The sequence below is a fragment of the Bradyrhizobium sp. WSM471 genome (assembly GCF_000244915.1).
Lineage (GTDB): Bacteria > Pseudomonadota > Alphaproteobacteria > Rhizobiales > Xanthobacteraceae > Bradyrhizobium.
In genome coordinates this window covers 4,242,378-4,292,058 of the sequence record NZ_CM001442.1, presented here as the reverse complement: position 1 = coordinate 4,292,058, position 49,681 = coordinate 4,242,378, and the positions used below count along the sequence as shown (strand labels likewise).

Genomic DNA, 49,681 nt, shown 5'->3' with positions numbered 1-49,681 from the left:
GAGGGTTTCCGATGCCTTTTCAAGTCGCAACCGCGATCCCGCGCCGTGCCGTGACCCCTGCCGCCTTCGTCCGCGGCGTCGTTGCCGCTTACGAACGCTACGGCCGCGATCCGACCGAGGCGCTGAGCCGGGGTCAGGTAACGCCAGACCTTGTCAATTCTCCGGATGGGCGGGTCACGGCCGGCCAGTTCGAGGCGCTGGCGGGCCACGCCATGCGCGAACTGGATGACGAGGCGCTCGGCTGGTTCTCGCGGCGGCTGCCCTTCGGCACCTACGGCATGCTGTGCCGCGCCTCAATCACCGCCCCGACGCTGGAGGTCGCGCTCAAGCGCTGGTGTCGGCACCATCGTCTGCTTACAGAAGACGTGCTGCTCGATCTCGAGGTCGGCAAGGAGACCGCGGTCGTGTCCATCCGCGAACTGGCCGACCTCGGACCTTTACGCGAATTCTGCCTGGTCACCCTGCTCCGCTATGTTCTCGGCTTTTCCTGCTGGGCTGTGGATTCCAGGATCGCGCTCCGCACCGCGGAATTTCCACACCCCGAGCCCGGCCACGTCTCGGTCTATCCGACCATCTTTTGCCGAAACATCCGCTTCGATGCGGACCGTGCTTCCATCACCTTCGACAAGCATTATCTGTCGCTGCCGCTCACCCGGAGCGCGGCGGACCTCGACAACATGCTCAAGGGCGCGCTGCGGCTGACAGTGCTACCCTATCGGCGCGACCGGCTGCTGGTCGAGCGCGTTCGCCGCGTGCTCCGCAATGCGCGCGGACGCAGTCTCGGAGCCGAGGATGTCGCGCGCGAGCTGGCACTCTCCACCCGCACCATGCATCGGCGCCTGCGCGATGAAGCGACCTCGCTTCGCGATCTCAAGGAAGAGGCAAAATTCGAGCTTGCCAAGCAGGAGCTGATGCGCGGTCGTAGCCCGATCAAGCGGATCGCGGAGGTCGCCGGCTTCCGCAACGAGAAGAGCTTTTCCCGCGCCTTCCGCACCTGGGCCGGCACCTCACCGCGCGAGTTTCGCGGCAGGTATCGCTGACGCGGGGGCTCTCACGCTGATTCATTTCGAAACCGGTCTCGGTCAGTTCGAGTTTGCCTGCCCACCCGGGCGAAGCTTGGTGCGCGACTGCGTCTGCTTCGGCTGGAAGGCCAGCGCTCACAGTTAGGTGAGTTACTTATCTTTTTATCCGCCTCATCCGAACTTGTATCCGGGTAAGGGAATCACTCCGGCGCCTTCGGATTTTTGGATGTCGTTGCGCGAGCCACGTTTGGGAGCCTTCGCCGCCGAACTATCCTGCCGCCGCGATCTCCTGCAACGGCAGCGGAACGTCCTTTGCCACGCCCAGCACCGGGAAGCTGCGGACGTTCTTCACGTTTGGCATCGCGGCGAAATGCAGGAGCTGCTGGCGCATGCTCTCGACGCTCGGCGCAACGCATTTGAGAAGATAGTCGGTGTCGCCCGAAATCCGCCAGCACTGCTGGATACGGGGGATCGCCGCGACCGAGCTCTCGAACGCCGCCAGCACCGGCTGGGCCTGGCTGCCGAGCTGGATCGAGACGAACGACACCACCTCGTAGCCGAGCAGCCGCTCGTCGATGACGGCGCGCACCGCCCGGATCACGCCGCGGCTGAACAGCGATTTCAGCCGCCTCACGCAGTTGGGCCCGGACACCCCGACGCGCAGCGCCAGCTCGTTGTTGCGAACCCGCCCGTCCTGCTGCAATTCGGAGAGTATTTTCAGATCGACGCCGTCGAGCTGGTCACGCCCCGCCATAGCCCACCTCGTCATGCTCGACTTATGCGAGGCAGCGAAGCACGGAGCGGAATGGCTGCCAAGGGCAGGACTATGGGAAGAATGCGCATGGTTGGCCGAGGTCGTCTCGGCCATTCGCGGGCTTTTGGGCGCAAGCTAAAACGTGGATGCCCGGGACCCGGCTCCGCCAAGGTTTCGCCGGTCATTCAGTGTTGGGACGGCGAAGCTTCAGCGGAGACGGCAAGCCCGGGCATGACGGGAGTCTTGACGCGTGGCCCGCCTTTAATGCGTCCAGGGCTCGCCGCGGCGGAACGAGAAATTGTCGGCATAGGCGACCGGACGGCGCACCGATTCCTTTGGCTCGATCACCTGGTAGGCGATGCCCTTGCGCTCGCAATAGGCGACCGCCTCTTCCTTGCTGTGGAAGTGCAGCGTGATCTGCTGCTTCATGTCGCCGGACGAGGTCCAGCCCATCAGCGGCTCGACCGCGCGCGGCTGCTCGGGCTCGTAGTCCAGCTGCCATTCCTTGGTCTTCGACCGGCCGGATTGCATCGCGTTCTTGGCGGGCTTGAAAATGCGTGCGGTCATGGATCGTCCGGGCCTCTTCTCGTCTTTTCGTTCGATTTCGATGCGTCACGGTAGCAGTTGGTGGAAACCGCGGGCATAGTATAGAGACACCTTTTGGGAACTAATCGGTGATTCCGGCCCCCGGGATGCCTCGCCGACCGGTATAATCACTATGCTGCATCGTGACAATTGCGTACCCGCCTTCCGCGCCGGGATCTCGCCCGGCGGCCCTGCTTCGTTGACGCCCACCTGTCCGTCCCCTCCGAAAGCTCCCGTCGCATGTCCTTCCTGAACATCAACGCCACGCTTCCCGAGAAGGGCCGTGACCTCAGGCTCGACCTGTTTCGCGGCATCGCGAACTGGGCGATCTTCCTCGACCATATCCCCGACAACGTGGTGAACTGGATCACCACCCGCAACTACGGCTTTTCCGACGCCGCCGATCTGTTCGTTTTCATCTCCGGCTACACCGCATCCTTCGTCTATGCCCGGATGATGCTCGAGCGCGGCTTCCTGGTCGGCGCCACGAGGCTGACCAAGCGGGTCTGGCAGCTCTACGTCGCCCACATCATCCTGTTCGTGATCTACATCGCCTCGATCAGCTATCTGGCGCTGCGCTTCGGCGATTCCGAGATGATCAACGAGTTCAACGTCGCGGGCCTGGTCGACAACGCCACCGAGACGCTGCGCCAGGGCCTGTTCCTGCGCTTCAAGCCGCTCAATCTCGACGTGCTGCCACTCTACATCGTGCTGATGGGGCTGTTTCCGCCGGTGCTCTGGTTCATGCTGCGCAAGCCGGACCTGACGATGGCATTGTCCATCGTGCTGTGGCTGACCGCGCGCCATTTCGGCTTGAACCTGAACGCCTATCCGGCCGGACAGTGGTACTTCAACCCGTATTGCTGGCAGGTGCTGTTCGTGTTCGGCGCCTGGTGCGCCATGGGCGGCGCGCGGCGCTCGATGACGTTGATCAACGCGCCGGTCACGCTGTGGCTCTGTCTCGGCTACATGCTGTTCGCGCTGGTCATGACCATGGCCGGCCGCTTCCCGACCCTCGGCGGTATGTTCCCGGAATGGCTGTTCTCGGCGTTCAATCCGAATGACAAGACCAATCTTGCGCCCTACCGCTTCATCCACTTCGTCGTGATCGTGATCCTGGTGATCCGCTTCGTGCCGAAGGACTGGCCGGGCCTGGAATGGAAAGGGTTCGACCCCATCATCGTGTGCGGCCAGCAGTCGCTCGCCGTGTTCTGCGTCGGCGTGTTCCTGTCCTTCGTCGGTCATTTCGAGCTGTCGATGAGCTCGGGCTCGCTGTTCGCGCAGATCTTCGTCAGCGTCGCCGGCATCGCGATCATGACGACGGTGGCCTATTACATCTCCTGGTCGAAGAAGCAGGACAAGCCGCTGAAGCCGCCGCCGCCCAAGCCTGCGGCCGCAAAAGCAGGCTGAGCCGGTTGCCTGGTCCTCCAGGCTCCGTTCAGTCCGCTGGACTGTTTCGGCTTGTCCGGGATCGGATTGACCTGCCTCAACCAGGGCGGCGCCCCGCCGGCCTAATGTCGCCGCGACGCACCCGCCGCAGCGATGTCGGCGCCCTCCCCTCGGACAAGGCCCAAGCACATGCCCACTCATTTTCACGCCGTGGTATGGATCGACCATTCCCAGGCCCGGATCTTCCATCTCGGTCTGAGCGGCTCGGACGAAATCACACTGCATCCGCAGTTGGCGACGCGTCATCTTCATCACAAGGCCAACGCGATTGGCAGCGGCCATGCCGCGCCGGACAAGGCGTTCCTTGCCGACGTGACCAAAGCCCTCGCCGATGCCGGCGAAATCCTGATCATCGGTCCGGCGAGTGGAAAGACGGAGCTTGCCAGCCACATTCGCGCACACGCGCCCGACATCGCCACGCGGATTGCCGCGGTGGAAGCGGCCGATCATCCCTCCGATAACGAAATCGTCGCCTACGCGAAGCGTCACTTCAAATTGCCGCTGCCGCGTGTGCAGACGCCGGGATCGGCCGCGGGCGAGAGGCATTCGGGTTAACGGGCGCGGCCTGCTAGGCCGCCACTTCGCCGTCGTACTCGGTAAACTTCTTGTAGATCCAGTCGCGACCGTCGTGGCGGCGCCAGACCTTGCCGTAAACGAGCTGTCCGTTGATCGAGCGGCGCGGCACGAACACCGTCCAGAGGTGCCAGATCTCGGTCCAGCTCGCCTGCGGACCGATGGTTCGGACGTTGCGATCGAAAGACATGATGCAGAACTCACAAGATACGAGCGCTGCGACGAACTGTGATGTCGTGTGAGCACGATTTCAGGCAGCCCATCGCAAGCCGGACCGATCTGATAACAGGCACGAAGGCCGCCGCAACAACCGCTCGCCCTTAACCTAACCGGTCAACCTTACTTCCTGTGAGCGCGTGGCAAGACCGGTTGAAAGCGGTCGCCGATTTTCCTAGACTGTGTGCGATTTGAGAATGAGCGCGTCGTTTTGAGGACGCGCGGTTATTTCCAGACTGACGCGAATTTTTGAAAACGATTGATGGGCGGGGGCCACTACGATGAATTTGCAATGTGCATGTCTGCGCTTGGCGCTACGATCGACGCCGCCTGCTCTGCCTGCGAAGGCGCCGGAGCAAGAGCCGCGGAAGGTCGCCAACGACAATCAGCTGGCCTGGCCGTTCCTGCCGTTTCCGTTCGGCTGGTACGCGACGAACTGATGGTTGGAAAAGCGTAACGCCGCGCAAGCGGAATATCATCGCTTGGCGGCGTCCGTTAGGCATTGGGCGCTGAAATCCCCCAACACCTATGTGTCTGGGGCGACGCCTAAAGGTTCGACAAAGTTTCAGGAATTCCGCGCCGCCCGATCCGCCCCAATGCCTTGAAAAATCGCGCGGAAGTCGCGTTGCGCAGGGAATGAGCGCCGAGGGTTGGGAAGCTTTGGCAGCTCCAGGCATCGGCACTGAACGCGCCTTGTCGGCTTGGCCGGGATCGCCTGGCGCCTCGTCGAACGGTTGCTGTTCTGAGGCGCGGGTCTGGCCCACCTCGGGACTGGTCGGGGCAGCTGGATTCGAACCAACGACCTGCAGTACCCAAAACTGCCGCGCTACCAGGCTGCGCTATACCCCGAATGTCCGGCGAGCCCCGTCGATACACGCTTCCCAAAGCGCCAGCAAGCCTTCCAAAGGCACCAGCAAGCTTTCCCAAAAGAGCGCCAGGACGGGGGCAATAGCTCCCCTTCCCGCCTACTTGCTGCCGAACAGCGGGTGGCCGACGCGATCGCCGGCGCGGATGCCATATTTTTGTGCCGTGCCTGCCACCACCTCCAGAACAGCCCGTGCGGGCCCCCTGGATGAGATGATCTTTGTCGACATCGGCTCGGTATTTTCGGCGATGCGCAGGATTCGGCCGTCGGCGCGAATGAAGATCATGTCGAGCGAGACGTAGGTGTTCTTCATCCACATCGACACCTCCTGCTCGGGATTGAAGTCGAACAGCATGCCTTTGCCGTCCGCCAGTTCCTTGCGGTACATCAGGCCGGTCTGCTTCTCCTCCTCGGTGGTCGCGATCTCGACCGAGAACACCTGCACGCCGTTTTTGGTGACGATCTCGAGCGGCTGGAAGCTGGCGGCGCGGACCGGCGCGCTCGCGACGGCACAGCCGGCGACGACGAGGATGGCGGCAAGCCAGCCCTTCGCAACGGCGAAGACGGCCTTTCGATCGAAATTCATGGATGGCTCTCGAGGCGTGGGACTGGACCAGTCCTTACGTGGCGGTCGCCGGAAAAGCCAGAGGCGCGCCGGCCAGCCAGCGCGCCTCTGCTCACGATTGCGGGAATTGGATCAGTGGGACGAGACCGGTGATCCCGTCTCGGGATGGATCTCGGCCGCCATCATACCCTTGGAGCCGGGCCCGAAGCGGACCAGGACATACTGACCGGGCCGCAACTCGGTCATGCCGAAGCGGCGCAGCGTCTCCATGTGCACGAAGATGTCGGGGGTGCCCTCGCCGCATGTCAGAAAGCCGAAACCGCGCAGCCGGTTGAACCACTTGACCTGAGCCCGCTCCAGCCCGCTGGTCGCTGTCACCGTGACATGGGTGCGCGGCGGCAGCATCTGCGCCGGATGGATCGCAGTCGACTCGTCCATCGAGACCACGCGGAACGCCTGGTACCCCTTGGCGCGCTGGATGCACTCGACGACGATGCGGGCGCCCTCGTAGGCGGTCTGGAAGCCGTCGCGCCTAAGCACGGTAACGTGCAGGAGCACGTCGGGCCAACCATTGTCGGGAACGATGAAGCCGTAGCCCTTTGAGGCATCGAACCATTTGATGACGCCGTGAACCTCGACGAGGTTGGCGCTGCTCTCACCGAGTCCGGTGAAGGGACTGAGTGCGCTGTCGCGGCCGCCCCCGCCGTGTTCGCCCACCGCGGGAACTCCGACCTTCTTGGACTCAAATCCGTCCGACGACCCCATAACCCCGGACCCCACACATGCCATGCAACCCGCCTGAATGGCGGCGCCGAATCACGCGTCTTTAGAGAATCTTCTCAACTCGACGCGACGCGAATCTTTCGACTCAAAAGATAACACTCCCGGTTGCGAGGCATAGACAAAAAAGAGATTCGCCGGAACCTATGAACAGCTTGCACAGCCGCGAATCAAATTGCTGCCTCAATTACCGACAAAGGGCCCGAGCGTTTCGCCGATGTCGTGGCGGATCACGAGGTCGGCGATGTCGTCCTGGTCGGTAGGCTCGCGATTGACGATCACCAGGCGCGCACCCGATTCCTTCGCCATCATCGGAAAGCCGGCGGCCGGCCATACCACCAGCGAGGAACCGATCGCGATGAAGAGGTCGCAGGCTTGCGACAGCGCGGTCGCGCGCTGCATTTCGTCCTCGGGCATCATCTGGCCGAAGGAGATCGTGGCGGTCTTCACCGGCTCGTCGCACACGGTACAGTTGGGCGCGGCGCCCTCCTCGTCGATGCGGCGCTTCACCCAGTCGAGCGGATAGGCCTGACCGCATCCGATGCAGCGCGCATACGTGGTGTTGCCGTGAAGTTCGATCACGTGATCGCTCGCGACGCCTGAGGCCTGGTGCAGATTGTCGATGTTCTGGGTGATGATCGCGGGAACCTTGCCGGCGCGGTAGAGCGAGGCGAGCGCGCGATGGCCGCGACCGGGCCTCGCCGCCGCAAAGACCTCCTCCATCGCGAAGCGCCGGCGCCAGGATTCGTCGCGCGCCTCCCGGCTGGCGACGAACTCGTCGAATGGGATCGGGCGGTTGCGCGTCCAAATTCCGCCCGGCGAGCGGAAGTCGGGGATGCCGCACTCTGTCGAGATGCCGGCGCCGGTGAACGGCACGATCCGTTTGGCTTCGGCGATCATGTCGCCGAGACGCTCGACGCCGCTGCGAAGATCCGATGCAATCAACGCGGCCTCCCGTTTTGCTTTGCCGATTGGCTTGGCTGATCGGTTTTGCTGATTTGTTTTTGCGCTAGCTGCAACATGTGCAAGCGACAAGATTATTGACGCTGTTATCCACTGCCGCGCAAGACGCGGTCGGCAATTTTTTCCGACCCTCGCTTATCACAATCCTGCAATGCCTCCTCCCCATTGACGCCCCAATCAGAAGCGCCAATGCATGTGTTGATGCGACTCAATGTGATTGCGGCGGCAGTGCTTGGGTTCAGTAGGACACATACTCACGTGCAGAGGGGATTTGAAATGACCGAGGACGAACAGCGTAAAATCCGCGAACGCGAAGAGATCGCCGCCCGTGTCGCCGCCTTCCGTGCCACCCAGGAAAAATTCAAACGCGAGCGTGACGAGTATTTCGTGTCGACGCTCGACAACGCGCGCAAGGTGGAACGGCCCTCGCTCTGGCCGTAACGACACCAGATCACCAGGCATGAAAAGAGCCCGGAGCGTTGCTCCGGGCTCTTTCGTTTGTTCAGCCGTTACCAGTGACGGTAATAATGGTGGCGGCGGTAGTACGGTCCATCGCCGTAATAGGCGTACGGACCAGGGCCGTAAGCGTAGGCCGGGCGGCCATAGTAGCCATACCCCGGGCCGTAGCCGTAGCCATAAGGATGGGATGCGGCGACAGCGCCCGCGGTGATGGCGCCGGCCGCAAGGCCGAATGCGAGGCCCGGACCGATGCCGCGGCCGCGCGCCTCAGCGGGCGCAGGCGCCGCGACCGCAGTCACGCCGACGGCCGCAACGGTAGCCAGAACTGCCAGTGTCTTCCTGATCATAAATGTCCTCCTTCGTATCTCGCACAGACAACGCCGGCGCGTTGCGATGGTTGCGCGCAAGCCTGTGGAACCGAGCTCGGAATAAATCCGGCCACGCATGGAACAGGCGCGCGTTCCGCGAATTGTTTGTTCAAGTGCGGAAGCCTCCGCCGTCGGGTTGAGGCAACAGCACGAAGACCCCGTCAGCATCGCCAATGCTGGCGGGGTTTTCAGTTTTACGACAGCAAATTGGCAACGCACCACCATTGCTGCCAGCGGGGAGCGTCTAGGAGGATGAAGTGCCGATATCCAAATTGCTGGCCCGTATCCGCAGGCTCGTTCCCAGATCCGGCGATCAGCATTACGACGAGATCGTCCGCAGTTTCGGTGTCGGCACGCTGCGCCCGCCGCCGACGCCGATGAGCGACGGCGAACTGGCGCGGGCCATTGCGGAGTTCCTCAAGGAACAGCCGTCGAGCGAGTCCGTAGGCGCCCTCGGCCGGCGGCTCGACCCCACCACCCCGCTTTGAGGTGCCGTTGTTCTTGTCCGGGAACATGCGCTTCGCGCGCACGTTGGCGTAGCCTTCAAGGAGAAAAGAGGCCGACATGCCCGTTTGGCTCGAAGTCCTGCTCAACCTGTCCGGCTATGCCGGCTTCGTGGCGCTCGCCTCACACGGCACCGCGTGCCCGGGGAATTCCGCCGACCATCAGATCTCCGGCGACGACCGCTAATTCGCGTGCGGCGCCTGGCCGGCCGTGCGCATCAGCCGGTCGGCCTTGACCGCGACACGCGTGTCCTCGAGCTGCGGCCGCAGCGAGATACTGATCATTACGAATGCCAGACAAAAGAGCGTGCCGACGATGGCGACGCGCCGGTAGGTCTGGCGGTCGCCCTGATAAAAACTCGGTTCTGAAAAAGGTGTCATGAATTCGTTCTTGGCAAAATTGCTTGTTGGTCAAAGTCGCTTGTTGGCAAAGTCGGATCGCGTCTTCGCCAGACACCTATCCCAAGCAGCGGCAAGCGCAACGCGATTGCGCTTTTAACCTAACCGAATAGGGTTATCGGCTTCGCGGCAAGCTTCCGTTAGGAGTTGGCGAAGCGTCTCCAGAACTCGGCGAGCCGCTTCAAGCTCGAAGCCGAAGCTTCTGGCGATCCGCCGTCCGGCTTTGTTCCAGCTTCACCTGCCTTTCGTTCTCGAAGAACGAATCGGAATCGCAGAAATCGGCGCGAAGCAAGTCTTAACACTTCGTTTGTGCGCAAACGATCGCATCATCGCCAACGATCGCGCGCTCACATCGCGTCTTCGGATTTCCATCGCGGTGGCACCTGCGGCACCGACGGCCTGCCTTTGCGCAAGCGCGGGTGCCGGTCGTACCAAAACACTTTTGCGATCTCGGCAAACATCTCGAGCAACCAGCACGCATCCATGTCGCGTCTCCCTCGCCTCATCTCGTAGCGAGGACACGCGGACGGGACTGTGCGAAGCATCACGCCGGCTTGGTCAGGAAGGGCGCGTCCCGCATCGACACAGAAGCCACGGCTTGTTCTGCATCCGACTCCATTTCGTTCGCAAGGAACGAATCGGAGTCGAGAAATCAGCACAAAACGATTCCTAACGATCGGTGAAGGCCGGCGCGATTGCCTGTTATCATCCACGTAGTGCGACGCTCATCACGCCGCTTGCTTCACCGTCTCCTTCCCCGACAGGTCCTTCTCCGAAAAGCATTCGAGGATCTGGATGCGGAGTTCTTCCGCGGCCGGACCTTCGAGCTTCCTGAGTTGATTCCAGAGCCTGATCACTTCGCGTTGTTTCTCGACAGTCATGGGCACCTCCAACCAAATGGTCGCCGCCAAAGAGATGCTTCACTAGAACAAATGAAGAACACAAAGTCCAGCCCCTCCTCGCGAAATTCGCCGGGCAGATCGCCTTGAGCCTTCCGCGCGCCGGCGCGGTTGCTTTTTGGGTTTTCAACCTTAAGTTCGAGAACGCGGCGGGCGGCGCGGCGCTGAAATCCCATCGCAGCCAGCTAAGAAGGCCCCGTGCGAAAGCGCGGGGTTTTTCTTTTGGGGAACGCGCCACCGCCCTCCCCGTTAGTCATTCCGGAGCGAGGGACCGTGACCAGAAAATACTACGCCGTCGAAGTGGTGCGTCAGATCGAGGAGACTGTGGAGATCATGGTCGAAGCGCCGGATCAGACCGCCGCACATGATGCAGCGCTCGCGCATCTGAAGGCGCGCGGCTCCGAATATCAGTGGCTCAATCCCAAATGCGATCTCGTCGTCTGGCGCGAGCGCCAGGTCGATACGCCGGCGATCATCGACGTGTCCGTGTCGCCGGACTAGCGGCCGGAACGAATTTTCCCGGCCTGCGTTGTCAGGTCGAATTCAGTGGTGCTGGCGGCATGTCGCGACGCGGCCGACCAGCTTGAAGAGCCCCGGTCCCCAAGCCCGGGGTTTTTCTTTGAGAGCGGTGGCCCGAACATCAAAGCAGCCACCCGGGGTGTTACGCCGGGTGGCTGCTTTGAGAACTGTCGACGCTCGCCTCTGTCCGCCTGTTAGACCAGCAAAGTCAGACCGGCAGATTGTCGGTCATCCCGGGTGGGACTTCGCCTTGCTTGGTCCGCTCGGCGAGAAGCTCCTTTTCGGCCTCGTACCAGAAGGTGTCCATCGTGCCCGCGGGCTCGCCGGCCTCCTTCCAGAGGTGATAAGCCCGATTTCGAATCTCTTCTTCGCTGAGACCAGTCATGTGATTTCTCCCTTTCGGAAGCAAAGCCTGACGACGCCCTAGAGTTCCCTAAGAGAGTTCCTTATTGGTTCAGCACAAGCAAGCAGTCATTGCAGCACTCCGCGGCAGCACTCCGCAAAAAGGAGAGTCCACAACGAAAACGCGAGTCCTTGGCGAGCCCTTAGACGGAGTCCTTGGCCACCTTCAGAGGAGAGGCCTTCACCGACTTGCTCGCCGGCTTCGCGGCGAACTGCATCGGCTCCTTGGTGAAGGGATTGACGCCCATGCGGGCTTCGGTCGCCGGCTTGTCCACCACCGACATCTTCACGAAGCCGGGAATGACGAATTCGCCGGACTCGTTGAGCTCTTTGTAGCCAACCGTCGCCATATACTCGATGACCGACTTCACGTCGTTCTTCGACAGCTGCGTGCCCTCGGCAATTGCATCGATCAACTGAGTCTTGGTCATCTTCGCCATGTCTGAATTTCCTTCTGTGCGCGCGAGCAGGCTTTGCTCAGGACGCGGTCCGACCGCGCAACGCGCTTCTGATTCATGCCAACTTTCATGAAGTGACGGGGCTTAGAACCCATCGACGGCCAAAACGCAAGCAGGGGGTTCTGCGGAGGGCCGCACGCCCCGGCAAAGATGCCGCAGCTTGCGCCGTTTTCGCGTTGAACCATTTTCTCCCGGAGGCGTCTAACTCTTTGAAGTCCCCAAACTTCACCCCATCAGAGAGCCCCGCTTCCCCCAGGCGGGGCTTTCGCGTTTGCCGGGAGCCCTGCCGCGCATTGCCGATCCGGCTGGGCCCCGAGGTCTGCGCCGGGGCCACGCGGGTGACCGTCACAAGGCAGGTTCTCTTTTCCGGCCATCTCCTGCATAATGCAGCATGGCAAAAACAAAAGTGACCTTCAAAACCGTCCGCATTGCAGACAACGACTGGAAAATCCTGGCGGATTACCCGGACAGCGAACAGCGCGAGATCAAGGGCTTCACCAGCAAGGCAGACGCCGACGACTGGATCAACGGCGACCGCAAGATCGCGTGGCTCCGCTCCCAGGGATATGCCAAGTAAAACGCGCATAAGTCACGCGCGCATTGTGTGACCGCCCAAATGGGTACGAGGCGCGCTTAGTCCTTCCCCGCTCCAGATGCTCTTCCCGTGCCGGCGTTTGTCGAGCAGGCGGCAACGCCCGCTCGTCTTATCGGCCTCGCGAGGGACGCCTGGTCGAGAAACCTGTGATCGGGCATGCGCCGTTGAGACTTCGGTAACCTAACGCCTCCAAGCTCCTGTCAGTATCGTTGCGTTGGAGTACCCCACAGTGCTGGATTTTAACGAGCTGCGTGAACTCGCAGCCGATGTTCGCGTGTTTGTCGAAATTGCCGAAGACAAGGCCGAGGCGCTTCGGGCCGTCATCACGGCCTATGACGTGGTGCTCGCGATCTTCCCGTCCGGAGAGGGCATGGGCCTCCACGTCATCAAGGGCGGCGAGATCCTGGACCAGATTGCAAAATCACGAACCCATGCGAGCTACAGCCACACGGCGATCGCGGTTCCTGACCTGGAGCATGCGGAAGTGCTCAAGCACCTAACGGGCCCGGCCGACCAGCGCATTGCGGCTTAGAGCGTTTTCAGCGAAGTCGATACCGGTTCGCGCGAAGAAAACGCGTCATAACAATCTGGAGCGGTTCTGATTCCATCAGAACCGAAAGTACCCTCGTTGCAGACGAGATTTTTTGCACTCCGGAACGCCCTGTTTTAGGAACACGGCTTCCGCGCTCCCGTTGGCCCACACAACCAACCAGGAGTTTGAGATGAAGAAGCTCGTCGTTGCGACCGCCGCCCTCGGCCTCATGTGCGGCGCTGCCTTTGCGCAGAACCAGACCGGCCCTGCCCCACAGTCCGACAACATGCAGAAGCCCGGCATGACCAACACGGACAAGGGCACGATGACCAAGGGCACGACCGGCATGAGCCATGACGGCATGAGCAAGGGCGGAATGGTGAAGCCCGACGCCTCCGGCCAGGGCGGCTCCGGCCCCGGCAGCGACCAGGGCGGCACTAGGACCCGCAGCAACATGAAGTAAGCCGGTTTCCTGTACGGCTCGCTTCCCGGCCGCGCCGCTTCCACAAGCGGCGCGGCCATTTCATGATGCGGGTCTTTTTGGAACCTGTCGCATTGCACTCCTCACAATCCCGCGCGTGCCGGAACGGTCAGGTCTCGCCGCGAGTTGCCCCATCTCCAGCAAGGAGATCGTCATGAGCGTTGAAGGTAAAGTGAAGGAAGGCGCCGGGTTCATCAAAGAAGAGATGAACGAACACGGCAAATCCCCCGAGAGCCAGAAGAAGGCTCAGGAAGGTCGCGACTTGCGCAACGAAGGCCGGATCGAAGACGGCAAGCCGCCGAAGACGACGAAGCCCGGCACCGGTCACTAATCGCGTTTCGAAAACGCCGCTTGGCGAAAGCCGCCTCTGGTCATGTCAGGGGCGGTTTTTCACGTTCATGATCGGAGGATACGTGCGCGCCTGCGTCGAGCCCTCAGGATGAGGCCAGTTTTGCGGGCGAGATATCAGACCCTCATGGTGAGGAGCCCGCTAAAGCGGGCGTCTCGAACCATGCAGCGCCGTGGCTGGTAGAACGCTGCGGCTGTTGTATGGTCGCACGTTTCTTGTGAGGGGCTGATGAAGATTGCCATTGTTATCGCCGGGTTGATCGTTGTTGCTGCTGCCGTTCTCGTGGCGGTACAGCCCGGCTTTCTGAAGCCTGCGTCTCTGGCACTCGTGCAGAAGTCCGATATCCTCGGCTTTTCGCCCGGCATGACATTCGACGAGACCAACAAGCTCATCACGCAACGGCGCTACCGCTGCCGTCAGCTTCGCGATTCTTACGTCCTTGAATGCGTAGTCGACGGCGCCAAGGTCACGATCTTTGCCGACGACGTTGACCCCAAGAATCCGGACCCCAAACATTCCATCTGGCGCGTCAATGCGGAGGTGAGCAATCCGGGTCCCCAGGACGCAGTTTCCAAAGACGCTGCAGTCAAATCGATATCCGACCAGTTCAACGCCCAGCCAACCCGGGACGCCCGGGAGGGATGGACATGGACCGTCGGCCGTGGGCTGAAGCTGAGCTACGACGGCGCCGCCTTGAAGCTCGTGGACGAAGCCGAGGAAATCAGGCGTGGCAAGCAGGAAGCAAAGCGCTAGCGAGCCCTCCTGTGGCCGTGCCTTTGATGTAGGGCACAGCAATCAATCCGCCTCAGATGCATGTCTCATCGCCGGCGCATCCAACAGTTATTCTATCGCATCCGCGCAACCGTTCCTTGATAGGTTTCCCGCCCAGACTGTACTCACTTGGAATGAACGTGGCGGGGTTTGGTGCGGATCTTAAGGCATCGATGCTGGCGAAGAGCACCGCGATCACGCAGCCAACGGCGCGTCACCGTTATTCCCGTCGGATGGGCGAACATCCGGCATCACGGTCATTGCCGGATCACTCCGGTAGGCCGCGGATTGCCAGCTTGGCGATCGTAAGAACGACGAAGGCGACTGCCCCGTAAACGATGGCATTCACGGCCCAGGTGATGGCGACGCCCAGGAAAACGGAACTGCCGACAGCTCCCCAGAAAAGGTAAGCCGCAGATATGCCCGGCATCTCCCATGCCATCACAGCGATGGAGTAGTCGGTGAGCTGCTCCATGACGAGCAGCACCGTCGAGACGAGCGCCCCGATTGCCAGTGCGATGACGAGAACGGATTTCATTGTCTTCAAAGGCCCAACAGCCCCATCAGTATCGGAATCATAAAAAAGGCTGCCAGGCCGAGGAGACCTCCTACGGCAACCTTCACCCAACGCTGTTGGATCTTCGGCTCGAGCCATGTCGCCAGTTTCACCCAGAGCGCATACGCCCATCCAGCAACAATCGAGCGGATCAGTGCAAACAGAAGCTCGCCTAGAATATTGGCCATGGCGGTTAGTCGCGTCATCTCCGCGAGGAGTTCATCCGCGAACGGCTAAACAACCCTGTCCACCCGGGGGTGAGTGGCCAATTCTGCGGTTTGCATCACCGTTCGGAGCGCCCGGTAGCGCTGTGGGGCGCTTCGCGTGGAGGGGCTCGTTGTCTAACGCTTGGTCTTCTGCGCACTCCCGCTCTTGCACATAGCAAGGCTATTCCAGCGGCGCGCAGAGGCATCGGCCCCGTCACCGTTGAAACCGCCCTTCGCTTCCTCGGCTTTGCAGCAAGCTTGCGAGAAGCTAGCCTGCAGGCAGAGCGTCATGCTGCCCGCAGCCTTTGCCGTGTCCGGAGCCGCACAGCACGGCGCGGCCAGTGAAGCAAGTGCCGTTCTGAAACGCATCAACATCTCCCCGGAGCTTGCAATGGCGTCCCCCCTTCGGTCGACCGGCATGACGCCCGAGCTCCAACGTTCTGAAGACTCTCCAATGATCGATTATCTGGAAAGTTGAGCGTCCTAACAACAGCGGCCTCGGACGAACTGGCGCGCGGCCCATGTGACTCTGCAATTGCGGTGACGGTGTGGTCCAGCCCGTCACCGAGATCATCGTGTTTCACTTGAGGCGCAGTCCAGCACGGCCATCACAATTCATGCCCTTAATTCGCGCTCGGCGCGGCATCGTGACTGCTGACATCAGGGTGGCAGCAGCGGTGTGCGACGAGCCCCGCGATGCCGCTCAAATCTGCGGCCAACAAAGGACATGCCATGAAGTTCGCCTCCACTCGCCTGATCGCCACCGACATCAAAACCATGGTTTCGTTCTACGAAATGGTCACCGGATGTTCCGCCGAATGGCTCGCGCCGGTGTTCGCCAAGATCGTGACGTCGGGCGCCAACCTGGCCATAGGCGCTGCTGAGACGGTCGCGCTCTGGAAAGAAAACAGTGCCGAGCCCGGCGCAAACCGCACCGCCGTGATCGAGTTTCAGGTTGAAGACATCGATGCGGATTATGAGCGCCTGAAGGACAAGGTCACGCTGGTGCACGAGCTGAAGACGATGCCATGGGGCAACAAGACGTTCCAGTTTCGCGACCCCGAAGGCACCGCAGTATCGCTCTTCATGCCGCCGATCGAGCAGGCCGGAAAGCGCCTCGCGGCGGGATAGGCCACGGCAGCAGACCGCCCGCCCAGATCACCAATCGCGCGTGTGCGGCACTGGATTTGCGGTGAACCTGCATTGAGTTCGCGGGCTGAATTACTCCATCAGCCGGCTTCGCCCTCACGCACACGTGCGCCCACCCTCTGCCCCTCCTCCCAATTTCCTGCTATCTCCTACCCCCGCCGTCCCGGCCCAAATCAAAACCCCATCCGTTCAAGGGAGCAACAACCATGCGATACCTCCACACGATGCTGCGCGTGCGCAATCTCGATGTCGCGCTGAAGTTTTACCAGGATGCGCTGGGGCTGAAGGAGGTGCGGCGCATCGAGAACGACAAGGGGCGTTTCACGCTGGTGTTCCTGTGCTCGTCGGACGACCTCGAGGCGCTCAAGAAGCAGCCGCAGACGCGCGGCGCGCCGCTGGTCGAGCTCACCTGGAATTGGGACGAGGAAAAATATGGCGAGGACCGCTTCTTCGGCCATCTCGCCTATGAGGTCGACGATATCTACGCCACCTGCGAGAAGCTGATGAAGGCCGGCGTCACCATCAACCGTCCGCCGCGCGACGGCAACATGGCCTTCGTTCGCTCGCCGGATCTGCACTCGATCGAGATCTTGCAGAAGGGCGAGCCGAAGCCGCCGCAGGAGCCGTGGTCGTCGATGCCCAACATCGGCCATTGGTAGAGCCTTTTTGCGGGAACCAGCCCCTGTCCCACGCGTTCTTTCTTCGACAATGCAATTGGAGGAGAACGCGATGGGACGCGGAATTTTGTTGTGGATGTTGGGTGTGCCGATCCCGGTGATCATTCTGCTGTGGCTGTTCTTCGGCCGCTGATCGCCTGACCAGCTTGACCTTGCAATGAAAGCTCCGCCTCGGGCGGGGCTTTTTGCATGCCGACCTTTTTGCATGAGAGGATCGGTGCAATCGCGCGTCGCTTGCCGCAGTGAATTCCGCTATCACCCGGGCTTGCAGCCTGCATGGAGCGCACGCGTCATCCGAGACTGACGCTGCCGAAGCACCCCGGATTGCGCTTCGCTCCATCCGGGCTACAAGTTAAAAAACGCCTGGGGAGGATGACGTGCCGGACCAAAAGCTGACGATCTGGGGCCGCGCCAATTCGGTCAACGTGCAGAAAGTGCTGTGGTGCCTTGCCGAGCTTGGCCTGGCTTACGAGCGCATCGACGCCGGGATGGCGTTTGGCAAGACCCGCGAGGCCGACTATCTCGCGATGAACCCCAATGCGCGAATCCCGACGCTGGTCGAGGGCGACTTCACGCTGTGGGAATCCAATTCAATCATGCGCTATCTCTGCCTCGCGCACGGGCGCGGCACGCAAATCTATCCCGAGGCGCCGAAGCTCCGCGCTAGCGTCGACCGCTGGCTCGACTGGACGCTGTCGATGGTGCAGCCGGTCGACCGCCCGGTGTTCTGGGGCCTCGTGCGCACGCCGCCCGCCGAGCGCGACATGATCCAGCTGCAGAAGGATGCCGATGCCGCCGCCGAGGTCTGGGCCATCGCCGACCGCCTGCTCTCCACGCGCCCGTACATGGACGGCGATGCGTTCACCCTCGCCGACATCGCGATCGGCGCCTATGCGCGGCGCTGGCTCGGCGTCGAGGGCATCGCCCGGCCCGCGCAGCCGCATTTGACGCGCTGGCTCGCCGAGCTCGGCAAACGGCCCGGTTTTGCGCAATTTGTGGCGCCGCCGATGTCGTGAGCGGTGACGCGGCTTAAAGTCCGTTGAGAGCACGATGAATCGGCATTCTCGCGCGCGCCGCCGGGAGGTGGCGGCTACTGTGCATGGGGTTGTTTTCGCGTTTTTTGTTAAGGCCAGCCGCGCTCGAACAAAAGCACGCAGACGACGAGCACGAGGGTGACGGCCGCGGTGGCGAGCCGCGCGGTCCAGCTCAGGCCGCGGCCGACCCACCACAGCAGCGCGCAATACATCACGAACGGGACAATGATCTCGGGCCGCATGATGTCCGGCGGCATCGACGTCAGCGCCCGACCGCGGTCTCGACGCTGATCGAACCGCCGATCTTGACGCAGGTGCCGGTGCTCTCGACCATATGGAAGCCGCGGCCATAGGCGGCGCAGGAGCCCGCTTTCGCGCTTCCGCCGGCCCCCTTCAGCGGCAAGGCTTTGCCAGCCTGTGGGCGCTCCGCAGGCGGCAGACGCAAGGCTTCTGCCGCGGCCGCGGACATGGTCAGTAACGAGATCAGGATAAGGAGCGGCGCACGCATGCGGGCCGTTCTAGCCCGGACAGGCGCCGCGCGCCATCGGGGGTCGCTTGGCCCCGGTTCAGATGAACTTGATGCCGGCCGATTTGCCGCGGCGCCACACCACCTGGCAGCTCCGCCCGGTCCGCGCATCGCGCGCGAACGCCATCCGGATCACGCCCGGGAGCTGGCTCGCATCCTCGTCCAGTGTGATCTTGGCGCCCGTGGCGGAGATGTCCTGGACCAGGCATTGCCGTGCCGCGAATCCGCCCTCGAGCGTGATCCAGGCATGCTGCGACAGCGACTTGCGGGCTGCGCGCTTCTTGGGCGGTGGCATCTGCTCAAATTCTCCCAGTCCAGCGCTAGCCCAGGGAACCTAAGAAACCGTTGAATTCGCCCCGACTGATCCTGGGGTGGGATGCTATCCACCGGTGTCAAAAGACCGTTCCCGAACGGCTTGCCCAGGGCGCCAAAGGCCATTATAGGTTCGCCCGCTGCAGCCGCCGGGCATGACTCGGGCGGCCAGCGGCCGTGCCGCGATAAGCGGCGGGGCCCTGGGTTTGCTCCCTTCGTCTATCGGTTAGGACGCCACCCTTTCACGGTGGAGAGAGCGGTTCGATTCCGCTAGGGAGCGCCACAACCGGCTCTCAAATCCCCCTAATTTAGCCTCATAGCTGAAATCATTGGCGCTCTCGTGATTTTTGTGCAACAAAACGTCTTACGAAACGTCCAGCGCAGGGCCGGGAAAATGATCGATCCGCAGTATCTAACCAAGCGCCATGGCGTCTGGCATTTCCTGCGCCGGGTGCCGGTCGAGTACGAGCAACTGGACCGGCGCGGCAACGTCAAACTCTCGACCAAGATCAAGGTCGCCACCGACCGCACGGGGACAAAGGCCAGCAGGGTCGTGGCCCGAATGAACGAGACCCTGGAGGCTTACTGGCGCGGTCTTGCCGATCGGGAGACTGCCGAGGCCAAGCAGACCTATCTCGACGCGGTGAAGCTCGCCCGATCCTTGGGGCTGGATTACCAGACACCATCGGTCGCCAGCTCGGCGCCCCTGGATGAGGTTCTGAGGCGCATCGAGACGCTGATCGTGGGCAACGCCATCAACGATCCCGCCCTGCGCAAGGCCGTCCTCGGCGGCATCGAGAAGCCGTCGATCATGCTCTCGCAGCTCTTCGACGAGTACGAGATCACCCAGAAGGTCGCGTTGTCGAAGATGTCGCCCGATCAGGTCCGGAAGTGGAAGGCTGCGAAAAAGCGCGCGGTCGAAATCCTGATCGAGCAGCGCGGCGACAAGGCCCTGCATCAGCTCACCCGCGACGACGCGCTGGCATTCGCCGACTGGTGGGAGGAGCGCGTCATCAGCGAGGGCATCGGCGCCGGCACCGCGAACAAGAACATCAGCCATATCGGCGGCATGATCCGCGCCGTCAGCAAGCGCCTGAAGCTCGGGCTCGAGGACGTGTTCGCGGCGACCCGCATCGAGGGCGCTCGCGACGGCCAGCGCGCGCCCTTCCCTATCGACTTCATCCGCAATGTCATCCTCGCGCCCGGCAACCTTGATGACCTGAACGATGATGCGCGCGATGTCGTCTATGCCGTGATGGAGACCGGCGCGCGGCCGAGCGAGATCGTCAACCTGACCGCCTCGCGGATCATGCTCGACGCCGAGGTCCCGTTCATCCGCATCAAGGCCGAGGGCCGCGTCCTCAAGACCGAGCACAGCGAGCGCGACATTCCGCTGGTCGGTTACGCGTTGGAGGCCATGAAGCGGCATCCTCAGGGCTTCGCGCGCTACTTCGACAAGGGGTCGTCGCTGTCGGCGACGCTGATGAAGCACTTCGACAAGCACAAGCTGCTGCCGACCGAGAAGCACAAAATCTATTCATTCCGCCACAGCTTCAAGGACCGCCTGAAAGCCGTCGAGGCGCCGGAGGAGCTGATTGACGAGATGATGGGCCACCGCACCGACAAGCCGAAATATGGCGACGGCTACGGACTCGGACTGAAGCTGAAATACCTGAACGCCATCGCCTTCAAGACGAAGACGGCTCCTGCAACAACAGTTGCCGCTGCGGCGGCTTGATCTCTTCGAGGACGCGCTTTGCGCGGGCCATGACGTCGTCGGAAGCGCGCATTGCGGCGATCTCCTTCTCCAGACGGACGAAGTACGGAGCATAGACCGGCCCGTCGAGAGTCATTGCGTAGGCGATGGCGGCTTGTGCTCGCAGCAGGCGCTCCAGGGTAATCGGGACAGGACGCATACTCCCGCAACAAGTTAGAGACGCGACCACGGCAGCCGCGACGAAAGCATACCGCTGCGGCCCATCCCGGCGCAATTGGCTGAGGCCTTGAGGCTGTCAAGACAGGGTCAAAGGTCGCGCAAAAGCGTAAAACCCCCTTACAAAATAGGGTTTCCGGAACTTGCACGCGCGACGGCTCGCTTGACGAACCAGGAAATCGGCATAGGTTGACGATCAAACGTGAGCCGGTCTCACAGATAATCATGCAATCGCGGAAGCACTGCCGATCGTCCTTCACCGGGACGATCCCGCCGCTATTGATGGAGATCGCGCGAGATGGGCCGCCCGTCAATCCCCAAAGATCAGGTTCTCGACCATCCGATCCGGCTTGCCGTTCTGGCCGAACTCATTCGCGCCGATGGCCATATGCGTGCCGAAACCATGCGGGCCAGGCTCGGCATCACCGGCCGTGAGAGCCTGCATCTGCATGCGCGGATTTTGAAGCGCGCCGGGCTGATCGAGACCCGCAACATCGGGCGCGGGCACACCCGGTACAAGTTGCTCATCATCACGCACACCGGGCGCGCCGCCCTTGCCGGCGATGTCGTCACCAATCCCGTGACCCAGATGATGGAGGCAACCCCGTGAAACGAAACGCGCCGCCGAGGGGCAACTCGGCAGCGCGGGATCATTCGTCAGCTCTCGCAAGTGTTGATGATGTAACGCCCGCAGCGGCTCCCGCGCAAGATCAATTGCAGTTGGCGGCATGGTCATGAGCACCGCGCCGCGCTATTCGCGCGATCGGCACGGCAAGCGGAACAAGGTGAAGCTCGGCGGCAAGACCAAGCCGAAGCCGAACGGCTCCAGGCAGGTGCCGCTGGCAACGATCCGATGCCTGGACCTGGATCGCTATTTCACCGATCGCTATGGCGCCGTTCTCCCCGACGATGACGCCGGGCGTGATGATGCCGAGATCATGCTCAACCACATCGCCCATCGGCAGACGGGTGATCGGAAGTGGTCGATGGAGGATTGGCTGGATCGCCGCGCACCATGGTTGGTTGGCCGGGAGCGCGCCCGGCTCATCCGCAAGGTTTTTAAGAAGCCGATGCTCTACAAGGCGGACACGCTCGCCAGGGCGCTTGGCCTGACCTTCGCGCGCCGCCAGAGGCTCGGGATCACCAGCATCGGGTCCATCGATGTCGGGGCCGACCAGCGCGAGGAACTGCAACAGGAGCGAAATACCATGCAGCACGCCAAGAGGCGTCGCGCTGCCGGCGCGGTGGCGCGCGCGCAGTACGAGGCCAATTCGATCAGCAGGGCCGAACCCTGGAAGGCGGAAGGCATCAGCAGAACGACTTGGTATCGCCGGCTTGCCGAGCGGGCTGAGCCCCAAGAAATGCATTATGCATCGGACGGACTTGTCTCACGCATCGCCCGCGTCGAGATAACCGTCAGCAGCTCTTAGCGTGAGACAGGTGTGTCCGATGCATACTTCCTTCTATTGCTTCGGACGGACTTGTCTCATGGCTTGCTCGACGCAGCGCTGTGATGTGCGCACGGCGCCCTCAAGGGCGCGCTTACGGGCGCATGTCACTGCGCGTCTGATGGAACATCGAGATCAGCCAGGCGCTGTGACATCCGCCTTGAGGGCTCCTGTCACAGCTCAGAAAGAACTCTTCTCTGCTTCACCGAGTCTGGAGCTGCGCGCGCGAGTCACAAACTGAAACTGTCACATGTCACAGAGCTGCATCATCAGCACCGAATGCCGCTTCTACTATTGGGATGCCCGCGCAACGGAAAACGTAACGGCCACGCAGGCGGCGAATGTCTGTGGGAAGGATGGAGCGAACGAGTCAGATGTTCGCTCCAAACATCAGGTTTCCCTGTGGTTTGCTCCAATAGCGCAATCATCGCGACAGGGATATGCTGTGACACATGCCCGTGCTCCGCAATCATCGTCACGAACGCTTCGCTCAGAACATCGTCACCAGCGCGAAGACGAAGTGGTCGAACGGCAGGTGCTACAGCGAGGCCGGTTTCAGAACCGACGACAGGTCGGCCGACGCCTGCGCCGCGCGGCTGCTAACCAAGGCTAACGTCATGCAACGGATCGAGGAGCTATTGGCGCCATCGGTGAAGAGAACCAGGACGACGGTCGACGTCCTCGCCGAGCAGTTCGACGCCGTCTTCAACGGCGCGATCAACGCCGAGCAGTTCGGCGCGGCCGGCAGCGCGGCTGGGCTGAAGGCCAAGCTCCTGGGCTTCATGCGCGAGAAGATCGAGATCGGCGGCCCCGGCAGCTTCATGGGCGAGACCGTCGACGAGGTGATCGACGACGCGATCGAGGAGTTTGGCAGCAGCGGCAGCCTCGCCAGTTCGCTCCGCGAGCTGGCCGATCTGGTCGAGCAGCGCGCTGGGCTCGCGGCGCGGAACGTGACGCCGAGGAACAAGACGGTGCAGGTACGGTGTCGTCTGCCGATGCCGACGAACAGCCGGTTCAGATAGGGTACGCTGCACGAAACCAGCCCAAAACATGGTTCAATAAGATGTTTTGACAATCCGAACTGAACCGTCATGGTGTGAACCATCGAAACCAGACTCAAGGATGGTTCATATGTTCGTCCGCGCATATCTCAGGGCCTCGACCGACGAACAGGACGCCAACCGCGCGCGCGATCAGCTCAAGGCTTTCGCCACCGAACGCGGCCTCACGATCGCGGCCTGGTATGTCGAGAACGAGAGCGGCGCGAAGCTCGCGCGGCCTGAGCTATTCAAGCTGCTGTCGGATGCCCTGCCCGGCGACGTCCTGCTCATCGAGCAGGTTGATCGGCTCTCACGGCTGACGGCAGACGACTGGAACAAGCTCAGGGCCGACATGAAGACGCGCGGCGTGCGCGTCGTTGCGCTCGACTTGCCGACGTCATGGATGATGGCGGCGGCCAACGCCGACGAGTTCACCCAGCGCATGTTCGAGGCCATCAACGACATGCTCCTCGACATGCTCGCCGCCGTCGCCCGGAAAGATTACGACGATCGGCGACGTCGGCAGGCCCAGGGACAGGCCAAAGCCAAGGCCGAAGGCCGCTACAAAGGTCGAAAGGAAGACACCGAGCGCAACGCCGACATTGCGGACATGCTGGTCGCCGGGAAGTCGTGGTCAACGATCCAGCGGCTCGCCCGCTGCTCTCGCGCCACCATCGCGAAGGTCAAGAAGCGCGATCTGGTGGAGGCCTGAGCTGCCGGCGCGTTCGATGGGGCATCCGCAAGGGGGGCGTACTCCCCCGGTGGGGGCCGCTAATAGTTCGACTTGCCGAGAAATCGGGTCCCGCCGATGTCACACTGGCCCCAATTTTTTTTAGAGTCAGATTTTTAAGCCGAACCCGACCCGCTCTGTTCGCCCGAGGAGTTCTTCATGAAGAAGCCGGAGCCGCAGCCGAACCCAGAGCCGGAGGCGCCGACGCCCGAGACGTGGGACCCGGTCGAGGAAGGCCGCCTGGAGCAGGAAGCGTATCGGAAGTACCGTGATCGGCAGCGTGGCTATCCGATGCCGTTGCCGACGTATCATTGAAAAGGAGGCGAAGCAGATGGTTATGAAGACGGACGCTCGGGGCGGGACCTATCACGAGCCGCCCTACACCTGGGAAGAAGAGCAAGAGTTCTACAAGGCGGTCGGCGGCGGGCCTGTTACTGTTGTTCGGGGCGCGCCTGCTGGGCACCAGCCCAAACCGCCGCCACCACCGGCAGAGAAATAGCCCCCTTCTTGAGCGCGGCCTCAAGGCGCTCGGGCCAGCCTTTGCCCTCACCAATGATGCGGCGCGCATTCTGGATGTCCTCCCGAGGCGCGCCCCATTTTTTTGCCCACTGCTGATCGAGGTGTTTATGCGGTGCCGACGATCCACTGATGATCAGGGTTGCCTGCGCGACAGGGTAAACACTCCTCATGTTCCTTGTTGCCTTTCGCGCGGATAGGATCATGATGGCACCAGGTTGATCGAGGCGGTTTCTCGCACCACCAGAGCCCATAGAGACCAGTGCCCACGGATCGGCGCCCTTCGGGGAATGCGTCCAACAGTGCCAGTGTCCAACAGTGCCAGCGAAAGCGAGCGTCAACCTCCACGCGATGCGTGGTCTGGAATGGCAAGGCAAGGCATGGGGCCGTATGGCCAGAGTGACTGTGCAGAGCTGATCGGCACAACACGTCACAACACAACAGGCGACGCCACGGGATCAGTCCCGTGGCGTTCGTCGTTTTTGGCCCTGCCATCGCTCGGCGCAGGCCGCTGATGCGCTCACGCTCTGCCGGGCTCCAACGGTTGTTCCAGATCGCCGCGCTCATAGGCGGGCTTCTCTGAGGCTCGACGACTTCGGCTGGTTCGCGGCCCCGGCTCCGTGAAGTAGCCGCGCATGTCCGGTCTGAACCCCGACAGCGGACCAACCAGGGAAGTCGCCGGTCCGCGATGGGACAAGAGCCGACGTTTGGCGATCGCGTTGCGAAGACTAATTCGGGTGCTGGCTTTCCGACCAGCTTCGCTATCGGCACCGCGAGGGGGGCGATCAGTTGGAGAGCCGGCGACGGGAAAACTTGGAGGCAGCAGATACAATCCTGTCGTAGGCTTCAAGGGCAGCGTCGGTCGATAGTACGATCATTTCTCGGAAGCGCGCATCGCTCACCTGCGTGAAGCTTTGGCGTATGGCTTCGGTGAGTTCACCATCGCTGACAGATGGTCCCTTGGGGGTCGTTCGCCCCGTAAGCTGATTGAACAAATTCAGCCGGTAGGTGTCTGCCGCGACTTGCACGGCCCGGTCGTGCAGGTCGTCCACCTTGCGCATCTTTATCGGCCGCTTGGAAGGCTAAATTTCGGTCAGAATATCCGCAAACTTCCCAATATCAAGTACGTGACGTTCTCATCGTTCCTGAGAGCCGGCTCCGCAAGGCGTGCCTCGTTAGGTCCTCTGAGGGTCATTCTCGACCAAGTCGGGCTGACCGCGACAGGTCCGGTTAAGGCCTGCTTTCGGACCTGCGGACTTCCAGGAACCAATCGCTGCTGACAGGCGATGGTGGTCTCAAGCTCGCCTGCTGTCACCCGATCCCTGCCGCCATCGAGACCAGCGTCACGCGCGCGCCCGCGCTCGATGGGGCGTTGAGGTTCAGGCGAAACCCGGCAATCGGACTGTTCACCGGCGAGGTCACCGAGCTGCCAAGGCTGAACATCGTATTCGACGAGCCGGTCAGGATCGTGAACGCTGTCGGCGCTGACGACACCGGCGAAGGATAGACGCCGAGCGGGTCTTCAAGGCAGACGTCGATCGACCAGGAGGATCCGCCCGTCGAGAGGATCGCGAAGCTCATTTGCTGCGGTGTCGCTTGCCATGGCGCGAGCTGCCAGGGCGATGATCCACTCGCCGAAAGAGTCAGATAACGCGGCTGCATCTTGAAACCCCGCTCGTGTCTGCGCTGGAGATGTGATAATGCTGATTAAGTCAGCTTAGCTCATCTCGTGAGGAAATTACATGGCCGACAGCAGAGAGCAGGACGCAGCGCAAGCAATCAAGCGAGCGCAGATCAATGTCGAGAAAGCGCAGCGCGCCTACAGCAAGGGCAGCGGAGTCGATCAGCTCAACACCGCGAACCGCAAGCTCGCCGACGCGCACGACACGCTGCACACCATTGATAGCGGGCTCTGTAATTACGACTGACGGAGTCCGCCGCCGTCCGATCTCGGCGGCGCTGGATGAGATGAGAACGGGCTCACAACATGCCGCGTCCGCAGCGTTTCCCCATTAAGCTCGAGTTCTGGAGCACTGAGGCCCAATTGTCCGGGCTCGAATTGCTCACGGCCGACGGCCTGAGCGACAAAGCCACGCATTTGCGCCAGGCGCTGGCGATGTATCTCAGGCACTTCGGCATCGCACCGCCGCAGCCGCCGCGGCCCAATGGACAGCAGCAGCATCAGGAGACCAGCCATGTCCTATGACCACAAAGCGGTTATCGAGGCGCAATACAATCGGCTCGCGGCGGAACGCGCGCAAGCGGTCTACGAGTACGAAGCCGGGCGCACCGCCGAAGACGAATACACGACGATGGATGCCGCCGGCCGCATCTTGGAGCTGGACGCGAAGGCTGCCGCGCTCGACAAGGTCGCCAGCAATCTCCTCACCCAGATGCAGCAGCCACGTGGCAACGCCTACGGCTTGTCCGATGATGAGGTCACGATCGCCAAGGGCATCAGTGGTGGCGACGATCGCCTGACGAACGAAGACCGACTCAAGATTTACGCCCAGCAGAAAGAGAAGCTGCGCTATCAGCGCGCCACCGGCCAATATCGCGACGACCAGGGCATGCGCAGATGAGCCTGACGTTCCGCTCAACCATCCCCGACCAGCGCGTTGTGGTGCAGCAGGACCCCGATGGCCGGCGCCGCGTTGCCACCGCAACTCGCAATCCCGGCGCGCGCGAGCAATGGGATTTGAAATTGACGCATCCCTCGGGGGCGATCTTCAGTGGCAGCTTCAACGGCGACGGCAACAGCGCTGTCGTCGCGCTTGCCGAACTGATGGCCAGATCGAACCAGGCCTATGTCGCAGACCGTAGTCGTGGCGATCGGCCAGCCGCCGAGCCCTTCGACCAGAACCGGCGCGTCGATGACGCAGCGGTCGCGCCGATCACCCCGAGGAGATGATCCGATGTCCAGGCAAAGCCGAGTCGAGAGCTACCAGCGGATGGACGGCCCCAAGGGCGCTGGCCGCGACGAGAAGAACCTCGACTACTGGGTGGACCGTGCCACCGAGAACAGCAAGATCGCTTCGCGTGGCTCCGATGGCCCGATGAAGTTGCCGAGCACCAAGGCCACCGTGCGCGAGACCACGATGCGGCCGATGGAAGCGCGCAAGATCGACAAGCTGATGAAGGGGGAGGAACCGGGCGATCTCAATCATACAGGCTCCGGGCCGTTCATGCGCAGCATCAGGCGCAAGGCGTAGTTCGTGGTCGTCCGGCGCAAATACCGCGTCCAGGGCTTCAAGGATGGCGGCGCCGTTCCCATTGCGGACATCGCCGCCGCCGAGCCGGTGCTGGTGCCGAGCGCGGACGTAACGCCGCCGCCAGCATCGGAGGTCTCGCCTGTCGATGAGACCGACCAGGTCTTCAAGCGCGCGATCGAGGCTCAACGCAACGCCGAGCTGATGCAGCGCGAGGCGGCCCAGCAGAGGCGCCAGCCTACCCTTGAAGAGGTTGTCGAGGCGATCCCAGGTCTCTCCAATCACAAGCGTCGCATGATCATGGAGCATCCCGAGCTGCTGGAGCCCGAGCGCGCCGACATCGCGCGGCGCGCTCATGCCGAAGCATTGCAGGCGGGCATCGAGGACGACACGCTCGAGATGGATCAGCACCTCTTGGCCAGCCTCGCCAAGGCTGACCAGCAGCGCCACCGGCTGAACCAGGGCGCCAAGGCCGTCTCGGCGCCGCCGCCCACGCCGGAGATCGAACGTGCGGTGCAGGAGTTGGACCGCGAGGTCTCAGCTCTACAGGAGACGATCCCGATTGAGCGCGCGCCAGAGCGGGCGCAGCCCGTCTATCCGCCGATCGCGCGGACCTCCAGGATGCCCATCACCGCACCGGTCAGCCGCGACGTTCCGAGCTACAGTGGCCAGCAGATCATCTCGGACCGGGGCAAGATCACCCTGACCGCCGAGGAGCGTGACATCGCGCGCCGCAGCTTCACAGATCCCCGCATGAGCAACGAGGAGAAGGAGCGCTCTTACGGGATGCAGAAACTCAAGCTCGCCAGGATGCGCGCAGATGGCACCTATCCTGAGAGGGAGCGCGGCTGATGTTCTCGGATGATCCTCGCGTCAATGAAGCCGTCGAGACGCTATGCCGCGACTTCGGCAAGCCGAACCCGTATGCGCCCGGTCAGACAGCTCCGGCCCCGACGCTCACGGAAGTGATCGCGACGGTTCGCCGCGAGTTCGGCGAGCAGGCCGCGCTCGGCATCAGGCTATCGGTGCATTGATGCCCATCCCGACCCAGCTCGATCATGCCTTCGCCGAGGTTGACGACCTCCACCAGACGGTCCTGGTCCGACTGCGAGTGTGGCAGCGTGCAGGGCCAAGCCGCGATCCTGGAGCCATCCGCGCGGCCCTGAGGGCCTATGCGGACAAGGTCGTCGGGATCGTGAACGGTGACGGGCAATGAGGCAGGACCGCTACATCCCTGGTCAGGCTCATCGGGTCGCGGACCTGAAGGAGAAGTTCGACGAGATCAACCAGTTCATCAGCGAGAGGCAGGGCTGGGTGACGTCAGTCCGAGGTGACCCCGAGGTCCGGTTCGAGTGTTTGCCGGGGTCGCTGCTGCCGGATGAGTTGCGAGAGGCAGGCCACGAGGTCAGCAAAATCGGCGTAGGTGACCGCATCCTGCCGGCGGGCATGATCGAGCGCTTCATCATCGGCGACGACGGGGAGCGCAAGCCCGTTACCGAGGGGTCAACCCGGCCGTTGCAGATCGTGTCGCATGCCGGGATCACGCAGGTAGAAACTTACTGCTTCAGAATGAATGCATGCGATCCCGGCCATTGACGCAGTGACCAGCGGAAAAACCGCTGAAGACAGCTAACCTATTGATTGGACGCCTGGTTGCCAGGCTGCATTGGTCAGATTTGACGGTCGCGGCTCGCGATTTTAAAACTGCGCACCGATCTTTCTGCAATTTCAGCGGCTTGAGGCCATAGCGTCCGAGTACCGCACTCATCAGCGGTTTTTTCCCAAGAGCGTGCATGACAACCCACGTCATCTAAACTTCTGATTTTAAATCACTTTCCGATAGGACACCGGTCGCCCTTGTCGCCGGTCGTCAAGGTAGAGCCAATGCCTGCACATCCCGCTCGGCGATCGAGTCGGGGAAAACAGGAGAACCAACTTGGCTCATCCCCAGCGACTCGAAATAAGGTTTTTCGGTACCGCCGTATCTGCGCAAGGAGTTGTCGGCATCATCGGTGCGGTTGCGCTGGTTGCCCTGATTGTAGCGATGTATATCCACAACTAGGAGCCTCGAAGCACCCAATGGGCTACACGCTAAAAAAAATCATCGCGCTGTATCGAACTGATGCGCACTCTCCCTTTCAAAGACTCGGATACCAAGCTCGCGTCAAACAGGATCGCATGATGGAGCGCATCAGCGAGAAACACGGGCACCTTCAGCTCCGTGGCGTTAAGTCGAAAACGCTGACGGCTTGGTACAAGGATTGGTCTTCCGGCGGCAGGATCGCTGCGGGGCACGCACTGATCGCCCGGCTCCGCACGCTTTTCAGGTTCGGGTTCATTGTTTTAGAGGACGACGACTGTTTACGTTTGTCGGAAATTCTGCGCGAAAGCCGGTTTCGCACCCAGGGACCCCGCCTCGTACAATTGACGTCCGATCATGTGAAGGCGATCCGAGCCGAGGCTCGGGCGCATTTTGGGTGGTACTCCATCGCTCTTGCTCAGGCGCTGCAGTTTGAGCTGAGGCTCAGCCAGAAGGATGTGATCGGGGAATGGGTGCCAATCGCGGAGCCTGACGAGTCTGACGTGATCGTGCATGGGAAGAAGTGGGTCAGAGGCCTGTGCTGGTCGCACATCGATAAGAACCTGGTCTTGCGCCACACGACTGGATCGGCAGGTAAGCGCATAGAAGCTGATCTAAGAACGGCTCCAATGATCCTCGATGAGTTGGGCGGCCAAGACGAGATAATCCGCCTGGTCAATGAACGAGTTGGGCCAATTGTTATAAATGACGTGACAGGGCTGCCGTGGTCGACAGCGGAGTATCGACGAAAGTGGCGACTGGTAGCTCGGAAGGCCGGTGTCCCTGATATGGTGAAAAATAGAGACAGCGTGCAGGCCGCAACTCTCGTCGGCGGCCCGGACCAAGCCCGCGTTTTGCGCCACATCACTCTTACCGACATCAGCCGCCATTTACGATCTCGCCGTCGATGATAGAGCATCGGCCTTCGGCCCGAGAACTCGCCGCCTATCTCTTCCGGATGAACCGGGCCAAATCCGCCAACAGGCCGAAGCTGAACCGAAAGCCCGCTGGCGGTCGCGGTCGGTCGTCTTCCGAAGAAGCATTGCAGCGGGGGCAAGGGTCGCCGGCTGCGCCGCAGCCGCAGGCGTGTGGACCATCCCAAGGGCGGTCCTGGTGGGCTTCGCATACCCAGCCAGTGTCCTCGCAGGCAGGGCAGTTCATGGATCAACCTTCGGAGCATCGGGTTTTGGCCTGGGATGCACCCGCGCGTCGACCAGGACCTCGGTGACGGCGTCGCGCAGCTCGTCCTGATCGAGGATGGCGATCAGCCGGTCGATCGTTGCCACCGCGTCTCGCTCGCGGGTCAGATAGTCCGCCAGCGCGACCATGGCCTCATCATAGCTCTGCTCGATCTGCTCGGCCGGTTTCAGGCGCGCCATTACAGGTCATCCCGCAGGCCCTTGAAGGACGGATGCCGGACCTTGCCCTCGGCAGACTTGCCCCGGTACTCCACCTCGGCAAGCAGTTTTGGCTCGACCCAGATGCCCTTGTGCGCGACCCGCTTGGCGAAAGGCTGACTCTTCCTGATCAGCGGCTTCAGCCGCTTCCGCAGCTCGGTCTCGGAGGCTTTGTCGAAGCCGTGATCGACCTTGCCGGCATAGACCAGGTCGTCGCCCTTGTGCCGGCCGAGGAAGATGCCGTCCCACTTGCTGCCGTCCAGGGCGAAGCCGGCGATGGCCAGGGTCTCGCGGTGAGCACAGGTCGTCTTGACCCAGCGCCCGCCGAGGTAAGGCGAGCCCGCCACCTTGGAGACGATGCCCTCCAGCCCAGCTTGGCAGGCGCGCCGATACAGCTCGGCGCCGTCGATCTCGAAATCCTCGCTGTACTGGACAGGCGAGCCCTCGATCAGCTCCTTGAGAACCGCCTTGCGCTTCCCCAGGGGCATCCTGCGAAGGTCTCGGCTTTGGAGGTACAGCAGGTCGAACGCGACCATGACGATGTTCTGGGCGCGGCCCCGGAGGCTGTTCTGGAGCTGGGAGAAGTCCGTCTTGCCGCCCTCGCCGGGGACGACGATCTCGCCGTCGATGATCGCGGAGCCAGCCGTGATCACGGTGGCGTCCTCGACGATCTTGCGAAACCGCCTGGTCCAGTCATGCCCGCGCCGGGTGAAGACCTTGATGTCCTCGCCGACGATGTGGAGCTGGGCGCGGTAGCCGTCGTACTTGATCTCGTGGAGCCAACGGTCGCCTCGGGGGACCCGATCGACCTGCTCGGCGAGCAGCGGCTCGATGAAGCCCGGATAAGGCGCCTTCACCCCGATCGGCACGACCTTCTTACGCTCGGACGCCACTTACACACTCCACGCAACATCAGGATCATAGTTTTGAGGTCAGGCGGCTCCCCGTAGAGGCAGCGCCAGTTGCTCAGCAAAGGGCCTGGAGGCGTTGGCCTGGATGAAGGCCTGCAAGGCCGCCGTGATCTCGGCGCGGCCTGCGACGCGCTCGGCAAGCTCATCTGCGATCTCGCTGGTAGCATCCCGAGCCCGGCCCTCGATCGCGTTGAACGCAACGATCCTGACCGGATAGGCGTATTGCCCGGAGAGCAGGTCTCGGATGATGGTCTCGACGTCGGTGTCCTGCTCGTCGGTCTCGCGCCAGGCGCAGCCGGCGCGGGCGCCGAAGTCCTCCAACACCAGGTAAATCTCCCGGTCAAGCCGATCCAGCGGCACGATCGATGGGGCATGACGCATGACGCAACTCCTACTCAAAGAGGAGCAATCGCCCTGCCAGGGGATCGTTCCGGCAGCACATGGCCAAGTAAACCGGGACCGGGGCCGATCATTGAGGTCGCCCGCTTAGGTCTTATCGTCTGTACCGGGGGGGGAGAATTGGCTGGGCAAATGCAATTCGAGCAGGAGCCTTTGCTGCATTGTCAGGGCCATTTGATCCTGCGTGTCCTCGCGGAGGGAGATTGCTACTTCGATGGCGCGCTGCGCGCGGTCCAAGAGTTCCTGAGTTTCCGGGCTGAATTGTTCTGGCACGAGACGCGCTCCGGCTTGAGGCGGGAGCGCTGTGGCGTCTCTCAGTCAACCGACGCCCTGAAATCATGGCCGGTGATAGGGCCTAACGTACCACGGGCAAGAAGGGTCCTAAAGCGGTCTTATCCTTCGCCAAGCTTGCGAGGTGCTTCCAGGCCAACGCGGCCCGTAACCACTTCAACCGCTCGGCGGGGCAAGTCGCAGCGATCGCCTTCTGCATCGCGGCGACGGCTTCTGCTTGATGGTCGAGGTCCCCAATCATCGGAGCAATCATTCGCCGGATTTATTAAGACCGGCGAAAATCCGCAGCCCGGAAAACTACCGGCTTACTCCGCCGCGCGGTCTTCCTTGTCGGCGCCTCGCGCGACGATCTTGAGCGCGTCATCCGGCAGCGGGCGCTGCAAGGCCTTCGCCTCGTCCCAAGGTGCCCTTAACCAGACGTCGCGCTCCTCGCCGGTGGTCAGGATCACCGGCATCGCCTTGGGATGGATCGTCTCGACCACCGCGTTGGGCGAGGTCGTCAGGAAGCCATAGACCTGATGCGGTCCCGGCACCGGCTTCGACTTGGTGCCCCGATCGCCATTGAAGGTCGTCCAGATGCCAGCGAAGGAGAACAGCGGCCGGTCATCCGACAGTGCGAACCAGACCACGTCCTTCTTCTTTGTCTCCGGGTTCGGCTCCGGCGCGTACTCGGCGAAGCTGTTGACCGGGACAAGGCATCGGTTCTCCGGCTTCAGCCATGCCCGCCAGTGCGGCGACGACGTGTTGCGGATGTTGGTCACGGGCGGGCCGCCCGTGCGCGGCGGCGGCGGCATGCCCCAGCGCATCATGACCAGCTCGCGATCGGTGCCTGAGTTGCGGATCACCGGGGCCGGATAGTCCGGGAAGACTCCGGGCATCGGCGGCAGGTTGCCCTCGTATCGAGTGACGACGCGGAACAGCGCGAGGATCGCGGCTTGGTTGGTGGTGATGCTGTAGAGGTTGCACATACGTCTCGATCGTCCTTACGCTTATTATCTTCTTCAGCCGCCTCGCGAGCCCCCCATGGCACGAGGGCGACCTTTGGTGCTCCAATCGGGTCGGACGTCGGCGCCGCGCCCCCCGCAGGCCGAGCAGACGAAGCGCCCCTCGATGTCGGACAGCCGGAGATGGTCGGGCCAGACGTCGGCGCTGACCGCGACGTGGCGGCGGCAGCGGAAGTTGCCGCAATGGACCAGGACGCCGCGTAGACCCATCTCCCGAAGCTCGGCGAAGGTGATCTTGACCGGGCGGCTACTGAAATTAGTGGCACCATGGCGAGCAGGACGAGGCATGCCCCATCAAAACGCGCCTCGGTGGGGACTGCAAATTGTCGATTGGTAGGGGCACCGGTCGCTGGCGAGCTACTGCCGGTCGTGGGTGTGGACAAGTGCCGACGACGGGAGCCGGCGAGGACCAGGCATTCGTCTTACGTTGCGTCCAGCCCAATGCGTGCTCAGCCGACGTAAGTCATTGAAAGTCCAACCACTCGTTCTTCATGCGACGGCGCTAGGGAGCGCCATCATCGGCGCTTAAATCCCCCGCTAATTCAGCCACATATCTGAAATGATTGAAGCTCCCGTGACGCTCGCAGGACCGCGCGGCAACGTCAAACTGAGCATCAAGATCAATTCGCCACCGACCGCACGGGTACCAAGGCCAGCAGGGTCGCGGCCCGAATGACGAGACGCTGGAGGCTTACTGGCGCGGTCTTGCCGATCGGAAGGCAGCCGAGGCGAAGCCGACCTACAATGCCTCAATCCACCGCTCGATCGTGGCGTCGGCATCGCCGACGTGCTCCACCATGTTCGACACCAATTCGTTGGCCCTGTCGCGCTCGGTACGCAGATCGGCAATGGTTCGCTCGGCAACCCTGAGCTTGTCCTCAAGCTCGAATGTGCGCTCTGCCTCCTGATCGGCGTCCACCGGCGCTTGCATCAAGCGGCAGCCTCGGCCTTCAGTGCGTCAGTCTTCCGACTGGCATGTCCGATGTCGATCCGACAGCGGCCGAACCGGAAAGATCGCCGAGGCATTTGCCGCTCTTCCGGACTATCCAACGAGGTCAGGACGCGTAAACTATCCTCCGGTGGGTACTCGGAGACGGCATGAGCCAGCGCAAGTTCATGGGACTTGTGGGCGGTGCGGCGGCATCAGGGCCGGGTATTCCGCAAGCCGTACAGCGGCGCGCCAACACGGCCGCCGGGCCAGCTCACGACGATGAGCAAGAATTCCCACTGATCATCGCCAACATGCCTGCAAGCCCTCGCCAAAAGGCCTGGGCGGTGGGGGTCGCCGTCTTGCTCATTGTCGCTGCAGCGAGTATCGCGCCGTTCGCGACAATCCAGCTGGGCCAGATCAATGGCTTTGTTCCGGTTTTACAGACCGCTCTGGGCCTGGCCGAGTTCATCACGGCAGCCCTGCTGTTTGCGCAATTTGCGATCCAGCCTCAGCGGGCACTTCTCGCACTGGCAAGTGGATATGTTTTCAGCGGATCGTTTGCATTTTTGCAAACGCTCGCCTTTCCCAACGGCTACGCTCCCGCTGGTGTCATCGGGGATGGACTGAACAGCCCCGCTTGGCTGTACGTGTTTTGGCACACAGCCTTTCCCGCGGCGATCCTGGTCTACGGGTTCACGAAGGATCATTCGACTGTCGGCAGACCAGGCAGACCTGCACGAGCGAGCATCGCATTTGCCATCAGCTGTATCGCCATCGCGATAGCAGGTCTGGCGTGGCTAGTGACCGCGAAAGCCGAGCTTCTCCCCAGCTTCTATGTGAACGACGTCAGGCATCAGACGCCGCTTGGCAATCAGGTCAACCTGATACTTTTGATATGGAATGTGACTGCTCTAACCGTTTTGTTTGCGCGCATGCGCACCATTCTTGACCTTTGGCTGATGGTGACTTTGCTCGCCTACTTGCCGAACTTTTTGGTAGCAATCATCGGCAGCTCGGTTCGGTTCACCATCGGTTGGTACGCAGCACGCGGTTTCGTTCTGGTCGGCAGTTGCATGTTGCTGACCGTATTGCTCATCGAAACGATGTTTATCTATTCCCGCCTTGCCAGCGTCATCGCCCTGCAGCGGCGCGAACGAGCGAACCGGCTTCTCAGCATCGACGCGGTCACTGGCGCGATCGCCCACGAGCTGAGATCGCCGTTGGGGGCCATCTCGCTCAATGCTGCGACGGGCCTGAGCCACTTGCGGGCTGTCTCCCCTGAACTGGAGGAACTCGAGAACATCCTCTGTGACATCGAAGCCGACGGCGGCCGGGCCGCTGATATCATTTCGAGCATTCGAGAGATGACAATCAAAACGGCACACGGCGGCGCTTCGGCAAACGTCGAGGATATCGCCGAGCTTACGCTGAGACTTTTGAAGCACGATCTCCTGGCCAATGGTGTATCAGTAGCGACGGAGCTTCAGGGCAACATACCTCCAGTCGCCCTGGACGGCACTGAGCTTCAGCAGATTGTCCTGAACCTCTGCAAGAACGCGATTGACGCAATGAGTTCTGTCCCCGCCGATCAACGGCAGCTCCGTCTGAAAACCGCCCTCGATGGTAGCACAACCGTCCATTTGTCGGTCGAGGACTCAGGCACTGGCATCACACCGCGTCATCAAGAGCGCATCTTCGACCCTTTCTTCACGACGAAGCAAGGCGGTATGGGGTTGGGACTGGCCATCTCCTCTAACCTGGTCGCAAAGTGCGGAGGAAGGCTGAGGCTAGTCAAGTCGGACGTCAGGGGCTCCGTTTTCGAGTTGGAGATGCCAATCTCCGCTCAGTCTTCTGCGCAATAGCGGTACGAGGCCGTCACCATCGTTCCGCCTTTCGCTCGCTTCATCGAGATCATGATCGTGCCGAGGTTGGCGGCAAATTCCTACCCGGCCTTTGGCCCCTGCAGCACCACCGTGACGCCCTTGTCGTTACGCAACTTGGCACCATTGATGCCGCCGATCAGGCCGGCCCCGCCGCCGACCGACACGAGGGTGTCAGACGACAAAGAAGCCGGCGCAAGATCTGCGTGCGTCGCTCAGGGTTTTGCACTATCGACCTTCTTCCAGGTCTGGTCCGGATCGAATGCAGTCATGCGGGCAGCGAGGACCTTGGTCCGAGGCCCGAGATCCTTCTGGTAGACAACGCCCCCATGATTGACCAGGAAGGTCATGACGCCCGAATTGCCGTACTCGGCGGGCCAGGCGACCAGCGCAAAACCTCCGATCATCTTGCCTTTGACGACGTAGTTGAGCGCGCCGCCTGGCGCGTTCGAGCCCTGCCCTTTCAGGATGCGGAAATAGTAGCCGTGATAGGGCTCCGGGCCATCCCCGGCCTGGTACCCTTCAGCCGAAGCCTGCGCTACCAGTGCGCCGAGTGGGCTCTGGTCGCTGTCGTCGCGCCAGAACAACCCGTCCTTCTTGCCCGCGCTGCTGACGATGCGCTGTGCGTACACGCCGGCCCCCTCGCCGCGATCCTTGTCAGCGTAGTCGTTCTCGGCATCGACAAAGGCAAGACTGGTCTGGATCGCGTCGAGCTCATTGCGGCCGATGCGGCGATACAGCACTTCGATGCGGCCTTCGGCGGCATCGAATTCCCAGCCGGTCTTGGTGTTGACGAGCGGGATCGGGAACGGGAAGTCGTCCGGACCCAACATCAGCATCGCCTTCTTGTTACCCTCTGTCTTGACCGAATGCTTGGCGTCATACATCGAGATGAAGCGTTTCCGGATGTCGACGTCGGCGACCTCATCACCGGACGAGACGATGTCCTCGGCAGCGCTGCCGAGGACCTTCAGGATGGCTCGGTCCGGCCCGCTCTTGACGGCGGCAGCGAGCGCCGCTGCCGCATCCTCCGGTGTCGGATAGGACTGCTGCGCCAGGGATGGCGAGTTCAGGAGCGCCAGCGCCATGATGGCCGGCAACGCCGCACCAAGAAGCGACTTCAAACCCATCATGGCGTCACCCCCGCAGGAATCCGCGCGCCGCTCTCGAGCCAATCGCGATAGGTACGGAATTTCAGACCGAGCTTTTCGTAATAGACCCGGAGATAGCCGTCGGCTCCGCGGGTGACGGCTACCGGCTTCACTTCCTCGACTTCCTGCGCAATGACGCCGACATAGGCCTTGTCGCTGCCGATATAGCTGAAGCGGTAGTAACCAAGGCCGCTTGCGAGATGGCCGAGCAGAACGACATCGTGCTTCAGCCCGATATCGGAACGCCGTCCGCCGCCACCACCACCACCACCGCGGCCACCGCCACCGCCACCCTGGAAGCCTCCGCCGCCGCCTCGGCCGGCGAAGCTCGCACCTCCGCCGCCGCCACCGCGCGGTCCCATGCTCGCCATGCTCGCCTGGCCACGGGCCGATGCTGCAGCCGCCGAGCGGCCCGACGACACGTTCAGGGCGCCGCCACCACCGCGGTTCGCGGCCTTGGCGCCACCGCCGCCCTTGGTACCGCCCGCTTTAGGGCTGGTACTTTTTGCGCCGGCATTCTTGGCACCACCACCCTTGGCCGCGCGATCGCCACCACCTTTAGCACGATCGCCCCCCGCCTTGGCACGATCCCCGGCGCCTTGTCGGTCACCGCCTCGATCACCTGCGCGGTCGCCGGCACGATCTCCTGCGCGATCTCCTGCGCGATCTCCAGCACCTGGCCGATCCTGTCCCGGCTTCTGCTGTCCGTCGCGGCCGCGGAAATCCATCCGGTCGGCGGCGCCGGCCTTCAGATTGCTATTGCCGAAGCGCTGCTGAACGTTGGCGTTGTTGTAGCGTACCCCTTGGCGATGCGAGGGATTGTGCTGCCAGCCATTTCCGATATTCGTGGTCCGGTGATTGATATAGACGTTGCGGTTGCCCCAGTTGCAGCCACCGCCCCAATAATTGCCCCAGCGACCGATGGCCCAGGCCGTGCCGAATGCAAGACCAGCCGCGACGACACCTGCGCCGATGTAGGAGGGATAGCCAAAGTAATACGGCGGATATTCGGTGTAGGGCCACGCTCCGTAGACTGTCGCAGGCTCGTAGTACGGCACGTACATCGTATCGGGAACCGCCGGCTCGATCACGACCACCTGCCTGCTTTCCTCGGTCTTGACGCTCACCTTCTGCTGCTTGGTGGTCACCAGCTTCTTATTGTCGAAGGCCTTGGTCCGCAGACGCTGGACCGCATCCATCACATCCGGTTGCTGCGCGAGCACGGCGTCGCCCAGCGCCTTGGTCCAGTCGAGCTTGTCGCTCATCATGGCCAGGACCTCAGCAGTCGAGGCCAGCGCCTTGATGCTGTCATCCCACGGCTGCTTCTCGACTTCAGTCTTCAGGGCATCACCCTTCAGAGTCTTGCGCTCTTTCAGCCAGCGATCGGCCTGAACGACTTCCAGAGGATAGGTGGAAGCCGCCAGCACGTTGGCAAGCAGTTCGTCGGGATAGAGCGCAATCGGCGCGACCAGAGCTTCGAGCTGCTCCGGTTTCAGAAGCTCTGCGGCTTGAGCGGGGGGATTTTCCTGCTGCGGGCTGGAGGCCGGCGCCTTATCTGCGGTCTGCGCCACCGCCGCCAGCGGAATCGCGATCACGAGCGCAAGCGCCATCAAGGTCCTGCCGCAGCAAAACATCAGATCCTCCATACACATGTTCCGGCGATCATCAGACCCGAGAGCTGGCGTTTGTTGATCGAGATCAACGAAACGCTGCCTCATCCCCCGCGACGCCCGAGCAAGCTAGTCAATCAGCTCAGCCTCCATCAGCAATCGTTCCGGGATCGCCAGCCCAAGCGCGTGGACGGCTCTCACGTTGATAACGAGATCAAACCTTGTGGCGAATTGCACCGGAAGACTGCGGACCTCGGCGCCGCGAAGGATGCGAGCGACATAGCCAGCGCCGTCGCGAAACTGTTGCGTCAGGTCGGCGCCATAAGACATCAGCCCGCCATTCACAGCATAGAAGCGGACGGCGAAGATCGCCGGTACGCGGCGCTGGGCCAGCAACGGGATTGCCATGGCGCTCTGAGTACTGAAGAAACCGCCATCCGGCAGCACGACGAGCCCGCTACCATTCCGCGCCGCCGCCTCGATGACCCCCGCGATCTCGGAGCCGCTGCGGACGGAGGCGCCGGTAACCGTCATGCGCAGGCGACTTTCCACCTGGTGTGCGGCCTGAAGATAAAGGGGCGCATATGGCGCGGTTTCGGGATTGTACAGAAGCATCGCACTGCTCATGCTGGGCACCATGTCTTTCAACAGGCTCAGCCATTTCCCGCTCATGGCATGCTCGTAAAGCGAGAATCCGGTAAGATTGCTGGTCGGCCTTGCCAGATCGACGACGAGGCCTGTCCCGACCGGATCCGAGAGCCCGACAAAGATGATCGGAATGACCTGCGTTGCAGCCCGCAGCGCCCGTGTCGTCGCCGTGCTGGTGGCAAACAGCACGTCGGGTCTCGCGGCAACAAGTTCGCGAGCTGCATGTTCCTGCCATGTCGGATTGGAGCCCGGCCAGCGCACATCTAGCCGATAGTTCTGATTGGCGATCCAGCCGAGATCGGCGAGACCCTGCTGAAAGGCATTGACACGCATCTGAGCGCCGCCATCGCCCACCAAATTGCCAGTCAGCACGCCGACCGACGGCATCGGCCGCGGTGCCCCGTCCTGGGCGCGCGCGAAGACCGGAACAGCAGCTGCAGTCCCGACCAAGGCCATGAACTCACGGCGCTTCATTGCCCGTCCGCTATCCCCGAATGTCCCGCACCCTTCGCATGACGCGATTTCTGAAGGAAACGGGGTTGGCGGCCGGAGGGTTTGATCAAGATCAAGGTAGCTGAGCTTGGGTTCGGCCGTGATTCGACTTGATCTGGAGTGATCACCGTCAGGTTCGGTCAACTGGCTGACCGAGCGCTTGCTCATGTCCGTGCGCGGACAGCAGGATCCGACGGTCGTGAATCAGGCTCTGAAGGCGATGCGCGGCGACATTCAGGGTCGTGACATCGAGCGCATTCTCGTCTCCTGCCGCGGCTTTGGCGCGCTGAGCCTGGAGAACCCGGTCGATTTCGGCCTCGATATCGGACAGTTCGGCTGCTGCCTCGGTCCTGCGTATCCGCACACCCAACGCATACAGCAGGTCCAGCCCCCGCTCGTCCTTCGAGGGATCACCTACCCGAAGGAATTTCCAGGCCGCCGCCAACACCGAGATAAGGCCGCCGAAAATCATGGGCGCGAGGAAGATGATGTTTCCCCATTCGTCCAGAAAACTCTGCTGCGTGCCGTTGTAGAACGCCGCAGCGCCGGGATGGACCGGGAGAAACGCGTCCGTATCCGTGCTCGGCGCGGTCATTTGAGAAAGTATCGGCAATTCCCCCAGCAGATCCCTGCGTGCCTTCATCAGTGCGTCGGCCAAGCTGCCGGCTACTTCAGCACCAAGCTGCTTGTGCGCGACCACATAGAAGGAGACCCGCAATGTGGTCAGATCGTCGCTCGGAACGGGAGGCGAGCCACGCAACGTTCCCTTTGGGACATCGAAACTTTCGTAGGCGCGCTGCTTTTCCGCGATGGCACCGGCCGCCTCGACGGGAAGGAGGACCGGCGCGGTCTTCGGGGACTGTAGAAAGAGACCACGCAACAGCGCCAGATATTTTTCGGCAAGGGGAATGACGATCAGAATCGCCCGGACCTCCTTGGCATCGAGTGCCCGCCGCGCGTCTGCCGGCTGGAGATTTCGAAATGTCACGTTGGCCCGAGCCAAGCCGTATTCGTCGTTGAGCACGTTGACGATGTTGCGATTTATCTCGCCGCCGATCACGCCGACACTGGCGCGTTTCAACCCGGCGATATCGGTAATTGCCGAGCCCGGCGGCGCAACCAAGAGGACAACGGCATGGGCGAGAACCACGATGGCCTGCGCCTGCGATAGGTCGCCGACGTCGCCGCGGACGACAGCAAGCTCGACCTTTTCCGCCGCAAACTGCTCGGCAGCATCAACCGCGTTGGTGGTTTCGACCAGCTTGAGCCGGACCGGGGCGTTCACGGCGGCAAGCCGGCTTGCCAACGCCGATACCAGCCGTGTGGCTTCGCCATCCAGCGATCCGACCGCGATGGTCAGCGTCGTCGGGCGAGAGTACCAGCGGTAGCCGACCAGGCCGGCCCCTAGCACGAGCACAACAGCGCTGATGACAATGAGGGAACGAAGCCAGATCGGCATTTTCGCAGGGACCATATGGCGCTCACAATGGATCGAACGTCCGGTGGCCGCACGGGCTCATTGCCGCACCGCCCGGCTCAGCTGCGGCGTATTGCTCAACCGGTGCGATTCAGGCCAAGAGCGGACCCGTTCAGTGCCCGCTGAGCACCAGCGTCTTGATCGGCAGCAAGAGCGCCTGAATTCGCAAGAGCATGGCGTGCACGAGGCCGACACCATCGACGACGTGCAAGGCAATTGCCCGGCCTGTGCCCGTCTCCTTCGCGGAGATCTCTTCGTGATTGCTGGTATAGGCATTGACGATGCAACTGCTTCCCGGCGTCACGCCGTCGAGGCCGCCCTTGTACAGCGGCTCCAGGAAGGCGAGTATTGAACCCGGCTTACGTGCATTCTGAGCTTCGATCAATTCCTGGCCAGCCTGGACCTGGCCGGCGGCGATGTAATCCTGCACATCGGTGACAAGGAGCGGAATGATCACCCATGGCTTGGAAATGCAGGTCGCTTCTGCGACCATCCCTACCTTCACTACCCCCGCTTCAATCTGTCCAAACCCGGCCTGCAGCCTACCCCTGCCGGCATCTGCCGGTATCAACACGCCGGCTGGTCGCATGATCTGGGCAACGAGATCGCCCGTCCGAACGAGGAACTGCTCGACCCGACCGTCGACGCCGGCGCGAACGAAGGTCTTGTCGAGATCGACCTGCGCTTCAGCCAACGCCGCCTGGCCGCTCGCTTTTTCAGCCGGCAACAGCGTTGAAAGCCGCAACATCGCCGACGTCTTGGACGCGGTGGCCGAGTCCACACCAGCCTGCCGCTGGTTGACCACGACCTGTAGTTTCTCGATATCGCGTTGCGGGACGATACCGGGATTGCGGCGCTGCAGCTCCGTCTTGACGTCCAGCTCGTCCTTGGCCTGCTGAAGGCTGGCCTTGGCTTCCTGGATCTGCGCTTCGGCCTTGACCACGTCGTTTTCGGCGCTTGTCATCGCGGCGTCGACCTCGGCGATCTTGCGCGTGGCCGTCTCCAAAGCGGCCTTCTGCTTCGAACTGTCCAGCCTGAACAGCACATCGCCTTTCTTCACCGCCTCGCTGTAGCCGACATTGACTTCCGCGACGCGGCCGGAGCCTTCAGGCAGGATCGGGACCGTCCGAAAATAGAGCGCCGCCGAAGTAGTGGACGGGTGAAAGTAGAAGATCATGGTGATCAGCGACACCGTGAGCATCAAGCAACCGGTGATGCCCCATCGCAACTCGTACCAAATGGAAAAGAAGGTGATTTCCTTGCCGAACCGTTTGCCTTGGGCATAACGGCGGTAGAGATAGTCCGGCAGGATGGTCAAGATGGAGCAGAACATGAGCTCAAACATGGCTGTGCTCCTTCCCCTTGACGATCGGCTTCTCGACCGACGGCAAGCTGGGCAGTTCGGGCTCGCGACCCTCGCCGGGCGCGGCGTCGGCGATCCTCTCAACCGAGCCTGCGATACTCCGCAGCGGCGTGCCGAAATCTGGCAAGTCGATCATCGCGAGCAGAAGGCCAGCCACCCAGAAAATGTGCATGTGCGTAAAGAGCGAGATGATGCCCAGCACGGCCACTATCTCGAACTGAAGCTTCTGCGACTTGTGGGCCATTCGTTCCGGCAGGCTGTGCAGCTTCCAATATAGCGTACCAACCCAGAGCACGCTGCCGACCAGGAAGATCCCCATCACCACCATCAGCACATCCGTCCCGCTTCCCGGCGCGAGATAGAACGGCAGATGATGCGGGGCCATCGGATGAAGTTGCTCGCTCAATGGTCGCCTCCACAGAAGGGATCAGGGCGCTCTGCGCGCCGCTCAGTTACCCTGGCCGCGCAGGTGAGAAAATTGCTTGATATGAATCAAAGGTCCGAACGGCGCGAAACCTAGCCTAGCCCTGACTCCGATCCCACAGCAAGCCAGGAACGCACAATCATGCCCGGCATCGATGAGCTCATTCCCAACGCACTGCAAATCCGCAAGGAAGCCGCGCTCGAGGAGGCCAAAAAGGCCGAAGAATACGTGCGCCTCGCCGCCGCGGCCGAAGCCGAGAAGCGCGCCCTGATCGAACGGCTGAGCAAACCGTCCGGCAAATCCGAGGAGGAGAAGATCAAGCTCGCCTCGACCATCATCCAGCGCGCGGTTCGCAACGGCCTGACCGAAGTGCAGGTCTATCGCTTCCCGAATACGCTGTGCACCGACAAGGGCCGCGCGATCAACCAGATGGAGGCTGGCTGGGAGAAAACGCTGACGGGAATTCCAAAGGAGATCTTCGAGCTCTGGACCGAATACCTCAAGCCGCGCGGCTATCGCATCGGCTATCAGGTCATCGACTTCCCGGACGGCGTGCCCGGCGACATCGGCGTCACCATCTCCTGGGGCGACTGATCACGGTTTGGCCGACTCGAGGCAATGGAACGCGAAGCATGGCAAAGGCCGAGGCTGCAGAGCGAATGAAGCGCAAGGATTACGAGAAGGAGCTCGAAAAGCTTCAGGTCGAGCTTTGCCACCTCCAGGACTATGTGAGGGAAAACAAGCTTCGCGTCATCGTGCTTTTCGAAGGCCGCGACGCCGCCGGCAAGGGCGGCACGATCAAGGCGATCACAGAGAAGGTCAGTCCGCGCGTGTTCCGGGTGGTGGCGCTGCCGGCGCCGTCGGATCGCGAGAAGTCGCAGCTATTCTTTCAGCGGTACATGGAGCAGTTTCCGGCCGGCGGCGAGATCGTGATCTTCGACCGCAGCTGGTACAACCGCGCCGGCGTCGAATACGTCATGGGCTTCTGCTCGCCAGCCGAGCACGATCGCTTCCTTTCGCTCTGTCCACAAGTGGAGAAGTACGCTATCGACGGCGGCATCATCCTGATCAAGATCTGGCTCGAGGTCGGGATGGATGAGCAGGAGCAACGCTTCAAAGCTCGCATCGACGATCCGGTGCGGCAATGGAAGCTCAGTCCGATGGACGTGGAATCCTTTCGGCGCTGGTATGATTATTCGCGAGCGCGCGACGAGATGCTCAAGAAGACCAGCACCAAGCATGCGCCCTGGTACATCATTCGCTCCGACGACAAGCGGCGCGCACGGCTGAACTGCATCGCGCACATCCTGAAGGCTATCCCGCACAAGCGGATCAGGAAAGACAAGGTGAAGCTGCCGAAGCGGTCCGACAAGGGACGCTACAATGACCAGGCCAGCTTGCGCGGAATGAACTTCGTCGCGGAGCGATATTGACGAAGTGGTCGGGCCGCACTGCCGGTGCGGTCCGATCGTTGAGTCCGGGGCCAATGTTGACGGTGTATGATAGAGCCCTCCAGCGGCGCATTCTCAGTATGGATACTGGTTGGGGCAGACCCAGTTTCCGTACGTGTCCTGATAGCAACCATTGTTGTAGTTGTTATTGTAGTATCCATAAGCGCCCGCGGCGGCCGCACCGACGGCAGCAGCACCGTAAGCCGCGCCTCGATAGCCGTATCGCGGATAGCCTCCAGGATAGCCGGCGACCGGACGGCCGGGACGGCCCGCAACGGGGTAACCGGGGCGACCCGGACGACCAGCGATCGGATGGCTTGGCCGCGGACCTCCTGCGTAATGGCGTCCGCCTCCGCCATGGATCCGCCCGGCGTGAACAGCGCCGCCATGAAAACCTCCGGCGCGCATGCCCCCTCCACCCCCGCGATAGCCGCCACCACCGCCGCGGCGAGCATAGGCGTCATCAGGAATGAGCGTGGCCGTGAGAAGAACGACGGCCGCAACAAGAGCTAGGAGATAACGAAGCATGGCATGTCCTCCCTCGATATGGGTGCCGTGATCCGCTTGGACGATGCCTCGCGAAACCCGGTTGGCACCCGACCTGGCGCTGATTTGCGGCCGCTTCCCCCGACTTACGTGCATGAGAAAAGCAGCCGCCATTCAGCCCGAGGGCCGCGACCGCCGAAGCGGCGCGACTGCCGCTCTACCGCTTCAAAGCTATCGTCACGCCCCCCACAGCGGCTGACAGCTCCGCACCGACCTTCGGCCCACTAAGCTGCAGAATCACGCCGTTGCCGTTTTGTAGCTGAACGGCACCTGCGCCGGCAGCGATAGCACCGCCCGCGCCGCCGACAGCATAGGAGCCTTCGATCGACTCCGGCCCCCTCAGGTTGAGGGCGCGACCGACCAGCTTGGTGGTCGAGGCGCCGATCGTGAAGCCGACGCTCATACCGGAGACGGTGAAGGGGTATTTGTGGCCGCGATACAGCAGAACGCCCTCGCCCCCACCGACGCCGATGACAAATCCGCCCTTGGTGAAGACAACGGCAACCTGACCGGTCTCTGCCCGAGATGGCGTGCTGAATCCGGCGACGCCTGCCAGCGAGGCGACCAGGGCGGCATAGATAGCGACTTTTCTCATGACTTTTCTTTCCTCTGGTTTTGACGCCGAGCTATTGAGCCAGGATCATTGCGAAGTAGCCGAACACGGTGAGCAGAATGCCCGATACGGCGTAGCCGACCGGGAACCCAATCCAGGGCACGGAGCTCTGGATCTCCACCGCGGCTTCGCGGCACGGGCCGGAGTGCGACCGCGCACCGGCAACGCCGCCCATCAGCACGGCCGGGTTGATCTTGAAGACGTGGAAGCCGATTGCCCAGACGACGAACGGCGGGATCGTACAGGCGATGAAGCCGGCGACGAAGATCTTCAAGGCAACCGCCCCCGTCAGTTGCGCCAAGAGTCCGGCGCCCGCATTGATACCGACGATGGCCACGAAGACCACGAGGCCGAGATCCTCCAGCACATTGCGCGCCGCGTTCGGTGTGTTGCCGAAGAAGCGCAGCCGGGAAACCAGCGACGAGACGATCACGCCGGACAGCAACAATCCGCCGGCATTGCCGAGGCCGATCTTGGCGCCGAAAGCCGGAAATTCGATCATCCCGATCAGGAAGCCGATGATCATGCCGGCGGCGAGCGTCAACAGATCGGTCGAAGTGTTGGTACGCGCAATGCGTCCCCACATGTCGCCGAGTTCGTTGACGGCCGATTTGAGGCCGACAACGGAGATGATATCCATCCGCTGCAGCTCGGTCTTGAGACCGGCCGGGATCTGCACGCCGCCGCGCTCGACCTTGGTGACCTGCAACTGGCCAGCCAGCGCCGTCTCTCGGAAGGATTCGAAGGTGCGTCCGACCATCTCCTTGTTGGTGACGAGGATGTCCGCCTGATCCATGGGAATGCCGAGCGCCTTGGCGTCGGCAACCTCGGGCCCAATCAGTCCCATCTTGTCGGTCAGATGCTCAGTCGCGCCACCGAGCGCGACGAGGTCTCCCTTTTGCAGCACCACGTCGGGATCGGCTCCCAACGCCTGGCCGCCTCGCACCACGTTGACGATGCGGTATTCCGGGTTGATGGTGCGGAACTTGGCAATGCTCATACCGACCTGGGCCGGATTTTCGAGACGGTAGGCCCGCAGGCCGAACTGCCGATAGCCGGTCAGGCCGCCGCCTTCGAGATCCTTGACGCCGAACTCCTGCTCGTACTGCCTGGCTGCCGCCTTGGCGTCGACACCCCACCAGCGCGGGAGATACTTGCAGATCAGGATGATGCCAACCGTGCCCCAGATGTAGGTGATGCCGTAGGATAGCGCGATCATGCCCGAAGCATCCTCAGGCTTCATGCCGTCGGGAAGCTTGACGACACCCGAGGTGATGGCCTGCTCGGCTGAACCGATCGCGGCCGACATGGTCTGCGACCCCGCCAGCATGCCGCCGGCAGCGCCGATCGGCAGCGCGAAGAGCTTCGAAAGAATGACGACAAGCGCCAAGCCTAGCACGCTCGACACCAGCGCCAGGATGCAAAACTTAATGCCATCGCCCTTCAGGCTGTTGATGAAGGACGGTCCCACGCGCAGGCCGACGCCATACATGAAGAGATAGTAGAACAGGCTCTTGGCGAACGTGTTCAGCTCAAGCTTCACGCCGTAGACCGACGCCCAGACCGACAAGCCCGCACCGACCACGATGGCGCCGGCAACCATGCCGAGACCATATCCTTTGATGCTGGCTCGCCCGATCCAGACGGCGAGCCCGACGACGAAGAACAGCAACAAATACGGATTGTGCTGGAGGAACGAGAAAAATCCCTGCATGTTAGTCCCCTTATGATGCGGCCTTCAGCTTCGGCGTCGCACCGGGCTTGGGCCGGCCGATTTTCGCCAGTGCTTCGGCGCGTACGAGCTTCAGCCCTTCCTTGGCGTCGTAGCCGTGGATTTCCTTCACATCGAGCTTTCGCATGAAGTCGATGGTCTCCTGGGTGATAACCTGTCCCGGAACCATGATCGGAAAGCCCGGCGGATAGGGGATCACGAAACTCGCCGAGACGAGGTCCGGACCGGCCTTGAGGCGGCGGTCAATCTCGGAATCGGCAAGGCGGATATATTCGCATCCCGCTGCGTCATAGGCCGAGTAGAAGCCGCTACGGATGTCGCCCTCGTTGGTCTTGGTGCCGGCATCGCCACGGAAACTGTCGTGGAAATGGGAGAAGTTCGGCAGATCGGGCACATCGGTCATCAGGCTCTTGACCCGAGCCTCGAATGTCTTCTTCGCATTGGCGCCGCCCTGAACCAGCCCGCGGTCGACCTCGCCCGCGATCTCGGCCAGCACCCTCACCAGGTGGGCGACGTCGCTGCGGGTGTTGTTGATATTCGACTGGAACAACACCGAGTTACGCGATGTCTTGTTGATCTGGATATTATAGTCATTGGCAAGGATGCCCTTGAACTGTGTGCCGTCGTAACCGGCGGTGCCGCACACCAAGGTCATGCGGGTCGGATCGAGGCAGAATTCGTCATCGTCCAGGCTCTTCAGGACGCTCGCCCAGTTCATGCCTGTTGCGAGATAGTCGGTGAAGCCGCTCTGGCGATATTGCGCCGGCACCATCGCGTCCGCGCCGAGAATCCGGAAGTATCTCGAGATCAGCGGATTGCTGTTGACCGCCTTGCGGATCGCGAACGCGATTTCGATCGCATTGGCGACCAGGCCATAGCCCTCGAGCTCCATCTGGCGCCGCGACACATCAAGGCTGGCGATAAGCTGTTGGTTCGGGCTGGTCGACGCGTGCGTGAACACGGCCTCCTTGAACTGCTGCTCGACGGTGTGGAACTCGACGTCCTTGACGGACAGCATAGAGCCCTGCCGGATCGCCGACATCGACTTGTGGGTCGAGTTGGTCTGGTAAACGCGCAAGCGGATCTGACGCGGATCAGGGATCAGACGAGTCTTGAGCAGCACCTCGTCCGAGGGGGTCTTGCCGAGCTCGGCCTGCTGCTTCTCGTAAGCCGCGACCGATTTTGGATCATGCATCCAGGCCTCGATCTCGTTGGCGGCGCCCATTGCGGTCCGTCGCCGCAAGAACGGCGAGAAGCGCGCGAAGCCGAACCAGGCTTCGTCCCACAGGAAGATCAGATCCGGCTTGATCGCGAGACATTCCTCCATCACTCGCCGGGTGTTGTAGATGTGGCCGTCGAAGGTGCAGTTCGTCAGGTCAAGCATCTTGACGCGGTCCAGCCGGCCATCGGCCCTTGCGTTCAGCAGCGCCTGCTTAAT

The 49,681-nt window shown here is 62.2% G+C and carries 71 protein-coding genes and 2 tRNA genes (1 of these 73 running past the window's edge); 35 read left to right on the top strand and 38 right to left on the bottom strand.

Annotated elements, in window-relative coordinates; genetic code table 11:
* Window positions 1-11: 11 nt before the first annotated feature.
* Window positions 12-1,040, top strand: a complete 1,029-nt coding sequence (locus BRA471DRAFT_RS19115; RefSeq protein ID WP_007610168.1) for an AraC family transcriptional regulator — start codon at window positions 12-14, stop codon at window positions 1,038-1,040.
* A 250-nt stretch (window positions 1,041-1,290) separates the two neighbouring features.
* Here the strand turns inward: BRA471DRAFT_RS19115 and BRA471DRAFT_RS19110 are convergent, their stop codons facing one another.
* Together BRA471DRAFT_RS19110 and BRA471DRAFT_RS19105 are read right to left on the bottom strand one after the other, a co-directional pair.
* On the bottom strand, window positions 1,291-1,776 hold the full coding sequence (locus tag BRA471DRAFT_RS19110) for an Lrp/AsnC family transcriptional regulator (RefSeq protein ID WP_007610167.1): 486 nt from the start codon (window positions 1,774-1,776) through the stop codon (window positions 1,291-1,293).
* Between the two features lie 261 nt (window positions 1,777-2,037).
* Window positions 2,038-2,343 (bottom strand): ETC complex I subunit, encoded by a 306-nt coding sequence (locus BRA471DRAFT_RS19105; RefSeq protein ID WP_007591346.1) that lies wholly within the window; start codon window positions 2,341-2,343, stop codon window positions 2,038-2,040.
* A 258-nt stretch (window positions 2,344-2,601) separates the two neighbouring features.
* Between BRA471DRAFT_RS19105 and BRA471DRAFT_RS19100 the strand changes: the two genes are divergently transcribed.
* On the top strand, window positions 2,602-3,771 hold the full coding sequence (locus tag BRA471DRAFT_RS19100) for an OpgC domain-containing protein (RefSeq protein WP_007610166.1): 1,170 nt from the start codon (window positions 2,602-2,604) through the stop codon (window positions 3,769-3,771).
* A 168-nt stretch (window positions 3,772-3,939) separates the two neighbouring features.
* Complete coding sequence (locus tag BRA471DRAFT_RS19095; RefSeq protein ID WP_007610165.1) at window positions 3,940-4,365, top strand: hypothetical protein; 426 nt, start codon at window positions 3,940-3,942, stop codon at window positions 4,363-4,365.
* A 13-nt stretch (window positions 4,366-4,378) separates the two neighbouring features.
* On the opposite strand, the gene BRA471DRAFT_RS19090 is transcribed toward BRA471DRAFT_RS19095, so the two are convergent.
* The 5 genes from BRA471DRAFT_RS19090 to BRA471DRAFT_RS19070 all read right to left on the bottom strand — a co-directional run bounded on the left by BRA471DRAFT_RS19090 (window position 4,379) and on the right by BRA471DRAFT_RS19070 (window position 7,754).
* A complete protein-coding gene (locus BRA471DRAFT_RS19090; protein WP_007610164.1) occupies window positions 4,379-4,573 on the bottom strand; it encodes a hypothetical protein in 195 nt (64 codons plus the stop codon).
* Between the two features lie 798 nt (window positions 4,574-5,371).
* A tRNA-Pro gene (locus BRA471DRAFT_RS19085) sits at window positions 5,372-5,448 on the bottom strand.
* A 116-nt stretch (window positions 5,449-5,564) separates the two neighbouring features.
* Window positions 5,565-6,050 carry a DUF192 domain-containing protein gene (locus BRA471DRAFT_RS19080; RefSeq protein WP_007610156.1) on the bottom strand — a complete coding sequence of 162 codons (486 nt, stop codon included), beginning with the start codon at window positions 6,048-6,050 and terminating at the stop codon, window positions 5,565-5,567.
* A gap of 111 nt (window positions 6,051-6,161) precedes the next feature.
* A complete protein-coding gene (locus BRA471DRAFT_RS19075; protein WP_018457757.1) occupies window positions 6,162-6,794 on the bottom strand; it encodes a cold-shock protein in 633 nt (210 codons plus the stop codon).
* Between the two features lie 198 nt (window positions 6,795-6,992).
* Window positions 6,993-7,754 (bottom strand): NAD-dependent protein deacetylase, encoded by a 762-nt coding sequence (locus BRA471DRAFT_RS19070; RefSeq protein ID WP_007610154.1) that lies wholly within the window; start codon window positions 7,752-7,754, stop codon window positions 6,993-6,995.
* A gap of 294 nt (window positions 7,755-8,048) precedes the next feature.
* Here BRA471DRAFT_RS19070 and BRA471DRAFT_RS38950 point away from each other — a divergent pair, with 294 nt between their 5' ends.
* Entirely contained in the window at window positions 8,049-8,213 is a 165-nt protein-coding gene (locus BRA471DRAFT_RS38950; RefSeq protein WP_007610153.1) for a hypothetical protein, read from the top strand.
* Window positions 8,214-8,281: 68 nt separating this feature from the next.
* Here BRA471DRAFT_RS38950 and BRA471DRAFT_RS19065 read toward each other — a convergent pair whose 3' ends face one another.
* Window positions 8,282-8,578: a hypothetical protein gene (locus BRA471DRAFT_RS19065; RefSeq protein ID WP_007610152.1), complete on the bottom strand. Its 297-nt coding sequence runs from the start codon at window positions 8,576-8,578 to the stop codon at window positions 8,282-8,284.
* A 278-nt stretch (window positions 8,579-8,856) separates the two neighbouring features.
* Between BRA471DRAFT_RS19065 and BRA471DRAFT_RS36955 the strand changes: the two genes are divergently transcribed.
* A complete protein-coding gene (locus BRA471DRAFT_RS36955) occupies window positions 8,857-9,087 on the top strand; it encodes a hypothetical protein (protein ID WP_007610151.1) in 231 nt (76 codons plus the stop codon).
* 76 nt (window positions 9,088-9,163) lie between these two features.
* Complete coding sequence (locus BRA471DRAFT_RS40005; protein WP_007610149.1) at window positions 9,164-9,289, top strand: hypothetical protein; 126 nt, start codon at window positions 9,164-9,166, stop codon at window positions 9,287-9,289.
* Here BRA471DRAFT_RS40005 and BRA471DRAFT_RS19055 read toward each other — a convergent pair.
* Window positions 9,286-9,483 (bottom strand): hypothetical protein, encoded by a 198-nt coding sequence (locus BRA471DRAFT_RS19055; RefSeq protein WP_007610147.1) that lies wholly within the window; start codon window positions 9,481-9,483, stop codon window positions 9,286-9,288. The genes BRA471DRAFT_RS40005 and BRA471DRAFT_RS19055 overlap by 4 nt on opposite strands.
* A 746-nt stretch (window positions 9,484-10,229) precedes the next feature.
* Window positions 10,230-10,382: a hypothetical protein gene (locus BRA471DRAFT_RS38945; protein WP_007610141.1), complete on the bottom strand. Its 153-nt coding sequence runs from the start codon at window positions 10,380-10,382 to the stop codon at window positions 10,230-10,232.
* A 291-nt stretch (window positions 10,383-10,673) separates the two neighbouring features.
* Here BRA471DRAFT_RS38945 and BRA471DRAFT_RS19045 point away from each other — a divergent pair, with 291 nt between their 5' ends.
* Window positions 10,674-10,901 (top strand): hypothetical protein, encoded by a 228-nt coding sequence (locus BRA471DRAFT_RS19045; RefSeq protein WP_007610136.1) that lies wholly within the window; start codon window positions 10,674-10,676, stop codon window positions 10,899-10,901.
* 226 nt (window positions 10,902-11,127) lie between these two features.
* On the opposite strand, the gene BRA471DRAFT_RS36950 is transcribed toward BRA471DRAFT_RS19045, so the two are convergent.
* Window positions 11,128-11,304, bottom strand: a complete 177-nt coding sequence (locus BRA471DRAFT_RS36950) for a DUF2934 domain-containing protein (RefSeq protein WP_007610132.1) — start codon at window positions 11,302-11,304, stop codon at window positions 11,128-11,130.
* Between the two features lie 160 nt (window positions 11,305-11,464).
* Window positions 11,465-11,761, bottom strand: coding sequence for an HU family DNA-binding protein (locus tag BRA471DRAFT_RS19040; RefSeq protein ID WP_007610130.1), 297 nt, complete (start codon window positions 11,759-11,761; stop codon window positions 11,465-11,467).
* Between the two features lie 424 nt (window positions 11,762-12,185).
* On the opposite strand from BRA471DRAFT_RS19040, the gene BRA471DRAFT_RS19035 reads away from it, so the two are divergent.
* From BRA471DRAFT_RS19035 to BRA471DRAFT_RS19020, 5 genes are all read left to right on the top strand, one after another.
* The gene (locus BRA471DRAFT_RS19035; RefSeq protein WP_231170940.1) at window positions 12,186-12,356 is read left to right on the top strand and encodes a hypothetical protein; all 171 of its coding nucleotides are present in this window, start codon (window positions 12,186-12,188) and stop codon (window positions 12,354-12,356) included.
* A gap of 247 nt (window positions 12,357-12,603) precedes the next feature.
* Window positions 12,604-12,906 carry a hypothetical protein gene (locus BRA471DRAFT_RS19030; protein WP_007610128.1) on the top strand — a complete coding sequence of 101 codons (303 nt, stop codon included), beginning with the start codon at window positions 12,604-12,606 and terminating at the stop codon, window positions 12,904-12,906.
* A 190-nt stretch (window positions 12,907-13,096) separates the two neighbouring features.
* Window positions 13,097-13,369, top strand: coding sequence for a hypothetical protein (locus tag BRA471DRAFT_RS19025; protein ID WP_007610125.1), 273 nt, complete (start codon window positions 13,097-13,099; stop codon window positions 13,367-13,369).
* Between the two features lie 172 nt (window positions 13,370-13,541).
* Entirely contained in the window at window positions 13,542-13,718 is a 177-nt protein-coding gene (locus tag BRA471DRAFT_RS38940) for a hypothetical protein (RefSeq protein WP_007610124.1), read from the top strand.
* Between the two features lie 246 nt (window positions 13,719-13,964).
* Entirely contained in the window at window positions 13,965-14,489 is a 525-nt protein-coding gene (locus tag BRA471DRAFT_RS19020) for a hypothetical protein (protein ID WP_007610123.1), read from the top strand.
* Window positions 14,490-14,775: 286 nt separating this feature from the next.
* Here BRA471DRAFT_RS19020 and BRA471DRAFT_RS19015 read toward each other — a convergent pair whose 3' ends face one another.
* Entirely contained in the window at window positions 14,776-15,045 is a 270-nt protein-coding gene (locus tag BRA471DRAFT_RS19015) for a hypothetical protein (protein ID WP_007610122.1), read from the bottom strand.
* A gap of 5 nt (window positions 15,046-15,050) precedes the next feature.
* Window positions 15,051-15,251: a hypothetical protein gene (locus BRA471DRAFT_RS19010; RefSeq protein ID WP_007610121.1), complete on the bottom strand. Its 201-nt coding sequence runs from the start codon at window positions 15,249-15,251 to the stop codon at window positions 15,051-15,053.
* A 307-nt stretch (window positions 15,252-15,558) separates the two neighbouring features.
* Between BRA471DRAFT_RS19010 and BRA471DRAFT_RS38370 the strand changes: the two genes are divergently transcribed.
* The 4 genes from BRA471DRAFT_RS38370 (at window position 15,559) to BRA471DRAFT_RS18990 (ending at window position 18,111) form a co-directional block, all read left to right on the top strand.
* The gene (locus tag BRA471DRAFT_RS38370) at window positions 15,559-15,747 is read left to right on the top strand and encodes a hypothetical protein (protein WP_156526919.1); all 189 of its coding nucleotides are present in this window, start codon (window positions 15,559-15,561) and stop codon (window positions 15,745-15,747) included.
* 254 nt (window positions 15,748-16,001) lie between these two features.
* Window positions 16,002-16,400: a VOC family protein gene (locus tag BRA471DRAFT_RS19000; protein WP_007610117.1), complete on the top strand. Its 399-nt coding sequence runs from the start codon at window positions 16,002-16,004 to the stop codon at window positions 16,398-16,400.
* Between the two features lie 224 nt (window positions 16,401-16,624).
* Entirely contained in the window at window positions 16,625-17,077 is a 453-nt protein-coding gene (locus BRA471DRAFT_RS18995; RefSeq protein ID WP_007610115.1) for a VOC family protein, read from the top strand.
* 395 nt (window positions 17,078-17,472) lie between these two features.
* Window positions 17,473-18,111 (top strand): glutathione S-transferase family protein, encoded by a 639-nt coding sequence (locus tag BRA471DRAFT_RS18990; protein ID WP_007610112.1) that lies wholly within the window; start codon window positions 17,473-17,475, stop codon window positions 18,109-18,111.
* 107 nt (window positions 18,112-18,218) lie between these two features.
* On the opposite strand, the gene BRA471DRAFT_RS37505 is transcribed toward BRA471DRAFT_RS18990, so the two are convergent.
* Genes BRA471DRAFT_RS37505 through BRA471DRAFT_RS18980 form a run of 3 tightly spaced genes read right to left on the bottom strand, consistent with a single transcriptional unit; the run spans window position 18,219 to window position 18,950 of the window.
* Window positions 18,219-18,386 (bottom strand): hypothetical protein, encoded by a 168-nt coding sequence (locus BRA471DRAFT_RS37505; protein WP_088931070.1) that lies wholly within the window; start codon window positions 18,384-18,386, stop codon window positions 18,219-18,221.
* Window positions 18,387-18,391: 5 nt separating this feature from the next.
* Window positions 18,392-18,637, bottom strand: coding sequence for a hypothetical protein (locus BRA471DRAFT_RS18985; RefSeq protein WP_007610108.1), 246 nt, complete (start codon window positions 18,635-18,637; stop codon window positions 18,392-18,394).
* Window positions 18,638-18,695: 58 nt separating this feature from the next.
* The gene (locus BRA471DRAFT_RS18980) at window positions 18,696-18,950 is read right to left on the bottom strand and encodes a PilZ domain-containing protein (RefSeq protein WP_007610106.1); all 255 of its coding nucleotides are present in this window, start codon (window positions 18,948-18,950) and stop codon (window positions 18,696-18,698) included.
* A gap of 225 nt (window positions 18,951-19,175) precedes the next feature.
* Here BRA471DRAFT_RS18980 and BRA471DRAFT_RS18975 point away from each other — a divergent pair.
* From BRA471DRAFT_RS18975 to BRA471DRAFT_RS38365, 7 genes are all read left to right on the top strand, one after another.
* Window positions 19,176-19,250 (top strand) — tRNA-Glu (locus tag BRA471DRAFT_RS18975).
* A gap of 111 nt (window positions 19,251-19,361) precedes the next feature.
* Window positions 19,362-20,705 carry a tyrosine-type recombinase/integrase gene (locus tag BRA471DRAFT_RS18970; protein WP_007610104.1) on the top strand — a complete coding sequence of 448 codons (1,344 nt, stop codon included), beginning with the start codon at window positions 19,362-19,364 and terminating at the stop codon, window positions 20,703-20,705.
* 493 nt (window positions 20,706-21,198) lie between these two features.
* Window positions 21,199-21,510: a helix-turn-helix domain-containing protein gene (locus BRA471DRAFT_RS18960; RefSeq protein WP_035974095.1), complete on the top strand. Its 312-nt coding sequence runs from the start codon at window positions 21,199-21,201 to the stop codon at window positions 21,508-21,510.
* 124 nt (window positions 21,511-21,634) lie between these two features.
* Window positions 21,635-22,330, top strand: a complete 696-nt coding sequence (locus tag BRA471DRAFT_RS35805) for a hypothetical protein (RefSeq protein ID WP_007610102.1) — start codon at window positions 21,635-21,637, stop codon at window positions 22,328-22,330.
* A 470-nt stretch (window positions 22,331-22,800) separates the two neighbouring features.
* Window positions 22,801-23,370, top strand: a complete 570-nt coding sequence (locus BRA471DRAFT_RS18950; protein ID WP_007610101.1) for a hypothetical protein — start codon at window positions 22,801-22,803, stop codon at window positions 23,368-23,370.
* Window positions 23,371-23,479: 109 nt separating this feature from the next.
* The gene (locus BRA471DRAFT_RS18945; RefSeq protein ID WP_007610100.1) at window positions 23,480-24,100 is read left to right on the top strand and encodes a recombinase family protein; all 621 of its coding nucleotides are present in this window, start codon (window positions 23,480-23,482) and stop codon (window positions 24,098-24,100) included.
* 177 nt (window positions 24,101-24,277) lie between these two features.
* Window positions 24,278-24,433, top strand: a complete 156-nt coding sequence (locus BRA471DRAFT_RS38365) for a hypothetical protein (protein ID WP_007610099.1) — start codon at window positions 24,278-24,280, stop codon at window positions 24,431-24,433.
* A 116-nt stretch (window positions 24,434-24,549) separates the two neighbouring features.
* Here the strand turns inward: BRA471DRAFT_RS38365 and BRA471DRAFT_RS18940 are convergent, their stop codons facing one another.
* The 3 genes from BRA471DRAFT_RS18940 to BRA471DRAFT_RS18930 form a co-directional block, all read right to left on the bottom strand.
* Window positions 24,550-24,807, bottom strand: a complete 258-nt coding sequence (locus BRA471DRAFT_RS18940) for a hypothetical protein (RefSeq protein ID WP_007610097.1) — start codon at window positions 24,805-24,807, stop codon at window positions 24,550-24,552.
* Window positions 24,808-25,419: 612 nt separating this feature from the next.
* Window positions 25,420-25,695 (bottom strand): hypothetical protein, encoded by a 276-nt coding sequence (locus tag BRA471DRAFT_RS18935; protein WP_007610093.1) that lies wholly within the window; start codon window positions 25,693-25,695, stop codon window positions 25,420-25,422.
* Window positions 25,696-25,945: 250 nt separating this feature from the next.
* Window positions 25,946-26,215 (bottom strand): hypothetical protein, encoded by a 270-nt coding sequence (locus BRA471DRAFT_RS18930; protein ID WP_035974092.1) that lies wholly within the window; start codon window positions 26,213-26,215, stop codon window positions 25,946-25,948.
* Between the two features lie 161 nt (window positions 26,216-26,376).
* Between BRA471DRAFT_RS18930 and BRA471DRAFT_RS18925 the strand changes: the two genes are divergently transcribed.
* The 8 genes from BRA471DRAFT_RS18925 (at window position 26,377) to BRA471DRAFT_RS18885 (ending at window position 29,439) form a co-directional block, all read left to right on the top strand.
* Window positions 26,377-26,562, top strand: a complete 186-nt coding sequence (locus tag BRA471DRAFT_RS18925) for a hypothetical protein (RefSeq protein WP_007610090.1) — start codon at window positions 26,377-26,379, stop codon at window positions 26,560-26,562.
* Window positions 26,563-26,621: 59 nt separating this feature from the next.
* On the top strand, window positions 26,622-26,840 hold the full coding sequence (locus BRA471DRAFT_RS18920) for a hypothetical protein (protein WP_007610088.1): 219 nt from the start codon (window positions 26,622-26,624) through the stop codon (window positions 26,838-26,840).
* A complete protein-coding gene (locus tag BRA471DRAFT_RS18915; protein WP_007610085.1) occupies window positions 26,830-27,216 on the top strand; it encodes a hypothetical protein in 387 nt (128 codons plus the stop codon). Before BRA471DRAFT_RS18920 ends, BRA471DRAFT_RS18915 begins: the two co-directional genes overlap by 11 nt.
* Window positions 27,213-27,545, top strand: a complete 333-nt coding sequence (locus BRA471DRAFT_RS18910; RefSeq protein WP_007610083.1) for a hypothetical protein — start codon at window positions 27,213-27,215, stop codon at window positions 27,543-27,545. The genes BRA471DRAFT_RS18915 and BRA471DRAFT_RS18910 overlap by 4 nt, the downstream gene beginning before the upstream one ends.
* A gap of 4 nt (window positions 27,546-27,549) precedes the next feature.
* On the top strand, window positions 27,550-27,846 hold the full coding sequence (locus BRA471DRAFT_RS18905; protein ID WP_007610081.1) for a hypothetical protein: 297 nt from the start codon (window positions 27,550-27,552) through the stop codon (window positions 27,844-27,846).
* Between the two features lie 3 nt (window positions 27,847-27,849).
* Entirely contained in the window at window positions 27,850-28,695 is an 846-nt protein-coding gene (locus BRA471DRAFT_RS18900) for a hypothetical protein (RefSeq protein ID WP_007610079.1), read from the top strand.
* The gene (locus BRA471DRAFT_RS18895; RefSeq protein ID WP_007610078.1) at window positions 28,695-28,877 is read left to right on the top strand and encodes a hypothetical protein; all 183 of its coding nucleotides are present in this window, start codon (window positions 28,695-28,697) and stop codon (window positions 28,875-28,877) included. Before BRA471DRAFT_RS18900 ends, BRA471DRAFT_RS18895 begins: the two co-directional genes overlap by 1 nt.
* 178 nt (window positions 28,878-29,055) lie before the next feature.
* Window positions 29,056-29,439: a hypothetical protein gene (locus BRA471DRAFT_RS18885; RefSeq protein ID WP_007610074.1), complete on the top strand. Its 384-nt coding sequence runs from the start codon at window positions 29,056-29,058 to the stop codon at window positions 29,437-29,439.
* Window positions 29,440-29,713: 274 nt separating this feature from the next.
* Here the strand turns inward: BRA471DRAFT_RS18885 and BRA471DRAFT_RS38360 are convergent, their stop codons facing one another.
* A complete protein-coding gene (locus tag BRA471DRAFT_RS38360) occupies window positions 29,714-29,899 on the bottom strand; it encodes a hypothetical protein (RefSeq protein ID WP_157234080.1) in 186 nt (61 codons plus the stop codon).
* A 23-nt stretch (window positions 29,900-29,922) separates the two neighbouring features.
* On the opposite strand from BRA471DRAFT_RS38360, the gene BRA471DRAFT_RS18880 reads away from it, so the two are divergent.
* Entirely contained in the window at window positions 29,923-30,834 is a 912-nt protein-coding gene (locus BRA471DRAFT_RS18880) for a hypothetical protein (protein ID WP_050992638.1), read from the top strand.
* A gap of 246 nt (window positions 30,835-31,080) precedes the next feature.
* Here the strand turns inward: BRA471DRAFT_RS18880 and BRA471DRAFT_RS18875 are convergent, their stop codons facing one another.
* The 6 genes from BRA471DRAFT_RS18875 to BRA471DRAFT_RS18845 form a co-directional block, all read right to left on the bottom strand.
* Entirely contained in the window at window positions 31,081-31,302 is a 222-nt protein-coding gene (locus BRA471DRAFT_RS18875; protein ID WP_007610071.1) for a hypothetical protein, read from the bottom strand.
* Entirely contained in the window at window positions 31,302-32,213 is a 912-nt protein-coding gene (gene ligD, locus BRA471DRAFT_RS18870) for a non-homologous end-joining DNA ligase (protein WP_007610070.1), read from the bottom strand. The genes BRA471DRAFT_RS18875 and ligD overlap by 1 nt, the downstream gene beginning before the upstream one ends.
* A 39-nt stretch (window positions 32,214-32,252) precedes the next feature.
* Window positions 32,253-32,612, bottom strand: coding sequence for a hypothetical protein (locus tag BRA471DRAFT_RS18865; protein ID WP_007610069.1), 360 nt, complete (start codon window positions 32,610-32,612; stop codon window positions 32,253-32,255).
* 614 nt (window positions 32,613-33,226) lie between these two features.
* Complete coding sequence (locus tag BRA471DRAFT_RS18855) at window positions 33,227-33,889, bottom strand: SOS response-associated peptidase (RefSeq protein ID WP_007610067.1); 663 nt, start codon at window positions 33,887-33,889, stop codon at window positions 33,227-33,229.
* 33 nt (window positions 33,890-33,922) lie between these two features.
* Window positions 33,923-34,213, bottom strand: a complete 291-nt coding sequence (locus BRA471DRAFT_RS18850) for a hypothetical protein (protein WP_007610066.1) — start codon at window positions 34,211-34,213, stop codon at window positions 33,923-33,925.
* Window positions 34,214-34,664: 451 nt separating this feature from the next.
* Complete coding sequence (locus BRA471DRAFT_RS18845; RefSeq protein WP_007610065.1) at window positions 34,665-34,856, bottom strand: hypothetical protein; 192 nt, start codon at window positions 34,854-34,856, stop codon at window positions 34,665-34,667.
* 167 nt (window positions 34,857-35,023) lie between these two features.
* Between BRA471DRAFT_RS18845 and BRA471DRAFT_RS18840 the strand changes: the two genes are divergently transcribed.
* Window positions 35,024-36,718: an MASE4 domain-containing protein gene (locus tag BRA471DRAFT_RS18840; protein WP_007610058.1), complete on the top strand. Its 1,695-nt coding sequence runs from the start codon at window positions 35,024-35,026 to the stop codon at window positions 36,716-36,718.
* Between the two features lie 80 nt (window positions 36,719-36,798).
* Here the strand turns inward: BRA471DRAFT_RS18840 and BRA471DRAFT_RS40000 are convergent, their stop codons facing one another.
* From BRA471DRAFT_RS40000 to BRA471DRAFT_RS18810, 7 genes are all read right to left on the bottom strand, one after another.
* The gene (locus BRA471DRAFT_RS40000) at window positions 36,799-36,921 is read right to left on the bottom strand and encodes a hypothetical protein (protein WP_256379916.1); all 123 of its coding nucleotides are present in this window, start codon (window positions 36,919-36,921) and stop codon (window positions 36,799-36,801) included.
* 30 nt (window positions 36,922-36,951) lie between these two features.
* On the bottom strand, window positions 36,952-37,869 hold the full coding sequence (locus BRA471DRAFT_RS18835) for a DUF2950 domain-containing protein (RefSeq protein WP_007610051.1): 918 nt from the start codon (window positions 37,867-37,869) through the stop codon (window positions 36,952-36,954).
* Entirely contained in the window at window positions 37,866-39,521 is a 1,656-nt protein-coding gene (locus BRA471DRAFT_RS18830) for a DUF3300 domain-containing protein (protein WP_007610050.1), read from the bottom strand. Before BRA471DRAFT_RS18830 ends, BRA471DRAFT_RS18835 begins: the two co-directional genes overlap by 4 nt.
* Window positions 39,522-39,626: 105 nt before the next feature.
* Window positions 39,627-40,619, bottom strand: a complete 993-nt coding sequence (locus BRA471DRAFT_RS18825; protein WP_007610048.1) for an ABC transporter substrate-binding protein — start codon at window positions 40,617-40,619, stop codon at window positions 39,627-39,629.
* 148 nt (window positions 40,620-40,767) lie between these two features.
* On the bottom strand, window positions 40,768-42,111 hold the full coding sequence (locus BRA471DRAFT_RS18820) for a TAXI family TRAP transporter solute-binding subunit (protein WP_007610046.1): 1,344 nt from the start codon (window positions 42,109-42,111) through the stop codon (window positions 40,768-40,770).
* A gap of 115 nt (window positions 42,112-42,226) precedes the next feature.
* A complete protein-coding gene (locus tag BRA471DRAFT_RS18815; RefSeq protein WP_007610044.1) occupies window positions 42,227-43,459 on the bottom strand; it encodes an HlyD family secretion protein in 1,233 nt (410 codons plus the stop codon).
* Window positions 43,452-43,862, bottom strand: coding sequence for a hypothetical protein (locus BRA471DRAFT_RS18810; RefSeq protein WP_007610043.1), 411 nt, complete (start codon window positions 43,860-43,862; stop codon window positions 43,452-43,454). The genes BRA471DRAFT_RS18815 and BRA471DRAFT_RS18810 overlap by 8 nt, the downstream gene beginning before the upstream one ends.
* 180 nt (window positions 43,863-44,042) lie before the next feature.
* On the opposite strand from BRA471DRAFT_RS18810, the gene BRA471DRAFT_RS18805 reads away from it, so the two are divergent.
* Both BRA471DRAFT_RS18805 and ppk2 read left to right on the top strand, forming a co-directional pair.
* Entirely contained in the window at window positions 44,043-44,495 is a 453-nt protein-coding gene (locus BRA471DRAFT_RS18805; protein WP_007610042.1) for a hypothetical protein, read from the top strand.
* A 38-nt stretch (window positions 44,496-44,533) separates the two neighbouring features.
* Window positions 44,534-45,334, top strand: coding sequence for a polyphosphate kinase 2 (gene ppk2 / locus BRA471DRAFT_RS18800; protein WP_007610041.1), 801 nt, complete (start codon window positions 44,534-44,536; stop codon window positions 45,332-45,334).
* Between the two features lie 93 nt (window positions 45,335-45,427).
* Here ppk2 and BRA471DRAFT_RS39790 read toward each other — a convergent pair whose 3' ends face one another.
* From BRA471DRAFT_RS39790 to BRA471DRAFT_RS18785, 4 genes are all read right to left on the bottom strand, one after another.
* Complete coding sequence (locus tag BRA471DRAFT_RS39790) at window positions 45,428-45,880, bottom strand: hypothetical protein (protein WP_007610040.1); 453 nt, start codon at window positions 45,878-45,880, stop codon at window positions 45,428-45,430.
* A gap of 175 nt (window positions 45,881-46,055) precedes the next feature.
* Window positions 46,056-46,493: a hypothetical protein gene (locus BRA471DRAFT_RS18795; RefSeq protein WP_007610039.1), complete on the bottom strand. Its 438-nt coding sequence runs from the start codon at window positions 46,491-46,493 to the stop codon at window positions 46,056-46,058.
* Window positions 46,494-46,524: 31 nt separating this feature from the next.
* Complete coding sequence (locus tag BRA471DRAFT_RS18790) at window positions 46,525-48,225, bottom strand: aspartate:alanine exchanger family transporter (RefSeq protein ID WP_007610038.1); 1,701 nt, start codon at window positions 48,223-48,225, stop codon at window positions 46,525-46,527.
* A gap of 10 nt (window positions 48,226-48,235) precedes the next feature.
* Window positions 48,236-49,681, bottom strand: the 3' portion of a protein-coding gene (locus BRA471DRAFT_RS18785) for a decarboxylase (RefSeq protein ID WP_007610036.1). 1,308 nt of this gene lie beyond the right edge of the window; the window shows 1,446 of its 2,754 coding nt (coding positions 1,309-2,754); its start codon lies beyond the right edge, outside the window; its stop codon occupies window positions 48,236-48,238.

What these genes read in the sequence shown, in the direction of transcription:
- BRA471DRAFT_RS18795 (WP_007610039.1), bottom strand. Translation starts at nt 46,493, where the DNA reads ATGAGAAAAGTCGCTATCTATGCCGCCCTGGTCGCCTCGCTGGCAGGC.
- BRA471DRAFT_RS37505 (WP_088931070.1), bottom strand. Translation starts at nt 18,386, where the DNA reads ATGCCGCCGGACATCATGCGGCCCGAGATCATTGTCCCGTTCGTGATG.
- ppk2 (WP_007610041.1), top strand. Translation starts at nt 44,534, where the DNA reads ATGGCAAAGGCCGAGGCTGCAGAGCGAATGAAGCGCAAGGATTACGAG.
- BRA471DRAFT_RS18850 (WP_007610066.1), bottom strand. Translation starts at nt 34,213, where the DNA reads ATGCCTCGTCCTGCTCGCCATGGTGCCACTAATTTCAGTAGCCGCCCG.
- BRA471DRAFT_RS19090 (WP_007610164.1), bottom strand. Translation starts at nt 4,573, where the DNA reads ATGTCTTTCGATCGCAACGTCCGAACCATCGGTCCGCAGGCGAGCTGG.
- BRA471DRAFT_RS19100 (WP_007610166.1), top strand. Translation starts at nt 2,602, where the DNA reads ATGTCCTTCCTGAACATCAACGCCACGCTTCCCGAGAAGGGCCGTGAC.
- BRA471DRAFT_RS19110 (WP_007610167.1), bottom strand. Translation starts at nt 1,776, where the DNA reads ATGGCGGGGCGTGACCAGCTCGACGGCGTCGATCTGAAAATACTCTCC.
- BRA471DRAFT_RS38945 (WP_007610141.1), bottom strand. Translation starts at nt 10,382, where the DNA reads ATGACTGTCGAGAAACAACGCGAAGTGATCAGGCTCTGGAATCAACTC.
- BRA471DRAFT_RS18920 (WP_007610088.1), top strand. Translation starts at nt 26,622, where the DNA reads ATGCCGCGTCCGCAGCGTTTCCCCATTAAGCTCGAGTTCTGGAGCACT.
- BRA471DRAFT_RS38370 (WP_156526919.1), top strand. Translation starts at nt 15,559, where the DNA reads ATGCTGCCCGCAGCCTTTGCCGTGTCCGGAGCCGCACAGCACGGCGCG.
- BRA471DRAFT_RS18935 (WP_007610093.1), bottom strand. Translation starts at nt 25,695, where the DNA reads ATGCGCAAGGTGGACGACCTGCACGACCGGGCCGTGCAAGTCGCGGCA.
- BRA471DRAFT_RS18810 (WP_007610043.1), bottom strand. Translation starts at nt 43,862, where the DNA reads ATGGCCCCGCATCATCTGCCGTTCTATCTCGCGCCGGGAAGCGGGACG.
- BRA471DRAFT_RS18985 (WP_007610108.1), bottom strand. Translation starts at nt 18,637, where the DNA reads ATGCGTGCGCCGCTCCTTATCCTGATCTCGTTACTGACCATGTCCGCG.
- BRA471DRAFT_RS18840 (WP_007610058.1), top strand. Translation starts at nt 35,024, where the DNA reads ATGAGCCAGCGCAAGTTCATGGGACTTGTGGGCGGTGCGGCGGCATCA.
- BRA471DRAFT_RS18865 (WP_007610069.1), bottom strand. Translation starts at nt 32,612, where the DNA reads ATGCGTCATGCCCCATCGATCGTGCCGCTGGATCGGCTTGACCGGGAG.
- BRA471DRAFT_RS40005 (WP_007610149.1), top strand. Translation starts at nt 9,164, where the DNA reads ATGCCCGTTTGGCTCGAAGTCCTGCTCAACCTGTCCGGCTATGCCGGC.
- BRA471DRAFT_RS19015 (WP_007610122.1), bottom strand. Translation starts at nt 15,045, where the DNA reads ATGAAATCCGTTCTCGTCATCGCACTGGCAATCGGGGCGCTCGTCTCG.
- BRA471DRAFT_RS38950 (WP_007610153.1), top strand. Translation starts at nt 8,049, where the DNA reads ATGACCGAGGACGAACAGCGTAAAATCCGCGAACGCGAAGAGATCGCC.
- BRA471DRAFT_RS18915 (WP_007610085.1), top strand. Translation starts at nt 26,830, where the DNA reads ATGTCCTATGACCACAAAGCGGTTATCGAGGCGCAATACAATCGGCTC.
- BRA471DRAFT_RS36950 (WP_007610132.1), bottom strand. Translation starts at nt 11,304, where the DNA reads ATGACTGGTCTCAGCGAAGAAGAGATTCGAAATCGGGCTTATCACCTC.
- BRA471DRAFT_RS18970 (WP_007610104.1), top strand. Translation starts at nt 19,362, where the DNA reads ATGATCGATCCGCAGTATCTAACCAAGCGCCATGGCGTCTGGCATTTC.
- BRA471DRAFT_RS18950 (WP_007610101.1), top strand. Translation starts at nt 22,801, where the DNA reads ATGCCCGTGCTCCGCAATCATCGTCACGAACGCTTCGCTCAGAACATC.
- BRA471DRAFT_RS19105 (WP_007591346.1), bottom strand. Translation starts at nt 2,343, where the DNA reads ATGACCGCACGCATTTTCAAGCCCGCCAAGAACGCGATGCAATCCGGC.
- BRA471DRAFT_RS18805 (WP_007610042.1), top strand. Translation starts at nt 44,043, where the DNA reads ATGCCCGGCATCGATGAGCTCATTCCCAACGCACTGCAAATCCGCAAG.
- BRA471DRAFT_RS19040 (WP_007610130.1), bottom strand. Translation starts at nt 11,761, where the DNA reads ATGGCGAAGATGACCAAGACTCAGTTGATCGATGCAATTGCCGAGGGC.
- BRA471DRAFT_RS18995 (WP_007610115.1), top strand. Translation starts at nt 16,625, where the DNA reads ATGCGATACCTCCACACGATGCTGCGCGTGCGCAATCTCGATGTCGCG.
- BRA471DRAFT_RS18940 (WP_007610097.1), bottom strand. Translation starts at nt 24,807, where the DNA reads ATGAGGAGTGTTTACCCTGTCGCGCAGGCAACCCTGATCATCAGTGGA.
- BRA471DRAFT_RS18910 (WP_007610083.1), top strand. Translation starts at nt 27,213, where the DNA reads ATGAGCCTGACGTTCCGCTCAACCATCCCCGACCAGCGCGTTGTGGTG.
- BRA471DRAFT_RS38940 (WP_007610124.1), top strand. Translation starts at nt 13,542, where the DNA reads ATGAGCGTTGAAGGTAAAGTGAAGGAAGGCGCCGGGTTCATCAAAGAA.
- BRA471DRAFT_RS18855 (WP_007610067.1), bottom strand. Translation starts at nt 33,889, where the DNA reads ATGTGCAACCTCTACAGCATCACCACCAACCAAGCCGCGATCCTCGCG.
- BRA471DRAFT_RS18925 (WP_007610090.1), top strand. Translation starts at nt 26,377, where the DNA reads ATGGCCGACAGCAGAGAGCAGGACGCAGCGCAAGCAATCAAGCGAGCG.
- BRA471DRAFT_RS19010 (WP_007610121.1), bottom strand. Translation starts at nt 15,251, where the DNA reads ATGGCCAATATTCTAGGCGAGCTTCTGTTTGCACTGATCCGCTCGATT.
- BRA471DRAFT_RS18825 (WP_007610048.1), bottom strand. Translation starts at nt 40,619, where the DNA reads ATGAAGCGCCGTGAGTTCATGGCCTTGGTCGGGACTGCAGCTGCTGTT.
- BRA471DRAFT_RS19095 (WP_007610165.1), top strand. Translation starts at nt 3,940, where the DNA reads ATGCCCACTCATTTTCACGCCGTGGTATGGATCGACCATTCCCAGGCC.
- BRA471DRAFT_RS18830 (WP_007610050.1), bottom strand. Translation starts at nt 39,521, where the DNA reads ATGTTTTGCTGCGGCAGGACCTTGATGGCGCTTGCGCTCGTGATCGCG.
- BRA471DRAFT_RS18945 (WP_007610100.1), top strand. Translation starts at nt 23,480, where the DNA reads ATGTTCGTCCGCGCATATCTCAGGGCCTCGACCGACGAACAGGACGCC.
- BRA471DRAFT_RS18980 (WP_007610106.1), bottom strand. Translation starts at nt 18,950, where the DNA reads ATGCCACCGCCCAAGAAGCGCGCAGCCCGCAAGTCGCTGTCGCAGCAT.
- BRA471DRAFT_RS18895 (WP_007610078.1), top strand. Translation starts at nt 28,695, where the DNA reads ATGTTCTCGGATGATCCTCGCGTCAATGAAGCCGTCGAGACGCTATGC.
- BRA471DRAFT_RS38365 (WP_007610099.1), top strand. Translation starts at nt 24,278, where the DNA reads ATGAAGAAGCCGGAGCCGCAGCCGAACCCAGAGCCGGAGGCGCCGACG.
- BRA471DRAFT_RS18875 (WP_007610071.1), bottom strand. Translation starts at nt 31,302, where the DNA reads ATGGCGCGCCTGAAACCGGCCGAGCAGATCGAGCAGAGCTATGATGAG.
- BRA471DRAFT_RS39790 (WP_007610040.1), bottom strand. Translation starts at nt 45,880, where the DNA reads ATGCTTCGTTATCTCCTAGCTCTTGTTGCGGCCGTCGTTCTTCTCACG.
- BRA471DRAFT_RS18960 (WP_035974095.1), top strand. Translation starts at nt 21,199, where the DNA reads ATGGGCCGCCCGTCAATCCCCAAAGATCAGGTTCTCGACCATCCGATC.
- BRA471DRAFT_RS18880 (WP_050992638.1), top strand. Translation starts at nt 29,923, where the DNA reads ATGGGCTACACGCTAAAAAAAATCATCGCGCTGTATCGAACTGATGCG.
- BRA471DRAFT_RS19080 (WP_007610156.1), bottom strand. Translation starts at nt 6,050, where the DNA reads ATGAATTTCGATCGAAAGGCCGTCTTCGCCGTTGCGAAGGGCTGGCTT.
- BRA471DRAFT_RS18885 (WP_007610074.1), top strand. Translation starts at nt 29,056, where the DNA reads ATGAGGCAGGACCGCTACATCCCTGGTCAGGCTCATCGGGTCGCGGAC.
- BRA471DRAFT_RS18835 (WP_007610051.1), bottom strand. Translation starts at nt 37,869, where the DNA reads ATGATGGGTTTGAAGTCGCTTCTTGGTGCGGCGTTGCCGGCCATCATG.
- BRA471DRAFT_RS18820 (WP_007610046.1), bottom strand. Translation starts at nt 42,111, where the DNA reads ATGGTCCCTGCGAAAATGCCGATCTGGCTTCGTTCCCTCATTGTCATC.
- BRA471DRAFT_RS18905 (WP_007610081.1), top strand. Translation starts at nt 27,550, where the DNA reads ATGTCCAGGCAAAGCCGAGTCGAGAGCTACCAGCGGATGGACGGCCCC.
- BRA471DRAFT_RS19065 (WP_007610152.1), bottom strand. Translation starts at nt 8,578, where the DNA reads ATGATCAGGAAGACACTGGCAGTTCTGGCTACCGTTGCGGCCGTCGGC.
- BRA471DRAFT_RS18815 (WP_007610044.1), bottom strand. Translation starts at nt 43,459, where the DNA reads ATGTTTGAGCTCATGTTCTGCTCCATCTTGACCATCCTGCCGGACTAT.
- BRA471DRAFT_RS18930 (WP_035974092.1), bottom strand. Translation starts at nt 26,215, where the DNA reads ATGAGCTTCGCGATCCTCTCGACGGGCGGATCCTCCTGGTCGATCGAC.
- BRA471DRAFT_RS19025 (WP_007610125.1), top strand. Translation starts at nt 13,097, where the DNA reads ATGAAGAAGCTCGTCGTTGCGACCGCCGCCCTCGGCCTCATGTGCGGC.
- BRA471DRAFT_RS19020 (WP_007610123.1), top strand. Translation starts at nt 13,965, where the DNA reads ATGAAGATTGCCATTGTTATCGCCGGGTTGATCGTTGTTGCTGCTGCC.
- BRA471DRAFT_RS19000 (WP_007610117.1), top strand. Translation starts at nt 16,002, where the DNA reads ATGAAGTTCGCCTCCACTCGCCTGATCGCCACCGACATCAAAACCATG.
- BRA471DRAFT_RS19075 (WP_018457757.1), bottom strand. Translation starts at nt 6,794, where the DNA reads ATGGGGTCGTCGGACGGATTTGAGTCCAAGAAGGTCGGAGTTCCCGCG.
- BRA471DRAFT_RS19115 (WP_007610168.1), top strand. Translation starts at nt 12, where the DNA reads ATGCCTTTTCAAGTCGCAACCGCGATCCCGCGCCGTGCCGTGACCCCT.
- BRA471DRAFT_RS18845 (WP_007610065.1), bottom strand. Translation starts at nt 34,856, where the DNA reads ATGCAAGCGCCGGTGGACGCCGATCAGGAGGCAGAGCGCACATTCGAG.
- BRA471DRAFT_RS35805 (WP_007610102.1), top strand. Translation starts at nt 21,635, where the DNA reads ATGAGCACCGCGCCGCGCTATTCGCGCGATCGGCACGGCAAGCGGAAC.
- BRA471DRAFT_RS19055 (WP_007610147.1), bottom strand. Translation starts at nt 9,483, where the DNA reads ATGACACCTTTTTCAGAACCGAGTTTTTATCAGGGCGACCGCCAGACC.
- BRA471DRAFT_RS18790 (WP_007610038.1), bottom strand. Translation starts at nt 48,225, where the DNA reads ATGCAGGGATTTTTCTCGTTCCTCCAGCACAATCCGTATTTGTTGCTG.